The sequence below is a fragment of the Streptomyces sp. NPDC104307 genome (assembly GCF_055584045.1).
In genome coordinates this window covers 772-57,679 of record NZ_JBVJMU010000017.1, presented here as the reverse complement: position 1 = coordinate 57,679, position 56,908 = coordinate 772, and the positions used below count along the sequence as shown (strand labels likewise).

Genomic DNA, 56,908 nt, shown 5'->3' with positions numbered 1-56,908 from the left:
CCGGTGTACGCCGAGCGGAAGACCCCGCGTTCCTGGAGGAGCGGGACGACCTGGTCGACGAAGCCGTCCAGTCCGCCCGGGGTGAGATGCGGTACGAGGATGAAGCCGTCGGCCGCTCCGGCGGCGACGAATTCGGCCAGCTCCGCCGCGACGGTCCCCGGGCTGCCGACGAACGACTGCCGGGTGGTGGCCTCGATGACCGTCTGCCGGATGGAGAGCCCCTTCGCCTGCGACAGCGCGCGCCAGCGGGCCGCGACGGCGAGCGGGTCACCATGGCGCACCCGGCCCTGGACCAGCTCCGAATCGGGGACCGGATCAACCTCGGGGAGCGGCCCGTCCGGGTCGTAGGAGGAGAGGTCCCGGCCCCATACCTGCTCCAGGGCGAGCATCGCGTTCTGCGGCGAGACCTGCTGGAGCCGGATCGCGGCGGCCTTCTCCCGCGCCTCGGCGTCGGTGTCCCCGAGCACGAAGCCGACGCCGGGCATGATCTTCAACTCGCCGGGCTTCCGGCCGTACTTCGCCAGCCGTCCCTTGACGTCCGCGTAGAAGGCGCGGCCCGCCTCCAGGGTGCCGTGCCGGGTGAAGACGACGTCGGCGGCGGAGGCGGCGAACTCACGGCCCCCGGGGGAATCCCCGGCCTGGATGACCACGGGATGGCCCTGCGGGGAGCGCGGCAGGGTGAACTCGCCCTCGATGGAGAAGTGCTCGCCGTGGTGGGCGAAGGGGCGCGGGGCCCCGTCCGGGGTCCAGGAGTCCCACAGCTCGCGGGCGGTGGCGACGAACTCGGCGGCGCGGGTGTACCTGTCGGCCCGGTCCAGGTAGCCGCCCCGGCGGAAGTTCTCCCCGGTGAAGGCGTCGGAGGAGGTGACGACGTTCCACCCGGCCCGGCCTTCGCTGAGGTGGTCGAGGGTGGCGAGTCTGCGGGCCAGCTCGAAGGGCTCGTTGAAGGTGGCGTTGACGGTGGCGGCGAGGCCGAGCCGGTCTGTGACGGCGGCCAGCGCGTTCAGGACGGTGAGGGACTCGGGGCGGCCGACCACGTCCAGGTCGTGGATCAGCCCGTTGTGCTCGCGCAGCCGCAGGCCCTCCGCGAGGAAGAAGAAGTCGAACAGTCCGCGTTCCGCCGTGCGCGCCAGGTGTTCGAAGGAGGAGAAGTCGATCTGGCTGCCGGAACGGGGGTCCGCCCAGACGGTGGTGCTGTTCACCCCCGGGAAGTGTGCGGCGAGGTGCAGTTGTTTCGGTGCGGTCGTCATGCCCGTTCTCCTCGGAGGACTCGGTCCCTGGCGTACCGGCCGGCCGGGCGGGCCAGGCCCAGGTGCTCGCGGAGGGTTCCGCCGGGGTGGAAGGTGCGGAAGAGGCTGCGGTGCTGGAGCAGGGCCACCGTGCCGTTGACGATCCGTTCGAGATCGCGGCCGGGTGTGATCGGAGTGAGGTGGAAGCCGTCCACCGCCCCGGCCCGGTGCCACCGGCCGATCAGATCGGCGAGGTCCACCGGGCCGCCCCGGTAGTACGTGCCGTGCGCGGCGAGCGGCGGGCCGCTCGCCAGCCCGGGTTCCGGGGCGGATTCGGCGTCCCCGAGGTCCACGGTGAGCGCGGCGAGCACCCGGAGGGTGTCGGGGTGGCGGCCGTGGGCCTCGGCGCGGCGGCGCACGTCGTCGCGGATCCCGGCGGTCCGCTCGGGCGTGGTGGCCCGGACGAGCACGACGTCGGCGTGGCGCGCCGCGGTCTGTCTGGCCGGTTCCGCCGTGCCGTCGATGACGACGACCGGGCGGCCCTGCGGGGGCCTGGGCACGATGGCCGGTCCGCGGACGCCGAACGTGGCGCCCTCGAAGTCGACGTAGTGCAGCTTGTCCCGGTCGATGAACCGTCCGGTGGCGGTGTCCCTGATCTCGGCGTCGTCCTCCCAGCTGTCCCAGAGCCGCGCGCCCACGTCCGCCGCCTCGCCTGCCTCGCGCCAGAGTTCGGCGGCGGGTGCGGCCGGGCGGCGGCCGAACAGCCGGGCCTCCGCGCCGGTCGTCGAGACGTCCGCCTGCCAGCCCGCCCGGCCCCGGCTCACCCAGTCCAGGGTGGCCACGGCGGACGACACGTGGAACGGCTCGGTGTGGGTGGTGGTGACCGTCGGCACGAGCCCGATCCGGCGGGTGGCCGGCGCCACCCGGGACAGCACGGCGAGCGCGTCCGGGCCGGGCCGGGCGAAGGAGTCGCCGAGGGTGACGAAGTCGAGGGCGCCCTGCTCCGCGAGCCGGGCCAGGGCGGTGTAGTGCGCCGGCTCGTAACGGGGTGGACCACCGATTTCGGCGGCGAGGTGGAGGGGGCGGATCGGAGGCATGTACGGGCCCTTTCGGCACGGTTCTGGTCAGGTTCCGGAGCCGGCCGACACGGCACCGGCCGGGTCCCGGGTCACAGGACCTTGGAGAGGAAGGCGCGGGTGCGCTCGTGCCGGGGGCGGTCGAGCACCTCGGCGGGCGGGCCCTGTTCGACGATGCGTCCCTCGTCCATGAAGACCACGGTGTCGGCGGCCTCCCGGGCGAACCCGATCTCGTGGGTGACGACGATCATCGTGGTGCCCCGGTCCGCCAGGTCCTTGATGACGTCGAGGACCTCACCGACCAGTTCGGGGTCGAGCGCGGAGGTGGGTTCGTCGAAGAGCAGCAGCCTCGGTTCCAGGGCGAGCGCGCGGGCGATGGCGACGCGCTGCTGCTGGCCGCCGGAGAGCTGCCGGGGGTAGGCGTGCGCCTTGTCCGCGAGACCGACCCGGTCCAGGAGTTCGTGCGCGGTGGCGGCGGCCCGCTCCTTGGGGCGGCCGAGCGCGGCTACCGGCGCCTCTGTGATGTTCTCCAGGACGGTGAGGTGCGGGAAGAGGTGGAAGTTCTGGAAGACGAAGCCGATCCGGGTGCGGCGGCGCAGTACCTCGCGCTCGGGGAGTTCGTACAGCTTGTCGCCCTTGCGGCGGTAGCCGACGTAGTCGCCGTCCACGGTGATCGAGCCTCGGTCCGCCTTCTCCAGGTGGTTGACGGTGCGCAGCAGGGTGGACTTCCCGGAGCCGGAGGGGCCGAGGATCACGGTCACCTCGCCGGGGCGCACGGACAGGTCGATCCCGCGCAGCACGTGCAGGGGGCCGAAGCTCTTGTGCACGCCCCGGATCTCCACCATGGCTTCGGCGGGGAGTGGGGCTCGGTCGGCGGCCGGTTCGGTCTTCGGTGGGCGGCTGGTCGTCGTCATGGGTTCCTCTGGCGGTTCGTGGCGGAGGGTGCGCGGACCGGTCGGTCATCGGTTCAGCCGTCGCTGCAGGTTAAGTTCGCGCAGGAGGGTGAGGGCGGCGCGCGCGGTGGCGTCGTTCTGCCGGAAGGCCGGGCCGCCGGTGCGCGGCCGGGTGAAGGCGCCGCTGCTGCGGGCGGCGGTGTGCGGGCCGAGTGCGAAGCGGCGCGGGTGCGGGAGGCCTTCGCGGTCCAGGATCCGGCCGTCCTCCGGGTCGACGGCGAGCAGTCCGGTGGCGGTGGCGGCGGCCCCGTCCCGGTGCAGGGTCCGCAGCAGGGTGGAGCGGGTGCGTTCCGGCGAGGGGTCGGGCAGCCGGGCCTCGACGAGGGCGCGGGCCTCGATCCGTTCGCCGGGCACGGTGGCGCTGCCGGCCCGGAAGACGCCGTGCCGTTCGTCGGTCTCCACGGTCATTCCGGCGCCGAGGAAGCGGACGACGCCGGCCCGGGAGAGCGCCAGCAGCTGCCGCAGCCGGGGGCCGGGCGGACCGGAGGCGAGGTAGCTGAAGAAGCCGTGCCACCAGTCCCCGATGTCACCGAACCGGATCAGCTGGCCGTAGGCGGAGAGCAGTCCGAGGAAGACGGCGAGGTCCTCGCTGTGCCCGGGGTCGTGCCGCCGGTCGAGGTCGGCGGCGATGTGCTCGCGGGTCGCCTTCTGGAGGGCGTCGTACGAGGAGTGCCGTACGCCGTCCAGCGGGCGGTCGAGCGCCTGGATGTCGAGCCGGTCGGCCGGGTCGGGGACGGCGTCGGCGATCAGGGCCCGCAGTTCGTCGCTGCCCGGCTCCGCGGCCGCGTACTTCTCCTCGAAGGCGGTCCGGTCCGCTGCGGTGCGTTCGGGGTGGGCGGTGAAGAGCCGGTGGTAGTGGGCGTACCCGAGCTCTTTGTCGACATGTGGCCAGATGTCGCGGCGGAAGTCGGGCGCTTCGGCCCGGCTGAGCAGTTCCCCGGTGCGCTCGGGGCCGAGGAACCGGGGCAGCGGTGGCCGTTCGCCCTGCCAGCCGTATCCGATCTTGGAGCGGTACGGAACGCCGCGCCGCGATCCGACGTACAGGACGGGCTCCCGGCCGGAGGGCAGGTAGGCACCGTTCTCGTACCGTCCGCCACGCCCCTCCGTGAGCAGCACCATCAGGTCGATGAAGGCGAGCCCGAAGCCCCGGACGATGACGGGTTCGCCCGCGCGCAGGGCGGTGAGATCGCTGTCGGCGGTGAAGTCGGGCGGCAGATGGACGAGCCCGTGCCGGCCGGCGAAGGCGGCGAGGGCCTGCTGTCCGGCGTCCGGTTCGGCGTCCAGGTGGCCGATGGTGAGGACCACCAGGTCCGCGAGCAGCGGTTCGGCGCGGCCCTCCAGCCGGACGCTCTGGGGTCCGCCGGGCGGGCCGGTGACGTCCAGCGCCCGGCCCCGGTGTTCGTGGACGGTGACCGAGGGCGGGAGGGCCGCCACGGACTGCTCGTACACCCAGCGCAGATAGGCGCCCTGGAGCCGCCGGCTCGGGAAGTCCTGCCCCCGAAGTGCCTCGATCTCGGCGCGGAGTCCGGGCTCGGCCGCGTCACCGAGTGGCTGGATCCGGCCCTCGCGCACGTCCGCCGCCCAGGCGTCCAGCGCGGGCCCCGGTCTGATGGGCCCGTCCTGGCGGACGGTGTCGTCGGTGAACATGGTGACGTCCTGGGCCATGGAGTTCATCCACAGCAGCGGCGACTGGTCGTGGCGCCAGATCCGCCCGGCGCCCGGCGGGTACGGGTCGACGAGGTGCAGGTCCAGCGGCCGGTGTCCGTACAGCTCGGGGGCGTTGGCGGCGATGCGCTCGATCAGGCCGGTGCCGCGCGGTCCGGCGCCTATAACGACCAGCGAGGGGCGGCCGTTCACCGGGGGTCCGCCGAGCCTCGGGCGTAGTGCCGTTCGACGTAGTGCTGGCCGATGCTGAGCACCGAGGTCACCACGACGTACCAGAGGGTGGCGACCAGCAGCAGCGGGATGACCTGGTAGGTGCGGTGGTAGACGAGCTGGACGGAGTACAGCAGGTCCTGCACGGCGATGATGCTGACGATCGAGGTGCCCTTGAGGGTGCCGATCAGCATGTTCCCGGCGGGCGGCACGATGGAGCGCATCGCCTGGGGCAGCACGATCCGGCGCAGCCGCCGCCACGGACCGAGGCCCAGCGACTGGGCGGCCTCCAGCTGTCCGCGTTCCACCGAGAGGATGCCGCCGCGTACGACCTCGGCGGCGTAGGCGGCCTCGTGGAGCGTCAGTCCGATGACGGCGACGGTGACGGGGCCGAGGAGGTTCACCGTGCGGACGCCGAGTATCTCCGGGTAGAGGGCGCCGATGTTGAACCAGAACAGCAGCTGGACCAGGATCGGGGTGGACCTGAAGAGCCAGACGTACCCCCAGCCGACGGCCTGGAGCACGCGGTTGGCGGAGAGCCTCAGGACGGCGAGCAGGGTCCCGAGCGCGAAGCCGAGCACCATGACGAGCGCGGTGAGCCAGAGGGTGAGCCAGAGACCGCGCAGCACGGCGGTGGTCAGGAAGTAGTCGCCCACGACGTCCCACTGGAAGGCGTCGTTGCGGATGACCGAGTTCAGCGCGAGGGCCAGCAGGACGAGTACGGCGACGGCGGCGGCCCACTGACCGGTCCGGCGGGCCGGGACGATGCGCAACCCATCGACGGCGTCGGCGTCGGCGGCGTCGTCCTTGAGCGGTGGGGCCGGACCGGCCGGCGGAAGGATGTCTGTCTGTGCGGACATGCGAGGGCTCCGTGGATGCGGTGATCGAACACGGGGCGTGCCCTCGGCACGGAACACGACAGCTGGAAACACGGCAGCTGGGAACGCGACAGCTCGCGGAACGACATGGACCGGGCCCCTCAGCGCGATCCGCCTCCGAGGTAAGCGCTGTTCACAACGGGATGTCAAGCCTGTCCACACTGTGAGCCGTACCCACAGGGCCAGTTGACGGACTACCGGATGCCTGTTCCACTTGGGCCATGCATTCGCAGAAATGGCTGGTCAAGCGCTCCCACATCGACTTCGGTCGCGTGTGGTCCTGTTCCTGTTGAGCTGACCCCGCTGCGTTCCCGCACTTCTCGCGCCGTGAGCGGCGCCTGAGCTTTCCCTCTGTGTGCCCTCGTGCACGCGACAGCGCTCCACCCTCCCCTCGTCGCCACACCGTGCCCTGCGACGCCTCGGCACGTCTTCCTCCGTCCCGGCCGCGGGCTGCCTCGCGCTGCCCCGGTGCCGTGACCGGCAGAGTCTGCCGTTCACGGCACCCGCACCCGTCCTCGGCCGCCGAAAACTGGAGACCTTCCCTGATGCCCCGTACCCGGCACACCGCTGCCTTCGCGCTGATCACCGCGGCCCTGCTGGCTCTCACCGCCTGCGGTTCCGGCGATCCGGCGACCGCCCCCGCCGGCGCGGCCGGTCCCGCCGCCGAGAGCGCGATCCCCACGACCGACGTCGTGTCGGGGGTGAAGCGGGACAAGGCCGCGGCCGGCCTGCTGCCGGCCGCCGTCCGCTCCGCCGGGACCCTGAACATCGCCTCCAGCGTCGGCACTCCGCCCGGAGCCACCTATCTGGCCGACGGCAAGACCCTGGCCGGCACCGACATCGACTTCGCGGACGCCGTCGCCAGGGTGCTCGGACTGAAGCCGAAGCGGGAGGTCGCCGCGTTCGAGGCGATCCTGCCCGCGCTCGGCAGCGGGAAGTACGACGTGGGCACCGGGAACTTCGGGGTCACCGACGAGCGCCGGAAGACGATCGACTTCGTCACCTACCTCAACGACGGCCAGGGCTTCGCGGTCCGCGACGACAGCGAGCTGGGCAAGGTCACCGATCTGACCCAGCTCTGCGGTCTGACGGTGGGCACCGCCGCGGGCACCACGTTCGAGGTGACGCTGGAGGAGAACAAGCACCGGTGCGCCGACGCCGGCAAGAAGCCGTACGACGTGAAGACGTACTCGGACCTGGCCGCGGTCTGGAGCTCGCTCCAGCAGGGCCGGACCGACATCGTGATGTCGACCATCAACGGGCTGCGGTACGCGGTGAAACAGCAGGAGGGGGTCCGCTTCCTCAACGAGTTCGCGCGTCTCGACGTCGGCTTCGCGTTCAAGAAGGGCACTCCGCTGGCGCCCGCCTTCCAGGCCGCCGTCAGCGCCCTCAAGGCGGACGGCACCTACGACCGGATCCTGAAGAAGTGGGGCATCGACGAGTCGGCGATCGAGACCTCGCGGATCTCGCCGCCCGAGATCAGCTGACGCCGGAACCATGAGTGATACGACGTCACGAACGGCACATAGCCAGCGCATGACGTCACATCAGCAGCTGCAGTCACACCCGCAGTCGCAGCAATCGCACCCGTCACAGCAGTCGCCGCAGTTGCTGCAGCAGTCACAGCCGTCGCAGCAGTCACCGCAATCGCAGTCGTTGCACAGCCCCTCGCGGCGCTGCCGGGTCCACGGATCGTCGAAGGTGCCGCAGCACATCTGGCAGGTGCAGGCCAGCCCGGCCCACACCAGGCACCCCACGACGAGCCCGCGCCGGTCGCGCGGCGGCTCCGGCGGCGGCTGCGGCGGGCCGAAGGGGGCGCCGGGGCCCGAGGGCGCGTACGGGTTGCCCGGCGGCGGTCCGAACGACGCCGTGTGACGCCCTCCTGACGGGTGATCGGCTGGGGAGTGGCCGGCTCCGTCCGGGCCGGTGGGCCCCGCGGTCAGCAGGCCTCCCGACCGATGGGAGCAGACGTCCGTGGCGAAGGCCCGGTCCACCGAGCGCCGCAGTTCGTGCGCCAGGAGCACATGCGCCAGTTTGCCGTCGGTGAACTCCGCGTCGCGCAGTGCCAGCCGTACGCCGCGCAGCGCGTCGTCGCACAGCCGGCGGGCCTCGGCGCGCGAGGTGCCGGTCGCGGTGAGCGGGTTCCAGGCACCCGACGCCGCGTCAGCTTGCTGGTCCTCCACGGCATCCAGCAGATGCGCGAGGCGTCCGAAGAGGCGGCCCGCCTCGGCCAGCGGCTCGGCGTTCTGCGGCTTGCCGGCGAGGACGGCGGTATGCGCGAAGGCCGCCGCGGTGGCCGTCTCGGTGGGCTCGGTGACCGTCAGCAGCGGGGTGCCGGGGCCCGCGAGCAGCTCGATGCCGGTCTGCCGGTCGACGGCGTCGACGAGCAACGCCGTATCGAAGCCGAGCTGTGCGCCGGTCCGCGCGCCCGCGCGGTCCCAGCCCGCCGCCACCCTGCGCGCCGCAGCCGCCACCGGGCGCCGCTTCAACAGCCCGTCCCGGTCCGCGACGTGGTCCCGCACCTTGGCCGACGCCAGCACCAGCGAGACGGCGGCCGCCAGCCTGGCCCCCTCGCCCCGCGCGACCGGGGCGGTCCGCATGGCGCGCAGCGGGCAGGGGCCCGCCGTGCGGCGCTGCGCGGGGGTGCGTTCGGACTGAGCCTCCGTCAGAACCGAGACGATCAGGCCGTCATAGTTCGTGACGATCCGGGCGAACTGTCCGTGATCGGACCGAAGTGCCAGACAGAGCCCGCAGAGATGAGCCATCCACTCGGCCCTGAGCCCGTCCGACAGCCGGTGGACGCAGGGCCTGACTATTCCGAACACGACGATCCCCCGGGTCTCGTTCAGCTGTGCGCCGCGCTCGGGCGAGGGCGCGCCGTGCATCGTATCGAGCGCCCCGTTCACCCGTACGTCCCCCATGTCACCCGTACGGCCCGGAGCATCATATTTTCTTTCTCCAGGGTCCTTTAGCAGGAGGAACCTTGACGAATCGCCACATCCTCTGCACCAGTACCGTCACGAATGGCCTGCGCGCCGCCTATCCCCTTGGCGCACGATCCGCATGATGGACGACCATAGGGATACGAAAGAGATGCGGAACGCCAAGGAACCGCGGTGAGAGGAGGCGTCCATGGGATCGGTGCGCAAGGCGAGTGCCTGGCTGGGCCTCGTAGAGGACAACGACGAGCGGTACTACGACGACGAGTACTCCGAGGGTGCACGGACCGGGACCGGACAGGCCTGGGTGACCGATCCGAGGGTGCGGGTGGCGTCAGAGGCGGCTGAGGAGACGGGCCGCCGGATCGCCACCGTGACCCCGGACAGCTTCCGGGACGCCCGGAACATCGGTGAGCTCTTCCGGGACGGCGTCCCGGTGATCATGAACCTCACGTCCATGGACTCCGCCGACGCCAAGCGCGTGGTGGATTTCGCCGCAGGGCTCATCTTCGGACTGCGCGGGTCGATCGAGCGCGTGGCCACCCGGGTCTTCCTGCTGAGCCCCGCCGACACCCAGGTCGTCACCGGCGAAGCCGTCGGCCGGCCGGCCGACGGCTTCTTCAACCAGAGCTGAGCGGGGCGCTCACCGAATCGGTCGGGCCGTTGTTCCGGACTACCGGAACGCGTCCAGGCCGGTGAGCGCCTTGCCCAGCACCAGCTGGTGCATCTCCACGGTTCCCTCGTAGGTGAGCACCGATTCCAGATTCGTCGCGTGCCGCATCACCGGGTACTCCAGCGAGATCCCGTTGGCGCCGAGGACCGTGCGCGAGGTGCGGCAGATCTCGATGGCCTCCCGCACGTTGTTCAGCTTGCCGAAGCTGACCTGTTCCGGGCGGAGCCTGCCCGCGTCCATCCGGCGGCCCAGGTGGTGGGCGAGCAGGATGCCCTTGTGGAGTTCGACGGCCATGTCCGCGAGCTTGGCCTGGGTGAGCTGGAAGCCGCCGATCGGCTTGCCGAACTGTTCCCGGGTCCTGGCGTAGTCGACGGCCGACTCGAAGCTGGCCCGTGCGGCGCCCATGGCTCCCCAGACGATGCCGTAGCGGGCGTGGCTGAGGCAGCTGAGCGGCCCGCGCAGGCCGGTGGCTCCGGGCAGCACCGCGTCGGCGGGCAGCCGTACCCCGTCGAGGATCAGTTCGCTGGTGACCGAGGCGCGCAGGGACCACTTGTGCTTGATCTCGGGTGCGGAGAAGCCGGGCGCGTCGGTGGGCACCACGAATCCCCGGATGCCGGTGCCGGCGGCCCCGTCGTCGGTCTGCGCCCAGACGACGGCGACCCCGGCGACCGAGCCGTTGGTGATCCACATCTTGCGGCCGCTGAGCACCCAGTCCTCGCCGTCGCGCTTGGCGTAGGTGCGCATGCCGGCCGGGTCGGAGCCGTGGTCGGGCTCGGTCAGGCCGAAGCAGCCGATGATCTCGCCCGCCGCCATGCCCGGCAGCCACCGCTGCTTCTGCTCCTCCGAGCCGAAGCGGTGGATCGCGTACATGGCGAGCGAGCCCTGCACGGAGACGAGTGAGCGGATGCCGGAGTCGGCCGCTTCGAGCTCCAGGCAGGCCAGCCCGTACTGGACGGCGGTGGCGCCCGCGCAGCCGTAGCCCTCCAGGGACATGCCGAGGGCGCCGAGCGAGCCGAGTTCGCGGGCCAGCTCGCGGATGCCGGGCAGTTCGCCGTCCTCGTACCACTGCGCGATGTGCGGCAGGACGCGGTCGGCGGCCCAGGCCCGGACGGTGTCGCGGATCGCCAGGTCCTCCGGGCTCAGGAGGTCGTCGATGCCGATGGGGTCGCGGGGGTCGAAGGGCGGGAGCTTCGAGGACGGAGCGGTGGACATGAGGATGTGCCTCCGGCGGCTCGCAACGGTACGGAGAGGTCGGTACGGGACGCCGGAAACCAGCAGCCTGGGTTACGGCGTCGTGCCGACGTTACGGCCCGGCACCGGAAACTAGCAGTGTTAGTTACGGGCGTCATGCCGACGTTACGGCTCAGCGTGCCGTGCGTCCAGAGCCGGTCGCCTCCGCGGCCCGCCGCGCACCGGGCAGCGGGAGCAGGGCCCCCGGCCGGTCCGCCGCCGGCGCTTCGCGGCCCGGGTGACCGGGGGAATCCCCGGCTCCCCGGGGTTCGGCGGCCCGGCGGCCGTCCTGGGCTTCGCCGGGCTCGCACAGCGGCGGCGGGCACTCCATCACCCGGGGCAGCCGGAGCGCGGCGAGGGCGCCGAGCAGCAGCAGGGCGGCGCTGACCAGGAGCGTGACGTGCAGCCCGTGGATGAAGGCGTGCCGGGCCGTGGAGCGCAGCACCCCGCCGAGCGGACCCCCCAGTTGCGCGGCCACCTGATAGGCCTCACCGAGCGAGTGGGAGGCGGCGGCACCGGCGGAGGCGGGGACGCCCGCTTCGGGGAGCCGCGCGAGGCCCGGGGTGTACGCGGCGTTCATGACGCTGCCGAGCAGCGCGATCCCCATGCCCGCGCCCAGCTGGTAGGAGGTCTCACCGATCGCGGCCGCCCCGCCGGCCCGGTCCGCGGGGGCCTCGCTGAGCATCGACTCGTAGGCGCCGAAGAGGGCGGACTGGAGGCCGAAACCGAGGACGACGCAGGACGCCGCCAGCAGGCCGGGCCGGTCGTGCTGCCCCATCGCGGTCAGCATGAGCACCGCGACGGCCGTCAGGACGAAGCCCAGGCCGACCATCCGGCGGGGCCCGACCCGGCGCAGGGTGTACGAACCGGTGGCGCCCGCCGCCATCGCGGCGAAGGTGAGCGGCAGCAGCCGCAGTCCGGTCTCCAGCGGGCTGAGCCCCAGGACGAGCTGGAGGTACTGGACGGCGATCAGCTCCAGGCCGACCAGGGCCAGCATGGCGAGGACGATGCAGCCCACCGCGGTGGAGAAGGCCGGCCTGGCGAACATCCCCATGTCGATCAGCGGGTGCGTGCGCCGCTTCTGGCGGCGGACGAACGCGACGAGCAGCGCGGCCCCGATCAGCAGGGGGGCGAGCGTGGCCGGTCCGAGGACGCCCTCGCCGGTGCCCGCCCGCTTGACGCCCAGCACCACGCCGAGCACACCGGCCGCGGCCATCAGGGCGCCGAACACGTCCCAGGGGCCGTCGTCGCTGCCACGGGACTCCGGGAGCAGCAGCCGGCCGACCGGGAGGAGCAGCGCCATCAGCGGAATGTTGATCAGGAAGACAGAGCCCCACCAGAAGTGCTCGACGAGGAATCCGCCGATGACCGGTCCGGTGGCGGCGCCGACCGCGGCGACCGCGGACCACACGCCGATCGCCACGGCCCGCTCGCGCCGGTCGGGAAAGACCTGGCGGAGGATCGACAGGGTGGCCGGCATGATCATCGCGCCGCCGACGCCGAGCAGGGCCCGCGCCGCGATGAGTACGCCCGCGCTGTCGGCCATCGCCGCGACGGCGGAGGCGATCCCGAAGAGGGCGTAGCCGAGCAGGAGGACCCGCCGCCGCCCGACCCGGTCCCCGAGGGTGCCGAAGAGGATCAGCAGCGAGGCGCAGACCAGCGGGTACGCGTCCACGATCCACAGGAGGCCGACGGCGCTGGGCCGCAAATCCTCCGTGACGGCCGGGACGGCGACATGCAGGACCGTCGCGTCGAGCGCCACGAGCAGCAGACTGAGGCAGAGGACGACCAGGACGACCCATCGGTTGGCACCGTCGGCGGCTGCGCGCAGGCGGGCTCGGGCTGTGGTCGTCCCGGACATGCATCTACCTCCCAGAAGGTCCCTCGCGCTCGGCAGGCCCCCCGGGGATCCAGCGTCCGCTGTCCCTCCGGGCCCGGCATCGACGGGCGAGTGATGCGTCAGCGTACGCGAGTTCGGCAGGGCTACACGTGGCCCATCTCATACCGCCAACCACCCTCGACTGTGGTGTACGCCACTCCCCACGGCCTCACCGACCCGTCGGGAGACCCCTCCCGACCTGCGCGGACCGGCCACCCGGGGGCGGCGTGGAGCGCTTGCGGGACGACGGACGAAGGCGTCGGGTAACCGGACCGATACCGTCCGTTCCGCCTCTCCGGGGTCCCCGGTAAATGCACTTCCATATCCCGTGCGCTTTTACGTCAATATCCAAAAATCCCTACGCCGCGAGTGCCGAAGTAATAGAACAGAAGGAATCCAGGATTCTCCGGAGGGTCAGGAAATCCGACCGCACTGAGACATAGTCCACATCACATCGTCATCACAAAGCGGCCGGATCGACCAGGTCACCCACTCACTCGCTGTAACGTCGATTGGGTGCGTACCGACATCTTTGCCCGCCTGGACCGGGAGCCGGAACCGCCGAAGATAGAGACACCGCGGATGAGCCGTCACCGCATCGCTCTCTTCGGCGGGACGTTGGCGTTCTATCTCGCCATCGTCATTGCCGTGCTCATGTCGTCCTGGCTGGTGACCCTGGACTGGAAGGTCATGCTCTTCCGGCCCTACCAGCAGTGGCCCCAGATCCATGCCTTCCTCGACTACTACGTCGTACTCGGTCAGCGCGGCCCCACCGCTGTCATGGTCGCCTGCTGGCTCGGCTGGCGGTCCTGGCGGCAGCACACCCTGCGTCCCCTGCTGACGCTGGGCGCCTCACTGCTGCTGCTCAACGTGACGGTGGGAGCGGTCAAGTACGGCCTCGGCCGGCTCGGCCCGCACTACGCGACCCAGATCGGATCGGCCGAGCTCTTCGCCGGCGGCGATATATTTCCGTCCGGGCACACCGCCAACGCGGTCGTGACCTGGGGAATCCTCGCCTATCTGGCCGCCACTCCGAGGGCCAGGCGCTATCTCTCCGCGATGTCCGCGGTCGTGTCGCTCGGGGTCGGCCTGACGACCGTCTACCTCGGTACGCACTGGCTCAGCGACGTGGTGCTCGGCTGGGCGGCGGGTCTGCTGATCCTGCTCGGCCTGCCGTGGTGCGAGCCGATGATCACCCGGGCGGAGAACTGGATCTTCGCGGCCCGGGAGCGGCTCAGCGCCCGCAGCAGGCTCGTACCGGCCCCGCCCGTCGCGGTGGGCAACCCTCAGCCGGTTCCGGCCGGACAGACGGCCGGACAGACAACCGGACAGCCGGCCGCGGCGGAGGCGGCGGCACAGAGCCAGGTCTGCCCGCCGGTCGCCACGGGCAGCCGCCCGGCAGCGGTGGCGGTGGTCACCACGGCCACCGGCAGCCGTCCGCGCGCCCACACCACGCCCCCCGCGCACCAGGGCCACCCGGCCCGCTCGGAGCGCACCCCGGTCACCCCGGCGGGCAGCCGCCGGCCACCGCACGCAGACCGCACGCCGCGCGGCGGGACGACTCCGGCCCGGCCGGTGGCGGGCGGCTGAGCGGCACGTACGGACGCCCTCGTACGGGTGAAGGCCCCGACTCCGGTCGGGGCCTTCACCCGTGTGTACGGCCCCACAGAGGGCCACAGAGGGCCGTACGAGGCGCTCAGCCCACCCAGCAGCGCTTCACGACGCCGCCGTCGACCTCGAAGTTGATGCGGCCGCCCAGGAACTCCATGGTGATGACGGTGCCCGGCGGCAGGGCTCTGACCGTGGTCCAGCCGCGCTCCCGGGCCCTGCGTTCGGCGGTCTCGGCGCCGAGGCCGACATACGCGCCGGGTGTGTCGTCGGGCTGGGCGGAAGGGGTCGGTATGGGTGCCATGCCTCTCACCGTAGGCGGCCGGGGACCGCGGCGGAAGCCGGGGCGCCGGCCGGCCGCACTGCATCCTCACGTCCCTCACCGGTCACGCTTGTGTCACAGGATCACCACACACGTTCCCGCCGTACTCCGTCACCCGATCGCGCGATTCGGAACTGGACGCACAGTAATCACACAGGCCGGAAAAAGATCAGCGGAGAGGAAGGAGAAACGGGCTGGATTTCCGCTGCCGGACGCCGCTGAATTCCCTCCTGAATATCCTCCCGCAAGCGGGAGACCCGTCAGGAATTCATCCTTCCTTATCGCACCCTTATCTCATGCTCACAATATCCACACCATCGCACCGGGTCCGGCAGCGCGGTTCCTCCCGTATAGCCGGCGGCCCGAATCACCCCGCTTTCCGACGTCGGCACGGCCGCTCCGGTCACCGGCACGCCGGGGCGGCACGGGCGGGGCTCGCGTAGGGCCCTGGCACCGTCCGGTCCGGGGCAGGGCCGCGATCGAGCGCCATGATTTCCCGACTTGTCGGCGTATCGACGGCCGGCCGGCTCCCCGGTTCGATTCCGTTCGCTTTCTCGCGTGACCCCGGCGGCGACTCACCCGTTGTCTTCTTCATGAGCCGGGAACCGCCCGGCGCACGTACCGAGTTCGAGGAGCCACCCGTGCCGCGCATGCTCGACGTCAGCGAGGACGTACGCGCCGAGATCGGCGACGCCGAAGCCGACCGGCTGCTCGTCGGCGACAACGCCCCCGGCAGTTACGACTGCACCTCCTGCCGCACCCCCGGCGACTCCGAGCAGGAACGCACCAGCACGGTGCTGTTCGTCGGTGACGAGACGGCGGTCCTCGCCTTCGCCCACGCGACCTGCATCCCCTCCCAGGTCGTCCAGGTGGCCGAGGAACAGCTGCAGGGCGCCGTGCGCAGCATCACCGGGAGCGAGCAGGAGACCCAGGACGGGCCGAACCCCGAGCAGGCCGTGCTGGGGATCACCAGCGGCCTCGTCCTGATCGACGACGAACTCCACCCGGCCCTGGTCGTCGAACCGACCGGGGCGATCGCCCGGCCCGGCACGGACGGCAGCGGCGGCGACGAGTTCCTGCAACTGCTGCTGGAGCAGGGTTTCCACCCGGTCCAGCAGATGGGTCAGGTCCCCGAGGTACTGCACGGCTGGTCGATCCTGCTCGCCATGGGCCAGCTGCACGCGGTGCTCCAGCCGGGAACCGGCGGTGGCGCCCCGGTGGCCTGGTGGCAGGCGCACGCGCCGCTCCAGGTGACCGAGGGCTGGCGGACCGCGGCCAACAAGTCGCAGACCGTGCTCGTCTACGCGGCCCCGGCCGGCTCGATCGGCCAGCAGCCCCGCGAGGACCTGCTGCGCGACGCCCTGGAGAAGGCCGCGGCGGGCGGCATCCTGGTCGCCGCGGCGATGCCGCTGGCCGGTACCTGACCGTGTCCGGAAACTCCGGGGCCCGGGGGCGAACAGCTATTTCTCCGGCGCGCCCGCATCTCACGGGCGGTGAGGTCGTTGGCACATACGTGCACTCATACGACCCCTCCCACCAGCGTCCGAGCCCGATCCCTGCCATGCGTCCCGCGCAGGACCCATCGGGTGGCCCGTCCCGCACCCCGATCTACGACGCGCTGTACTCCGAGTACCGCCGGTCGTTCAGGGCGTTGCCGGGTGACCGGACCGGGGAGGAGAGCCTGGGGCTCCCGAGTTTCGGCAGCGGGTTCTTCGGCTCCCGCGCCCCGCTGAGCGGTCACTCGGGGCACGGCGGCGCGGGTGGCGCGTCCGGTGGCACGGGCTCGGCCGCCGGGCACGGCAGCGGCAGCCCCGGTACGCACACCGGGAGCCTGGGCTCCTGGCAGCGCGTGGGGCGGCACGCGGGGCGGGTACAGGCCGCGCTGCCACCGGGCTCCCGAGGGGCCTGACCGTACGACTGATCCCCGGACCACTCGTTCTCCGAGTGGCCCGGGGATCAGTCGTGTCCGGGCCCGGCGGGCGCGGCCGGGACGCTCTCGCGCCGGGGCCGCACCGCCCGTCCGTCGGCTACTTGTTGCGGCCGGACGGGCGGCACGCCGGCTACTTGTTGCGGCCGCGCTTCTCGCGGACCCGCACCGAGATGTGGATCGGGGTGCCCTCGAAGCCGAACTCCTCGCGCAGCCGGCGCTCGACGAAGCGCCGGTAGCCGTGCTCAAGGAAGCCAGAGGCGAAGAGCACGAAGCGCGGAGGCTTGGTGCCCGCCTGGGTGCCGAAGAGGATACGGGGCTGCTTGCCGCCGCGGATCGGGTGCGGGTGCGAGGCGACGATCTCGCCGAGGAACGCGTTCAGCCGGCCCGTCGGAACGCGGGTCTCCCAGCCGTCCAGCGCGGTCTCGATCGCCGGGACCAGCTTCTCCATGTGGCGGCCGGTGAGCGCGGAGACGTTGACCCGCGGGGCCCACGCGACCTGCGCGAGCTCCGTCTCGATCTCGCGCTCCAGGTAGTAGCGGCGCTCCTCGTCGAGGGTGTCCCACTTGTTGAAGGCCACGACGATCGCACGCCCGGCCTCGACGGCCATGGTCACGATGCGCTGGTCCTGGACGCTGATCGACTCGCTGGAGTCGATCAGGATCACGGCGACCTCGGCCTTCTCCACGGCGGCGGCGGTACGCAGCGAGGCGTAGTAGTCCGCGCCCTCCTGGAGGTGGACCCGGCGCCGGATGCCGGCCGTGTCGATGAACTTCCAGGTGATGCCGCCGAGCGTGATCAGCTCGTCGACCGGGTCACGGGTGGTGCCGGCCAGCTCGTTGACGACGACCCGGTCCTCATTGGCCACCTTGTTCAGCAGCGAGGACTTGCCGACGTTCGGGCGGCCGATCAGCGCGATGCGGCGCGGTCCGCCGACCGCGGTGCCGAACGACTGGGCGGGGGCCTCGGGAAGCGCGTCCAGGACGGCGTCCAGCATGTCGCCGGTGCCTCGGCCGTGCAGCGAGGAGACCGGGTGCGGCTGGCCGAGGCCGAGCGACCAGAGCGCGGTGGCGTCCGCCTCGCCGCTCTGTCCGTCGACCTTGTTGGCGCAGAGCACGACGGGCTTCTTGGCCCGGCGCAGCAGCTTGACGACGGCCTCGTCGGTGTCGGTGGCGCCGACGGTGGAGTCGACCACGAAGACGACCGCGTCGGCCGTCTCGATGGCGTACTCGGCCTGGGCGGCGACGGAGGCGTCGAGCCCCAGCACGTCCTGCTCCCAGCCGCCGGTGTCGACGACCTTGAAGCGGCGGCCCGCCCATTCGGCCTCGTAGCTGACGCGGTCACGGGTGACGCCGGGCTTGTCCTGGACGACGGCCTCACGGCGGCCGATGATCCGGTTCACCAGCGTCGACTTGCCGACGTTGGGGCGGCCGACGACGGCGAGCACGGGAAGCGGTCCGTGACCGGCCTCACCGATCGCGCCCTCGACGTCCTCGGGGTCGAACCCCTCCTGCGCGGCGAGCTCCATGAACTCCGCGTACTCGGCATCGCCAAGCGCTCCGTGCTCGTGGTCCGAGCCGCCGGAGTGAATCTGGTCGTTCATGAAGTCCGTTCCTCTTTGCATCATCATCGATGGACCACGCAGCACGCGGTCCACTACTCAAGTCTTACCCAGTGCGCCCGGTGAGGCGTCTGGCCTGCTCCAGGTGGCCGGTCAGCCGGCCCTGGATCCGCACGGTCGCCTCGTCGAGCGCCTTACGCGTGCGCCGCCCGCTTCCGTCACCGGCCTCAAACGCCTCGCCGAAGACGACATCGACGCGGCTGCGCAGTGGCGGCAGCGCTGATATCAACCGTCCGCGGCGCTCCGTGCTTCCCAGTACGGCCACGGGCACGATCGGCGCCCCGCCGCGTACCGCGAAGTACGCGAGTCCGGCGCGCAGCGAGGCGAAGTCTCCTTCGCCCCGGGTGCCCTCGGGGAAGATCCCGAGCACCCCGCCGTCCCCCAGTACGCCGAGGGCGTGGGTGATGGCGGTGCGGTCGGCGGTCGTACGGTCCACCTTGAGCTGACCGATTCCGCGCAGGAACGGGTCCAGGGGGCCGACGAACGCCTCTTTCTTGATCAGGAAGTGGACGGGCCTGGGCGCGGTGCCCATCAGCATCGGACCGTCGACGTTGTGCGAATGGTTCACCGCGAGTATGACGGGTCCCGAGGCGGGGACCCGCCACGCGCCGAGCACCCGGGGCCTGAACAGCCCGTACATCAGCCCGATCCCGATGGAGCGCCCGACCGCCGCTCCGCGCAGCGTGGGCGCGCCCGCGGCTGGGCTCACTTCGCCGCCTGCTTCTCCCCGACGAGGGTGACGACGCACTCGATGACCTGCTTGAGGGTCAGCTCGGTGGTGTCCACCTCCACGGCGTCGGCCGCCTTGGCGAGCGGAGACGTCTTGCGGCCGGAGTCGGCGGCGTCCCGCTTGATCAGCGCCTCCTTGGTGGCGGCGAGATCGGAGCCCCGCACCTCTCCGCTGCGGCGGGCGGCGCGCGCCTCCGGCGAAGCGGTCAGGAAGATCTTGATGTCGGCGTCGGGCAGCACGGTCGTGCCGATGTCCCGGCCCTCGACCACGATGCCCTTCTCCGCGCCCCGGGCGATGGTGCGCTGCAGCTCGGTGATCAGGGTGCGCACCTCGGGGACGGCGCTGACGGCGCTGACCTTGGAGGTGACCTCCTGGGTGCGGATCGGGCCGGAGGCGTCCTCGCCGTCGACGGTGATCGTCGGGCCGGCGGGGTCGGTGCCGGAGACGATGACGGGCTTGGCGGCCGCGGTGGCCACCTCCAGCGCGTCGTGCACGTCGATGCCGTTGTTCAGCATCCACCAGGTGATCGCCCGGTACTGGGCACCGGTGTCCAGATAGCTCAGGCCGAGCTGGGCGGCGACGGCCTTGGACGTGCTGGACTTGCCGGTGCCGGAGGGCCCGTCGATGGCGACGATCACTGCGGCCGGGGCGGTCCGGGCGGCGGCGCTTACGGTTTCCACGGTGGTGGACACCTTCCTGGTACACGGGGTGGGCGGGACGGGACGCGCGAACCCGCCCCGCACAAGGTTACCGAGTGTCGGCGCGGGCCCGACCACCCCTGTGGACAACCGCCTCCCTGCCCGGTGCTCCAAGGGCTACTGACGGATCGACCAGCCGCGCTCGCGCAGGGCGGCGCTGAGGCCGGGGGCGGCGCTCGGCTCGACCATGAGCTGCACGAGACCCGCCTGCTGGCCGGTGGCGTGCTCGATGCGTACGTCCTCGACGTTGACCCCGGCCCGGCCCGCGTCCGCGAAGATCCCGGCCAGCTCGCCCGGCCGGTCGCTGATCAGGACGGCCACGACCTCGTAGGAGGCGGGGGCCGCGCCGTGCTTGCCGGGCACCCTGACCCGGCCGGCGTTGCCCCGGCGCAGCACGTCCTGGATGCCCTCCGTGCCGGCGCGGCGCTTGTCCTCGTCGGCGGACTGCAGCCCGCGCAGCGCGGTGACGGTCTCGTCCAGGTCGGCGGCGACCCCGGCGAGGACGTCGGCGACCGGTCCGGGGTTGGCGGAGAGGATGTCCACCCACATCCGGGGATCGGACGCGGCGATCCTGGTGACGTCCCTGATGCCCTGCCCGCACAGGCGTACCGCGGTCTCGTCGGCCTCCTCCAGCCGGGCGGCGACCATCGAGGAGATCAGCTGCGGGGTGTGCGAGACGAGCGCGACGGCCCGGTCGTGGGCGTCGGCGTCCATGACGACCGGCACGGCCCGGCAGAGCGCGACCAGTTCCAGGGCGAGGTTGAGGACCTCGGTGTCGGTGTCGCGGGTCGGCGTGAGGACCCAGGGGCGGCCCTCGAAGAGGTCCGCGGTACCGGCGAGCGGACCGGAGCGCTCCTTGCCGGCCATCGGGTGCGTGCCGATGTACGGGGCGAGGTCGACGCCGAGTGCCTCCAGCTCGCGGCGCGGTCCGCCCTTGACGCTGGCCACGTCGAGGTAGCCGCGGGCGACGCCCTCGCGCATGGCGGTGGCGAGCACGGACGCGGTGTGGGCCGGCGGCACGGCGACGATCGCCAGGTCGACCGGGCCGTCCGGCGCCTCGTCGGTGCCCGCGCCGAGCGCGGCCGCCGTCCGGGCCGACTCCGGGTCGTGGTCGACGAGGTACACCGTGATGCCCCGGCCGGCGAGGGCGAGGGCCGCGGAGGTGCCGACGAGGCCTGTTCCGATGACGACGGCGTTTCTCACTGGGCGATGTCCTTGCGCAGGGCGGCGGTGGCGCCGAGGTAGACGTGGGCGATCTCGGACTTGGGGAGATAGGTCTCGATGTGGGCGAGGATCCGGACCACCCGGGGCATCGCCCCCTCGATGTCCAGCTCCTGGGCGCAGATCAGCGGTACGTCGACGATACCGATGCCACGCGCCGCGGCGGCCGGGAAGTCGCTGTGCAGGTCGGTGGTGGCCGTGAACCAGATGCTGATCAGGTCGTCCGGGACGAGGCTGTTGCGCTCCAGGACGGCTGTCAGGAGAGCGCCGACCTGCTCGCCCATGTGCCCGGCCTCGTCCCGCTCCAGCTGGACGGCTCCTCGGACCGCTCGTACCGCCACGTCGTGCTCCTTGCTAGTGCGTACCGCTTCGTACTGCCTGTGTTCGCTGCCTGTGTGTTCCGGCTGTTTCAGCGTAGAGGGGTGGCGGGGTCCCGCGCCGGGCCGCCCTGTCCGTGAGACGCGTCGGTGGCGCCGGGTCCACGGGGTGGCCGCCCCGGGCCCTCGCGTACCCTCCCCGCATGATCACTCCGTCCGACGAGGCGCTGGTGCGCGACCACACCGTCTACTCCTGTGTGATGGGCTCGCGCGCCTTCGGGCTGGCCACGGAGGACAGCGACACCGACCGGCGGGGGGTCTTCCTCGCACCGACCCCGTTGTTCTGGCGGTTCGACAAGCCGCCGGCCCATGTCGAGGGACCGGCCCACGAACAGTTCTCCTGGGAGCTGGAACGCTTCTGCGAACTGGCGCTTCGGGCCAACCCCAACGTCCTGGAGTGCCTGCACTCACCGCTGGTCGAACACGCCGACGCCACCGGCCGCGAACTGCTCTCGCTGCGCGGCGCCTTCCTCTCCCGGCGGGCGCACGGAACCTTCGTCCGTTACGCGATGGGCCAGCGCAGAAAGCTGGAGGCGGACGTACGGCTGCACGGGGCGCCGCGCTGGAAGCACGCCATGCATCTGCTGCGGCTGCTGACGAGCGGCCGGGACCTGCTGCGTACGGGTGAGCTCACCATCGAGGTGAGGGATGAGCGGGAGGGGCTGCTGGCGGTCAAGCGCGGCGAGGTGACCTGGCCGGAGGTGGAGCGGCGGATGAACAGGCTGGCCGAGGAGAACGACGCGGCGGCCGTCGCCTCCCCGCTGCCGGCCGAGCCGGACCGGGCGCGGATCGAGGACTTCCTGATCCGCACCCGGCGGGCGTCGGCGTCGGCCGGGGACGGTTCAGCCGGCTGACGCCCCGGCGAGCCGCGCCCGCACCACCAGCCCGTGCAGGGCGTCGAACCCGCCCGGCGCGTCCGGAAGGTCCGTGCCCTCCTGCGCCGCGTCGAGCACCCGGTGCAGCGACTCGACGTCCCGCGCCGCCTCCGCCCGGTCCACGCCCTCCGCTCCCCCGTGCTCGGCCTCGGCCTTGGCCGCTATCAGGCCGGGCAGCGAGGCCGGCGCGGCCACCCGGTCCAGCAGCGTCGGCAGATGGGCCAGTACCTCGCCGCTGCGCATCAGATGGATGCCGGTGAGCAGTGCCCGGAAGGTGTAGAGCAGCGGCTTGAGCTCACCGGTCTTCTCGAAGAGCCGCCACTGGGTGTTGGCGAATCCCCGGTAGTGGTGCGCGTGGTTGCGGGTGAGGACGGCCGGGGCGAGAGCCACCAGCTCCGCGTGCGCCGCACTGGTGTGCACGACCAGCGGGGAGAGCAGCTGCTCCAGTACGTAGCCGTTCGGCTTCAGCATCAGCCGGACGAATTTGCGCAGGTCATGGGTGACCAGATCCATCTCCACGCCGTCCTGGTCCCACATCCGGGACCGGGTCTCCGCCGGCTCGCGCAGGCCGAGGAGATCGGCCGCGGGCAGGAGGTGGACCCCCCGCAGGTCCACATCCGAGTCCTTGGAGGGGAATCCGTACAGATGCGCCCCGGAGACCGTGGCGAACAGCAGCGGGTGGCGTTCCCCGGCGACGACCGGGCCGAGGTCTGTGACCGGCAGCCCGGCTTCCTTGAGACGCTTCATGTCCGTACGCATGGCTCAAGAGTCCCAGAGCGCCCCCAGGGACAGCAGGTCGCTCCGGTATTCGATCCGCTCCGACCACTCCTTGGGCCAGGCACCGGAGCCCAGGTGCGCCCCGGCGAGCGCACCGGTCAGGCAGCCGAGCGAGTCCGAGTCGCCCCGGGTGCAGGCGGCGCGGCGCAGGGCGGTGACCGGCTCGCCGGGGAAGAGCAGGAAGCAGTGCAGGGCCGTGGCCAGGGCCTCCTCGGCGATCCAGCCGTCGCCGGTCGCCTCGCAGGGATCGGTCTCAGGGGACGGGTCGCGCAGCGCGTCCTGGACGCGCTCCAGTGCGGTCAGGCACTCCTCCCAGCCCCGCTGGATGTAGGCCTCGGGCGAGGAGTCGCCGGCGTAGCGCCAGAGGTCCCCGAGCCAGCGGGTGAGGTAGGTGCCGCTGTTCTCGTACGCGTAGCTGCGCAGCTGCCCGATCAGGCCCACCGGGTCCGCGCCCTGCGCCAGCAGGTAGACCGCGCGGGCCATCAGGTCGGACGCGGCGAGTGCGGTGGGGTGTCCGTGGGTGAGGGCCGCCTGCAACTGGGCGGATCCGGCGCGCTGTTCGTCGCTCAGTCCGGGTACGAGTCCGATGGGTGCGACCCGCATGTTGGCGCCGCAGCCCTTGGAGCCGGTCTGGCTGGCCTCCTGCCAGACGCGGTCGCTGTCGAGCATCCGGCAGGCGGTCATGCAGGTGCGGCCGGGGGCGCGGTTGTTGTCGGGCGAGTGGTACCAGTCAACGAACTCCTCGCGCACCGGGCGCACCAGCCGCATCGGGGTGAGCAGCCCCCGGTCCATGGCGGACCGGATGCCGCGCCCCAGGGCGAGGGTCATCTGAGTGTCGTCGGTGACGAAGGCCGGGTTCGGCAGCCGCATCCGGCGCCACGGCCCGCACTTGGCGAGGATCGAGGGGACGTTGTTGAACTCGGTCGGGAATCCCAGCGCGTCGCCGAGCGCGAGCCCGGTCAGCGCGCCGGTGGCGGCCTGTTTGGTGATGGTCCTGGTCACGATCACGTGCTTCTTCCTTCCGGTCGCAGCAGTGGGGGGTGCAGGGCGGTCGCGGCGCCCGCCCGGTAGAGGGCGGCCGGCTTTCCCCGTCCGCCGGTACGGCGCGGTGGCCCCTGGGCTGCCTGGACGAAGCCGGGCGTGGTGAGGACCTTGCGCCTGAAGTTGGGCCGGTCCAGCTCGACGCCCCAGACCGTCTCGTACACCTGCTGGAGCTCTCCCAGGGTGAATTCGGACGGGCAGAACGCGGTGGCCAGGCAGGTGTATTCGAGTTTGGCGCCGATCCTGATCTGTGCGTCGGCGAGGATGCGGTCGTGGTCGAAGGCGAGCGCGCCGAGCTCTCCGGCGTCCCACCATCCGGCGCTGGCCGCGTCGCCGCCGCCGCGGGGTTCGGGCAGATCGGGGACGAGCGCGGCGTAGGCGACGGAGACCACCCGCATCCTCGGATCGCGGTCCGGTTCGCTGTACGTCGCGAGCTGTTCCAGGTGGAGGGCCGAGACGGTGTCCTCGCTCAGCCCGGTCTCCTCGGCCAGCTCCCGGCGGGCCGCGTCCTCTGCGGACTCGCGGGGCAGGACGAAGCCGCCGGGCAGCGCCCACCGGCCCTTGTACGGGTCCTCGCCCCGCTCGACGAGCAGGACGTGCAGCCGGGTGTCGCGGACCGTGAAGACGGCCAGGTCCACGGTGACGGCGAACGGTTCGAAGGCGTGCGGGTCGTAGCCCTCGGGTGCGGCGCCGCTCATCGCCGCTCCGGAAGGGGCTCGGCGAAGTGCCAGCCCCTGGCCAGCAGGGCGTCGACCGCCTCGACGGCCGTGGCCAGGCGCTCCTGGCGGCTTCCGGTGACTTCGATGAAGTTCCTTCCTGTCCGGGTGAGTTCGGATCGGAAACGGTCGGTCATCCGGGGCCGCAGCTCCTCGGCGTCGCGCAGCCCGTCGTCCTCGAAGGCGACGCCCTCGTGGTCGGTCAGCAGCCACAGGTGATGGGCTGCCCGGTCGGCCGTGCGCTCGACGAGCGGGTCGCGGCCGCCGACGTACCGCTCGTGCCGGACGGTGGTGGCGAAGGAGTCGGTGTCGCAGACGAGCACCGGGGATCCGGTACGGGCGGCCGCCTCCTCCCGGGCGTTCCGGGCCTCGGCCATCAGCGAGAAGCCGTCGGTCGTGAAGGCGACGTCCTCCCACTGGGCGCGGGGCCGGCGGGCGCGCAGCGCGGCCGGCTTCTGTTCGCTGAACTCGCGTCCGTACCCGGCGACGTACCCGGTGAGCGCCCAGACGCCGCCGCGCCTGCGGTACTGGGCGGCCAGTGCGCGGGCCAGGGTGGTGGTGCCGGTGGACTCGGCGCCCAGGACGACGACCCGGCGGGCCAGCGCGGCCCGGACCGGCGGTTCGAGGAAGTCCCAGTGGCCCGCCGGGTCCGCGCGCACGGCGGTGCCGGAGACCGGGAAGACCGTGCGGTCCGGGTCGACGGCGACGGCTTCCGCACCGAAGCGGCGGGCGAGCTCGTCCCCGTACGGCTCCGAGGTGAAGACGGCGTCCACCCGGTCGGGCACGGCCGCGGTGAAGACCGCCATGCGGGCGTCCCGGACCGCCGGGTCGTGGAGATCCATCCGGGTGTCGTCGACGGCGCCGGCCACCGTCACGTCCGGGTGCACCTCGCGCATCCAGGCGACCCGGTCCGCGAGCGGAACGGATTCCACCGAGGCGGCGCAGACCAGCACGGTCACCCGCTCGCAACGGTCCTGCGCGGTGCGGACGAGGTGGTGGTGACCGGCGTGCGGCGGGTAGAACCTGCCGAGCACCAGGCCGTGCGCGAAGCGTTTCATGCCGGGGCCTCCGTGAACTCCCGCTGCCGGACGGTGAGACCGCGCCGCCGGTCGCGCGGGCCGGCCGGGGCGCCCGGAGCCATCGCCAGGGGCTGCCGCAGCGGATCGAAGACCGGACCGAAGACGTTCGCGAGACTCACACCGCCCCCTTAATAGTCATTCTGACTATAAAGGTCGAACGCAGGTAGCAAAAGGCCCGCGGCCGGTTCCTGTCCGAAATTCGGAATCCAGGAACCGGCCGCGGGCCGTGCGCGGTGGAGCCGGGGTCTACAGACCGACCTCGCGCATCAGCATGCCCACTTCGGTGTTGGTGAGCCGGCGCAGCCAGCCCGACTTCTGGTCGCCCAGCGGGATCGGGCCGAACGACGTCCGCACGAGCCGCTCGACCGGGAAGCCGGCCTCGGCCAGCATCCGGCGGACGATGTGCTTGCGGCCCTCGTGGAGGGTCACCTCGACCAGGTAGTTCTTGCCGGTGTTCTCGACGACCCGGAAGTGGTCGGCGCGGGCGTACCCGTCCTCCAGCTGGATGCCGTCCTTGAGCCGCTTGCCCAGGTCGCGCGGGAGCGGGCCCTGGATGGCGGCCAGGTAGGTCTTCTTCACGCCGTACTTGGGGTGGGTGAGACGGTGGGCCAGCTCGCCGTGGTTGGTGAGCATGATGATGCCCTCGGTCTCGGTGTCCAGCCGGCCGACGTGGAAGAGCCGCGTCTCACGGTTGGTGACGTAGTCGCCGAGGCACTGGCGCCCGTCCGGGTCCTCCATCGAGGAGACGACACCGGCCGGCTTGTTCAGCGCGAAGAACAGGTACGACTGGGTGGCGACCGTCAGGCCGTCGACCTTGATCTCGTCGTGGTGGACGTCGACGCGCATGCCCTGCTCGACGACGATCTCGCCGTTCACCTCGACGCGGGACTGCTCGATCAGCTCCTCGCACGCGCGGCGCGAGCCCATGCCCGCCCTGGCGAGGACCTTCTGCAGCCGCTCGCCCTCCTGCTCGGCGCCGGGGTGCGTCTTGGGCGTGCTGATCTCGGGCTTGTTCGCGTACCGGTCACGGTTGCGCTGCTCGATCTTGGCGTCGAGCTCGCGCGGGCGGGCGGGGGCGCCGTACGGGGCACGCCGGCCGCTGCTCTTCGAGCCGCCGGAGGCCGCCTTCGGGCCGCCCTTGGCGCCGCCGCGGGCCGCCGCGCCGCGGCCCTTGCGGGTGCCGCCGTCGCCGCCCGGCTTGTCGTTGCCCACGTCGTAGCGGCGCTCCTCGGGGCGGGGCCGGCGGGGGCGCTGCTCCTGCTTGTCGTCGCGCTCTGAGCCGGAGACCCGGGGGTTCGGGTTGGTGTTCCGGCCGGTGCCGATGTTGTTCCGGGCACCGCTCCGGCCCGCGCCGCCGCCGCTCCTGGAGCCGCCGCCGCTCCGGCCCGCGCCTCCGCCGGCGCCGCCGCTCCTGGAGCCGCCGCTGCCGCTTCCGCTGTTCCTGCCACTGCTTCGCATCAAAATTCCGTCTTGTCGTCTGCGTGAGTATCCGGGGTGTCCGGTGCGTCCGGATCGAACGACGGCACACCCTCTAGCGTCTCAGCCTCGATCGCGTCCGCCTCCGGTAGGAAGGGCGCGAGCTCCGGGAGCTCGTCCAGGCCACGCAGGCCCATTCGCTCCAGAAAGTAGTTCGTCGTCCTGTACAGGATCGCACCTGTTTCGGGTTCCGCGCCCGCTTCCTCGACCAGGCCCCTCTGGAGGAGGGTCCGCATGACCCCGTCACAGTTCACGCCGCGCACCGCGGAGACCCTGGAACGGCTCACCGGCTGCCGGTACGCGACGACCGCGAGGGTCTCCAGCGCCGCCTGGGTGAGACGGGCGTGCTGGCCGTCCAGGACGAAGCCCTCGACCGCCGCCGCGTACCTGGGCCGGGTATAGAACCGCCAGCCTCCCGCGACCAGCCTCAGGTCGAAGCCGCGGCGCTGCACGGTGTACTCGTCGGCCAGCTCCCGCAGCGCGTCCGCGACGGCCCGCCGGGGCCGCTCCAGCACCTTGGCCAGGTGCTCCTCGGTGGCGGGCTCGTCGACGACCATCAGCACGGCCTCCAGGGCGGGCTTCAGATCGAGGCCCGCGACAGCCGGTCCGGTGACGTCCTGCTCACTCATGCCTTCACGTCCTGCCGCTCGTCCCGCATGTCCGGTGCCTCCTGGTCGAACTCGTCCGTGACGACCGGCTCGGCCCCTTGCTCCCCGGCCCAGCGCACCATCAGCTCCCCCAGCGCCTCTTCCTGGTCCAGGACGACGGCCTTCTCCCGGTAGAGCTCCAGCAGCGCCAGGAACCGGGCGACGACGGTGAGCGTGTCCGGGGCATCCCCGGCCAGCTCCCGGAAGCTCATCTCCCCCGCCTCCCGGAGCCGGGCCATCACGATCCCGGCCTGCTCCCGCACGCTGACCAGCGGGGCGTGGATGTGGTCGACGTATACCTGCGGCCGGGGCCTGGGCTGCATCGCCTTCACGGCCAGCTTCGCGAAGCCCTCGGCCCCGATGCTGATCACCACGTCGGGCAGCAGCTCCGCGTGGTGCGGTTCCAGCCCGACGGTACGGGGGAAGCGGCGGCCCTCCGATTCGAGCCGCTCGCTGAAGATCTCCGCGATGCGCTTGTACGCGCGGTACTGCAGCAGCCTCGCGAAGAGCAGGTCCCTGGCTTCCAGCAACGCCAGGTCCCCTTCGTCCTCCACCTCCGCAGCGGGCAGCAGCCGGGCCGCCTTGAGGTCCAGGAGGGTCGCCGCGACGACAAGGAACTCGGTGGTCTGGTCCAGGTCCCAGTCAGGGCCCATGGCCCTGATGTGGACCATGAACTCGTCGGTGACCTTGGACAGGGCCACCTCGGTCACGTCCAGCTTGTGCTTGGAGATGAGCTGCAGCAGCAGATCGAACGGCCCCTCGAAGTTCGCCAGCCGCACGGTGAACCGACCGTCCTCGGCATCCGGAACGGGCGCGGGGACGGGGACGGGATCAGGCTCCGGTACGGGAACAGGCGCGGGTTCGGGGTCCGGTACGGGAACAGGCGCAGGTTCGGGGTCCGGTACGGGAACAGGCGCCGGATCAGGCTCCGGTACGGGAACAGGCGCGGGTTCGGGGACAGGCACCGGTACGGGCCCGCCGCCCGGCCCGCGGCCCAGCGGGCGGCGGGAGGTGCGGGCGGGCTCGTCGGGTGAGGGCATGGGGATCCAGGGTGCGGCGGGACACGGGGCGGGCGGACGGCGGCCCGCCCTCCGGGGCAGGCTACCGGCGCCGGGCCCGTCAGCGGCCGCGCAGCCGCCGTACGAGGATGCTCGCGTCGCCCCGGGACTCCAGGTCGGCCAGGACGACGGCGACCGCCTCACGGACGATCCTGCCCCGGTCGATGGCCAGCCCGTGCTCGCCGCGCAGCACCAGCCGAGCGTGTTCGAGGTCCATCAGCTCCTCGGCGGAGACGTAGACCGTGATCTTCTCGTCGTGGCGCTCCCGGCCGCTGGGCCGCCGGTTCGCGCCGCGCCCGCCACCGCGTCTGCGCTGCTGCTGGACCACGGGCGCCGGAACCGGCTCCTGCGAGGAGGGCGGCTGCGGACGGCGCCCGGCCTGTGCGGCCACCGCCATCCGGTCGTTCTCACCGCCGCGGCTGCGCGAATCGCCCGCGTCGGCCCTGGCCGCCGAGTGCTCCTCCGGTGCGGCGGGGGCGGCCGGGGCCTCGGAGCCCGTCGCCGGGGCGTCGGCCCCGGGGTCGCTCTCGCCGCCGGCCGGGGCGGGTACCCGGGCGGCCTCGCCGTTCGCCTTGCGCCGTCGTTCGGCGGGGGACGAGGACTGCAGGCCCATCCCCCCGGTGGTACGGAACAGTTCGTCGGCCCCCGGCAGACTCACTCGGCGTGACACCGGGCGAGCACCTCCCTGGCGAGCTGGCGATAGGCGGCGGCACCGACCGAGTTGGACGCGTACGTGGTGATGGGCTCGCCGGCGACCGTGGTCTCCGGGAAGCGGACCGTACGCCCGATGACCGTGTGGTAGACGTGATCGTCGAAGGCCTCGACGACGCGCGCGAGGACCTCGCGGCTGTGCACCGTACGGGAGTCGTACATGGTGGCGAGGATGCCGTCGAGCTCCAGCTCGGGGTTGAGCCGCTCCTGGACCTTCTCGATGGTCTCGGTGAGCAGCGCCACACCTCGGAGTGCGAAGAACTCGCATTCGAGCGGCACTATCACCTTGTGCGCGGCGGTCAGGGCGTTCACGGTGAGCAGGCCGAGCGAGGGCTGGCAGTCGATCACGATGTAGTCGTAGTCGGCCATCAGCGGCTTCAGGGCGCGCTGCAGGGTGGATTCCCGGGCCACCTCGCTGACCAGCTGGACCTCGGCGGCCGACAGGTCGATGTTGCTCGGCAGCAGGTCCATGTTGGGCACGGCGGTCTTGAGGAGGACCTCGTCGGCCGCCATACCCCGCTCCATGAGCAGGTTGTAGACGGTGAGGTCGAGCTCCATCGGGTTCACGCCGAGACCGACCGACAGGGCTCCCTGCGGGTCGAAGTCGACGAGCAGGACCCGCCGCCCGTACTCCGCGAGCGCGGCACCCAGGTTGATGGTCGACGTGGTCTTGCCGACGCCGCCCTTCTGGTTGCACATCGCGATGATCTTGGCGGGGCCGTGATCGGTCAGCGGGCCCGGGATCGGGAAGTACGGCAGGGGCCGGCCGGTCGGGCCGACCCGCTCGCGGCGCTGCCGGGCGGCGTCGGGCGCGAGAGTGGCCGCGTACTCCGGATCGGGCTCGTACTCGGCGTCGGGGTCGTAGAAGCGCCCCTGGGGCGCCTCGTCGAAGTCGGCGAAGTGGGCGGTGTCCCGGCCACTCTCGTTGCCGGCCATGGCGTTCACGTGTAGGCCGTCCATCATCTGGGGGGCTGTCGTCATGTGCTGGTGGGTGGCGAAGGTGCGGACAGCGACGGAGCCGACAGCCTCCAGCCCGTTCGGGCTCTGGCCCCGTGCAGGCATCCCTGGTTGAACACCCCCGGGAGTAAATGTCGACTCATTCACAAGTCGTCTTACCTCCTTGGACGTGACCAGGAAACTTATCGATAGGTCAGCGTGGCACCATGCCGACGATTGGCGACTCTATGGCGTGTCACCGGTTCGCAGCAACACAATCCGCCGGACCCGGCCCGATGTGTCGGCAATCGAACACCCCGCTGTCAAGGGCGCGCAGCCCTCCGGGCGTACTTTTCGCGGGTGCACGAATCGGTTAAAGGGTTACGTTCGAGGCGAGTTGCACGGGGTCCGGCAGGGGCCCGGCATGCGTCCGGCCGGACCTTGCTCGGCAAGGTCCGGCCGGGTGCGCGAGGTTGACGGGAGGGGTTGACCCTCAGCCGAGAAGCGTGCTCAGTTCGACGTGGTCGAGGCCGTGCGCTTCCGCCACCTCACGGTAAACGACCTGCCCGTCATGGGTGTTGAGCCCCTTGGCGAGCGCGGCGTCACGGCGCAGCGCCTCGGCCCAGCCCCGGTTCGCGAGCTCCACGATGTAGGGCAGCGTCGCGTTGGTGAGGGCGTACGTGGAGGTGTTCGGCACCGCGCCGGGCATGTTGGCGACGCAGTAGAAGACCGAGTCGTGAACCATGAAGGTCGGCTCGGCGTGCGTCGTCGGGTGGGAGTCCTCGAAGCAGCCACCCTGATCAATTGCAATGTCGACAAGTACACTTCCGGGCTTCATCTTGGCGACGAGCTCGTTGGTGACCAGCTTCGGGGCCTTCGCGCCGGGGATGAGCACGGCGCCGACGACCAGGTCCGCCTCGACGACGGCCTTCTCCAGCTCGAAGGCGTTGGAGACGACCGTCTGCACCTTGGTGCCGAAGATCCGGTCGGCCTCGCGGAGCTTGTTGATGTCCTTGTCGAGCAGCGTGACGTGGAAGCCGAGGCCGACGGCGATCTGGGTGGCGTTCCAGCCGGAGACGCCGCCGCCGATGATGACGGCCCGCCCGGCCGCCGTACCCGGGACGCCGCCGGGCAGCACACCGCGGCCGCCGACCGAGCGCATCAGGTGGTACGCGCCGACCTGCGGGGCCAGCCGGCCCGCGACCTCGGACATCGGGGCGAGCAGCGGCAGCGCGCGGTTCGCGGTCTCGACGGTCTCGTAGGCGATGGCGGTGGTGCCGGACTCCAGCAGCGCGTCCGTGCAGGCGCGGGAGGCGGCGAGGTGGAGGTAGGTGAAGAGGGTCTGGCCCTTGCGGAGGCGGTGGTACTCCTCCGCGACCGGCTCCTTGACCTTCAGCAGCAGGTCGGCGGTGGCCCAGACCTCGTCGGCGGTGGGCAGTATCCGCGCCCCGGCCGCGACGTACTCCGCGTCCGTGATGGACGAGCCGGCACCGGCGCTCTCCTCGACGACGACCTGGTGGCCGTGGCGGACGAGCTCGTGCACACCGGCAGGCGTGATCGCCACGCGGAACTCGTTGTTCTTGACTTCGCGGGGGATGCCGACCTTCACGTCGATCACGGTCCTTGACTCAGAGGGGTTATCCGGGCATAGCGATACATACCCGGATAGACGCAGTGTAAATGGAGACACCGCGAACACCCGCGGCAAAGCCAGTCTAATGAAGGGCTTCCCGCTGTCTAGCCTTACAAAGCATTAATTTTCCGTCGCCGTACTACGGATTTCGTAGGCTGCACTCTCCTCACCCAGCAATCTGTCGGCTGTACCCCGGTGCAGCCCCGCGGCCGCGGGGTCACCGAGCCGGTCCAGCGTGTCGGCCAGCCGCAGCTCAAGGGCGGCCTGCAGCCGTACGTCCTTGGCCTGCCGCGCCCACTGCACGGCCTCCCGGCACGTCTGCAACGACTCCTGCGGACGGCCCGCGTACTCCTGGACCCGGGCCACCTCGCTGAGCGCCCGCGCCTGGGCGGGCAGGTCACCGAGCCTGCGGTAGCCGGCCGCCGCGGCGCGCCAGTTCCGCAGCGCCTCGCCGTACCGCCCGGCGTAGGTGTGGACCGTGCCCAGGCGCCCGTACAGCCGTGCCTCGTCGGCCTTCTCGCCCTGGGTGAGCCGCTGCGCGAGCGCCCGGCCGTACCAGTCCGAGGCCCGGTGAAAGTCGCCCAGCTCCGCGTAGGCGCCGCCCACGGATTCCATCGCGCGCCCGGTGGCGTACGGGTCCTTCGCCGCCCGTCCGGCATCCAGCGCGGCCCGGTAGCGGGCCAGCGCCTCCCGGGTCCGGCCGGTCCCGGCGTCCAGGTCCGCGAGGTTGAGCAGGGCGGCCGCCCGCTCGCGCGGCAGCTCGCGGCGCTCCGCGACGGCCAGCACCAGACCGTGCAGTCCGTACAGCTCGGGCGCGGCCGCCTCCGTGCCCTCGTGCACCGCGAGCGCCCGCACCAGTGCGGCCACCAACCGCCGTGCCAGCGTGTCGAGTTCGCCGTCCTTCACGGCGATCCGGGCGGAGGCGAGCAGAGCCGGACGGCGGATCCGCAGCCATTCGGCGGCGGCCTCCGGGCCGGGGAAGCGCAGGGTGCGCGGCAGTCCGGCGAGTCTGCGCCGGGCCGGTGAGCCCTCGGGCTCTGTGACCGCGCGGCAGGACTGGAGCAGGCGCACGGTCCGCTCCAGCATCCTCGCCCGCGCGAGCTGGATCTCGGCCGCACGGTCCCGGTCCTCCAGCAGCGCCCGCAGCAACGGAGCCAGGCAGCCGGGCACCTCGTACTGCGGCCGGTCGGCCCCATTGCCGCGCAGCACCCCCAGGCGCACGAAGTCGTCGAGCGTGGTCTGGGCGGCGGAGACGGAGCAGCCGGCCAGCGCGGACGCGGTGTGGGCGTCGGCGAGTCCGGCGGGGGCCAGCGAGAGCAGTCGCAGTATCCGGGCGGCGGCCGGCGGCAGCGAGTCGTGGATCAGCCGGAAGGCGCGGGCCAGCGGGCGGGCGCCGGTGGGCAGTTCGGCGTCGTCGGGAAGTTCCCGCAGCTGCTTGGTGACGTCCGCCACAGAGGCGGTCGGGTGCGCGGCCAGCCAGCCCCCGACCATCACGAGCGCGGCGGGCTGGCCACCGCACTCCTCGGCCAGCGTCTCGGCGGTCCGCGGGTCGACGGTGATGCGGACCTGCCCGATGGTGCGGGCGAGCAGCTGGACCGCGGGGCCCGCCTCCAGTCCGCCGACGGTGCAGGGCCGGACGCCGGGGAGACCGGTCAGCGGGCCCTGCGCGGTGGCGACGACCAGGCAGTCCGGGTTGTCCGGGAGCAGCGGGTCGACCTGTTCGGCATCCGGCGCGTCGTCGATCAGCAGCAGGACCCGGCGTACGGCGAGGGCTTCGCGGACCATTTCGGACAGCTCGTCCTCGTCCGCGCCGGGTGGTCCCACCACGTCGAGCTGGCCGAGGAGGTCCCGGGCGGCGCGTTCGGTGGGGACCGGGGCTCCGCCGGGTTCGGTGAGCCGGACGCGGAGCAGGCCGTCGGGGTAGTCGCCGGTGCCGAGCAGTCGCCGGGTGAGCTCGCCGGCCAGCGCGGTGCGGCCGGAGCCGGGGCGTCCGGCGATCAGCAGGACCCGGGCCCGGACGCTCTTGCGACCGGCCATGGTGTCCAGTCCGGCCCGTTCGATGTCGGCCCGGAGTTCCTTCAACTCGCGCTCGCGCCCGAAGAATTGGGATGGCCCGTCGGTGGCCGGCCCCTCGGTCCCCGCTGCCTCGGCCGGGTCGCTGGTGTCCACCGCCTGATCCGTCACGGGCCACGCTCCACTTCGCTGCACGCGTCGCCCGCCGGGACTCCGGTCAGGGCATTCCGAGCGTAGTTCAGGCGGGTGGGCGAATCCGGTGGAGCGCGGCGGACGGGTCCCCCGATCGGATCAGCGTTTTTTCCGACTGGGGGACGTTCCGGTTGTCCGACGGGCCGTCAGGCCTCGAACGGCCGGGCGGGCCAGGGCGCCTCCGCGGGCCGCAGCGATTCGACCCCGTCGCCCGCGAGCACCGCGGCGAGCGAGAGCGCCCCCACCACCAGGCAGCTGTTGTGCAGGTCCCCGGCGATCACACCGCGTACGAGGTCCTGGAGCGGCACCCGGGCCAGCTCCATGTCGGCCTCCTCCTCCGCGACCTCGAAACGCTCGCCGTCCGCCTCGGAGATGTCGCGGGCGAGGAAGATCCGTACGGCTTCGTCACAGCCGCCGGGCGTGGTGTAGACGTCGGTCAGCACCCGCCAGTCCTCGGCCTTGACGTACGCCTCCTCGTACAGCTCGCGCTGCGCGGCGTGCAGCGGGTTCTCGCCGGGGACGTCGAGCAGTCCGGCCGGGATCTCCCACAGCTTGTGGCGCACCGGGTGGCGGTACTGGCGCAGCACCAGGACGCGGCCCTCGTCGTCGAGTGCGAGCACGGCGACCGAACCCGGGTGGACCTGGTAGTCGCGGCCGTGGACGGATCCGTCGGGCATCACCACCTGGTCGGTGCGGACGCTGGTCTTGTTGCCCCGGAACGGGGTCTCGGTCGCGGTGACCGGCCATTCCTCGGGCGTGTCCTGGAAACCCATCTACGTCCTCCCACAAAAAACAGTGACCGGGGTACACGTCCTCGAAGGACGCGTACCCCGGTCAACCGTAACGCCTGCGGGGGTGCCGTTACTTGCTCGGCGTGGCTTCCGGTGTGCTGCCCGTCCTGCGCGCGACGGCCGCCTTCACCAGGCCCGCGAACAGGGGGTGCGGGCGGGTCGGGCGGGAGCGGAGCTCCGGGTGCGCCTGGGTGGCGACCAGGTAGGGGTGGACCTCGCGCGGGTACTCGACGTACTCGACGAGCTTGTTGTCCGGGGAGGTGCCGGAGAAGACCAGACCGGCCTTCTTCTCCAGCTCGGCGCGGTAGGTGTTGTTGACCTCGTAGCGGTGGCGGTGGCGCTCCTCGACGTACGGCTGGCCGTCGTACGCCTCACGGACCAGCGAGCCCTCTGCGAGCTTCGCCGGGTAGAGGCCGAGCCGCATGGTGCCGCCGAGGTCGCCCGCGCCCTCGACGAACGCCAGCTGCTCCTCCATCGTCGAGATGACGGGGTGGGCGGTGGCGGCGTCGAACTCGGTGGAGTTGGCGTCGGGGATCTCCGCGAGGTTGCGCGCGGCCTCGATCACGATGCACTGGAGACCGAGGCAGAGTCCGAGCAGCGGCACCTTGTTCTCACGGGCGTACTGGATGGCGCCGACCTTGCCGATCACACCGCGCTCGCCGAAGCCGCCGGGGATGCAGATGGCGTCGACGTCACCGAGCTGCTTCCTGGCGCCCGCCGGGGTCTTGCAGTCGTCGGAGGCGACCCACTTGACCTTGACGCGGGCCTTGTTGGCGAAGCCGCCGGCCCGGATGGCCTCGGTGACCGAGAGGTAGGCGTCGGGCAGGTCGATGTACTTGCCGACCAGGGCGACGGTGACCTCGTGGTCGGGGTTGTGGACGCGGTCCAGCAGATCCCCCCAGGTCGTCCAGTCGACGTCCCGGAACGGCAGGTCGAGCTTGCGCACGACGTAGGCGTCCAGGCCCTCGGAGTGCAGCACCTTGGGGATGTCGTAGATCGACTTGGCGTCCGGGCAGGCCACCACGGCGGACTCGTCGACGTCGCACATCAGCGAGATCTTGCGCTTGATCGCGGTCGGCACCTCGCGGTCGGCCCGCAGCACGATCGCGTCCGGCTGGATACCGATGTTGCGCAGCGCCGCCACCGAGTGCTGGGTCGGCTTGGTCTTCAGTTCGCCGGACGGGCCGATGTAGGGCAGCAGCGAGATGTGCACGACGAAGACGTTGTCCCGGCCCACCTCGTGGCGGACCTGGCGGACGGTCTCCAGGAACGGCAGCGACTCGATGTCGCCGACCGTGCCGCCGACCTCGGTGATGACGACGTCCACGTCGTCGGTGGCCATTCGGCGGATGCGGTGCTTGATCTCGTTGGTGATGTGCGGGATGACCTGCACGGTGTCACCGAGGTATTCGCCCCGCCGCTCCTTGGCGATGACCTGCGAGTACACCTGGCCTGTAGTGACGTTGGCGGAGCCGTCCAAGTCGACGTCGAGGAAGCGCTCGTAGTGTCCGATGTCCAGGTCGGTCTCGGCGCCGTCGTTGGTGACGAACACCTCACCGTGCTGGAAGGGGTTCATCGTGCCCGGGTCGACGTTCAGGTACGGGTCGAGCTTCTGCATGGTGACCCGAAGGCCGCGCGCCTTGAGCAGGGCACCGAGGCTGGAGGCAGTCAGACCCTTGCCGAGGGAAGAGGCGACACCCCCGGTGACGAAGATGTGCTTGGTCGTCGTGGATGTGGGCTGCATAGCCAAAGGGGGCTCCCGTGGTCGCGATCGTGAGGTGCGTACCGGCTTTGCCGTCCGGAGATTCCGGAGGCGCCGTCGCTGCGGTTCGGGGGCCTCGTCTGCTGTTGCCAGACGACCACCGGTCCACGGGCTACCAGGGTATCAGCGACCGGGGGAGCCTGCTTCCGGCCACTCCCGGCACAGTCGGCACACACGATCCACGCATGTCCCTCACGCCCCACCCGTTCGGCTCATCTCTCTTGCCGGGACCGTCGCGCGGATCACCCAGGTGCGTCGTATCCTGCTCGGACACTCGCTCCGGGCGAGGTATGGACGCGCAGATTCCCCCACCTCTACCCCTAGCAACGACCTCTTGACCCGCAGTAAGCGCCCTACGGGGCGACATGGCCGTTCGACTGGAGATGCACGTGGCCGGGCGCATCGAGGATTACGCACTCATCGGAGACATGCAGACCGCCGCCCTGGTCTGCCGGGACGGTACAGCCGACTGGCTGTGCCTGCCCCGCTTCGATTCACACGCCGTGTTCGCGGGCCTTCTGGGCACGGAGGAGCACGGCTTCTGGCGCCTCGGGCCCCGCACCGAGGGCGAGGAACCGCCCCAGGCCGACCGCCGCCGCTATCGCGGGGACTCACTGATCCTGGAATCGGAGTGGGACACCCCGCGCGGCACGGTCCGGGTGACCGATTTCATGCCGCCGCGTGACGGCGCCCCGCAGCTGATCAGGATCGTGGAGGGCGTCAGCGGCCGGGTGCCGATGCGCTCGGAGCTGCGCATGCGGTTCAGCTACGGGCGGGTCACCCCGTGGGTGCACAAGGTGGACGGCCGCACGGTCGCCGTCGCCGGCCCCGACTCGGTCTGGCTGGACACCACGGCCGAGACCTTCGGCGAGAACCTCACGACGTACGCGGACTTCACCGTCGCCCCGGGCGACCGGATCGCGTTCACGATCAGCTGGCAGCCCTCGCACCGCGAACCGCCCGCGCTCCCGGACCCCGAGGGTTCGCTGGAGGCGACCGCGGACTTCTGGCGCGAGTGGGTCGAGCAGTGTACGTACCACGGCCCCTACCGCGAGGCCGTGGTCCGCTCGCTGATCACCCTCAAGGCGCTGACCTACGCCCCGACCGGCGGCATCGTCGCGGCGCCCACCACCTCGCTGCCCGAGGACATCGGCGGCTCCCGCAACTGGGACTACCGCTACACCTGGCTGCGCGACGCCGCGATCACGCTGTCCTCGCTGCTGCGCACCGGCTACCGCGAGGAGGCCCGCGCCTGGCGCGAGTGGCTGCTCAGGGCGGTCGCGGGCGACCCCGAGAACCTGCAGATCATGTACGGGATCGCGGGCGAGCGGGAGCTGGGCGAGGCCGAGCTGGAGTGGCTGCCGGGTTACGAGAACTCGGGCCCGGTCCGGGTCGGCAACGGCGCCGCGGGCCAGCTCCAGCTGGACGTGTACGGCGAGGTCACCGAGGCGCTGCACCTCGCGCACATGACCGGGCTGACCCGCAACGACTACGCCACCGGCCTCCAGCTCAAGCTGATCGAGTACCTGGAGAAGCACTGGGAGGAGCCGGACGAGGGCATCTGGGAGGTGCGCGGGCCGCGCCGCCACTTCGTGCACTCCAAGGTGATGGCCTGGGTGGCGGTCGACCGGACGATCAAACTGATCGAGGCCGGGGACGCGGAGGGGCCGCTGGAGAAGTGGCGCGAGCTGCGCGACGACATCCACCGCGACGTCTGCGAACGCGGCTACGACAAGGAGCGCAACACCTTCACCCAGTCCTACGGCTCGAAGGAGCTGGACGCCTCCCTGCTGCTGATCCCCCAGATGGGATTCCTGCCGCCCGACGACAAGCGGGTCATCGGCACGATCGAGGCGATCCAGCGGGAGCTGTCCACGGAGGACGGCTTCGTGCTCCGCTACCCCACCACGGGCGGGGACGCCGGTGTGGACGGTCTGGAGGGCGACGAGGGCGCATTCCTGGCGTGCTCGTTCTGGCTGGCCGACGACCTGGCGATGATCGGCCGGGTCGACGAGGCCCGCCAGCTCTTCGAACGGCTGCTGTCCCTGCGCAACGACCTGGGCCTGCTGGCCGAGGAGTGGGACTCCCGGCTGCAGCGCCAGGTGGGGAACTTCCCGCAGGCCTTCAGCCATGTGCCGCTGATCGACACGGCGCTCCGGCTGACGGCGAGCGGGGCGTACGTGGGCTGACGGACCGGATCGCGGCGGGCCGCCTTCGGTGGCTCGCCGCACCGGTCCCGTTCAGCCGCCCGTGACGACCGGACGGTTCTCCGAGGGCAGTCCCCATTCGCTCCAGGAGCCGTCGTAGACCGCGGACTCCCCGTGGCCGGCCAGGGCGGCAGCCAGCGCGGGCACACAGGCGGTGACGCCCGATCCGCAGCTGAACAGCAGCCGGCTCCGGCCCGGGGCGAGCGCGTCGAACAGGGCCCGCAGCTCGGCCGCCGAGCGCATCCGGCCCTCGCGCTGGACCTCGGTGAACGGCAGGTTCACCGCCCCGGGCATATGGCCGCCGCGCAGCCCCGGGCGTGGTTCCGGCGCCGTGCCGCCGAAGCGCCCCCGGGACCGGGCGTCGAACACGACGGCCGCCGGATCGGTGAGCGCGGCCGCCACCTCGTCGACGTCCACGAACATCCCGGGGCGCGGCACGGCCGTGAAGTCCCCCCGCGCCGGGAGGCCGTCGGCGGCGCCTTCCCGGGTCGGCAGTCCGGCGGCCCTCCAGCCGGGCAGCCCGCCGTCGAGCACCGCGACCCGGTCGAGGCCCATCGCCCGGAGCATCCACCAGGCCCGTGCGGCGGAGTAGAGCCCCACCGCGTCGTAGACCACGACCGTGTCGCCGTCGTGGAGGCCGAGCGCGCGCATCTCCTCGGTGAACCGGGCCGCTCCGGGCATGGTGTGCGGCAGCGGTCCGCCGGGCTCTGACAGGGCGCCGTCGAGGTCGAAGGCGCGGGCCCCGGGGATCCGTACGGGGGCTTCCCGGTGGGCGCCGACCGAGGCGTCGAAGACCCGCAGTCCGGACCGGCCGAGCCGGGCGGCGAGCCAGTCGGGGCCCACGAGCGGGCCGGGCGGGCCGTCCTCGTACGCAGGTGCCGCTTCGTCCATGGGTGGGTCCTCCCCCGTGCCGGTGCCGAAGGGTCAAGATCGCAGCGGGGCCCCGGACTGTCAACGGCCCGCCGCCCCGGCGGTGCCTCCGGCGCTCCGGGCCGGTACCTTCCTGACCAGGGCGTCGGCAAGTGTGCGCGCCCGGTCCGACCGAAGCGAAGCGCGAGGCACGAGTCGATGGAGACCCAAGGCGGTATCACCGTGCAGCGTGCCCTGGAACTCCCCGGGCTGCGCGGCGGGCTCCCCGAGGTGGTGTCCGGCGCCGACCGGCTCAGCCGCACGGTGCGCTGGGTGCACGCGGGCGAGGTCCCCAACATCGCCTCGCTGCTCAAGGGCGGCGAACTGCTCCTCACCACCGGCCTGGGGCTCGGCACCCGCCCGGCCGAGCAGCGCGCGTTCGTCCGCAGGCTCGCGGAACGGGGCATCGCCGCCCTGGTGGTGGAGCTCGGTCCGCGGTTCAGCAGGCTGCCCGCCTCGATAGTCGACGCCGCCCGCGCCGCCGGGCTGCCGCTGGTCCAGCTGCACCGCGAGGTGCCGTTCGTGACGGTGACCGAGGAGGTCCACACCGAGATCGTCAACGGTCACTACGCGCTGCTCCAGCAGGCGGAGGAGGTCCACCGGCGCTGTACCCATGCGCTGCTCGGCGGCGGCGGGGTACCTCAGGTGCTGGGCATCCTGGCGGACTTCACGGCCAACCCGGTGTTCCTGGAGACGGCCGACGGCCAGCTCCTGTACGCGGCCGGCACCGAGTCGGGCCCGGTCTCCGCCGATCCGCTCCAGGTCTGGGACGGGATGCGCGGCGGCCGGGCGGCCCGGGAGTCGCCGCCCGTCGGCGCGGTGCTGGCGGATGTGCCGGGCGGCGGTCCCGGGACCGGTTCGGTACGGGCCAGGCTGGTGCTGCTGGCCGTGGACGGTCCGCTGGTGACGGTGCACCGGATGGCGGCGGAGCGCGCGGCGGGCCTGCTCGCCGTGGTGCTGATGCAGGCACGTCAGGAGGAGGAGCTCGCGGCGCGCGGCCGGGGTGACTTCCTGACCGATCTGGCGGAGGGCCGGATCGCCCCGGAGGACGCCCCGGCCCAGGCCCGGGTGCTCGGCTTCAAGCCGGGCGAGATGCCGCTGCTGCCCGTGGTGATGCGGCTGGCCCCCGAGCTGTCCCCGTCCGGCAATTGGGCGCTGCTGGCCCGCGCGGTCCTGGAGGAGCTGTCCTCCGTGGGGGTGCCGGTGCTGCTCGGGGTGCGGCCGGTGGAGGGCCGGGTGCCGCTGCTGCTGGCGCTGCGGACGGAGACGGAGCGTACGGCGGTGGCCGACCGGGTCGCCGCGGCGCTGCGGGCAGGGGTGGAGCGCGCCGGCCTTGAGCGGGCGGGTTCCCATCCCCCGGTCGTGGTGGTCGGGGTGGCGGGCAGCTGGGCGACGGCCGGCGCGGGGCTCCGGCACGCGGCGGAGACGGCCACGGCGGCGCAGGGGCTCGACGACCGGCCCTGGTACGACGCCCGGCGCCTCGATATCGATCTGCTGCTCTGGCGACTGCGGGACCACCCGGATCTGGCGGCGTTCGTCGAGCGGGCGATCGGCCCGCTGCGCGACCACGACCGCACCTCGCGCCCACCGCTGCTGCCCACCCTGGAGACCTATCTCGCGCACGCGGGCCGCAAGGCGGAGACCGCGCGTGAGCTGCATCTGAACCGTCAGACGCTCTACAACCGGCTCGCTCGTATCGGTGAACTTCTCGGCACCGATCTGGACGATCCGCAGGCCGTCCTGGCCCTGAGCCTGGCCCTGCGCGCCCGCCGCCACACGGTCTGAGATCCGGACCGCCCGCACCCGCCGCAACACGGCCCGAGGACCGGCCCGCACGCCACCGGCTCAGCGGTTCCGGCCCGCACGCCAGCGGCTCGGCTGTTCCGGCCCGCACTCCACCGGCTCAACGGTTCCGGGCCACCGCCAGCGGCTGTGCCAACTCGTCGTACACGCTCAGCACTTGGGCGATCGTGTCGTCCTCGGTCGGCCAGCTCGCCGCCTGCGCGATCCCCGCGGCGGCCAGCCGATCCCGTTCGGCCGGATCCCCGAGCAGCCGGGCCACCGCGCGGGCGAGCGCCTCCGCGTTCCCGTACGGCACGAGTTCTGCGGCCTCGCCCACGAGTTCGGGCACTCCGCCGACCGAGGTGGCCACCAGCGGTACGCCGATCCGCAGCGCGTCCTGGGCCAGCAGCGAGCGGGCCTCCCAGCGGCTGGGCAGCACGGCCAGGTCGGCGGCGGCCAGCAGCTCGGTGACATCGGTCCGGCTGCCGATCAGCGCGACGGGCAGGTCCTCGGCCTTGATCCGGCGCTGCAACGCCGCCCGCTCCCGCCCCTCACCCGCGATGACCAGCAGGGGTACGGTGTCGAGCCGCCGCCACGCGCGCGCCGCGTCGAGCAGCGTGCCGAACCCGTGGTGCGGCACCAGGCTGCCGACCGCCACGATCAACGGCCGCTCCACGGCGCCGAGTTCGGCACGCACCTTGTCACCGGACGGGGCGGCGGGGAGCAGCGGCGGCGGGGTGGCGACGGCTGCGAGCCGCGCGTCGCGCGCGCCGCGCTGCCTGGCCCGGTCGACCAGGTCGGAGGAGGCGCCGAGCACAACGGCCGCCGCGCGGGCGGCCCTTCGCTCCAGCAGGTGCAGCAGCCTGCGGCGGGCTCCCTCGGCGTGGGAGCGGGTGTGCCAGGTGACGACCAGCGGGACGCGGCGGCCGCCGAGCGCCAGGGCGGCCCGTACGGCGGCGTTGAGGCCGTGCGCGTGGACCACGTCGGCGCCCGCGCAGGCACCGCGCAACGCGGCGACGGCTGCGGGGTCGCCGCGCCTGGGCACGGGCGCGAAGTGCGCCCCGGTCGCGGCGAAGTCGTAGGCGCGGTCCAGCCCTGCGGGCGCGCAGACCGTGACCTGCACGCCTCGCGCGACCAGTCCGGCGGCCAGCGAGCCGACATGGGCGCTGCTTCCCGCACTGCCTCCGCCCAGTACTTGGACCGTACGCAGCTGTGACACGTTGAATGGCTCCCGGGGCTGCCGAGTCGGCGGTGTGTACACCGCCAAGGATGCCAGTCCGTACGCACGTTCCGGCACGACCGGACCGTAACTCCGGTGCGCACCGCAACAAACCGGGCGTGGCGTACCACTCGCACGGGTGAAGATCGCGGGGCCGCGGCGCCGGGTTCGGCGGCCGGGGCCCCGCGACCCGCCGCTACCCGTTCGCCCGTGCCGTGGCGAGGAGCTCCTCCGCGTGGGCGCGGGCCGTCTCCGAGTCCTCCTGGCCCGCGAGCATCCGGGACAGCTCCCGTACCCGCTCCTCGCCCTCCAGTACGGTGACGCCGCTCCGGGTCACCGAGCCGTCCACGGTCTTCTCGACCAGCAGCTGCCGGTCCGCGAACGCGGCGACCTGGGGCAGGTGGGTGACGACCACGACCTGCGCGGACCTCGCGAGCTTGGCCAGCCGCCGCCCGACCTCGACGGCCGCCTTGCCGCCGACGCCCGCGTCGACCTCGTCGAAGAGGTAGGTGGGTACCGGGTCGGAACCGGCGAAGACCACCTCGACGGCGAGCATCACCCGGGACAGCTCACCCCCGGAGGCGCCCTTGGCGATCGGCCGTGGCTGGGCGCCGGGGTGCGGGGCCAGCAGCAGTTCGACCTCGTCGGCGCCGGACGGCCCGTAGGCCACGCTGCGTCCGCCGATGTCGATGCCCGACGCCTCGTCGGGCGCCTCGGTCTGCCGGATGTCGAAGGAGACCCTGGCGTGCGGCATCGCGAGGGAGGCGAGCTCCGCGGTGACCGCCTCCGCGAAGAGCGCCGCCGCCGCCGTCCGGGCGTCGGTCAGCGCCTGGCCGAGTCCGGAGAGTTCACCGCGCAGCGCGTCCCGTTCCTCGGTCAGTTCACCGATCCGGTCGTCGTCGCTCTCCAGCTCCATGAGGCGCGCGGCCCCGTCCTCTGCCCAGGCCAGCACGGCGGTGATGTCCTCGCCGTACTTGCGGGTGAGCGCGGTGAGCGCGGCGCGGCGCTCCTCGACCGCGGCGAGCCGAAGCGGGTCGGAGTCCAGCTGGTCGGCGTAGCCCGCGAGTTCGCCCGCCACGTCGGAGAGCAGGATGGAGATCTCGCCGACCCGGTCCGCGAGGGCGGCGAGTGCCGGGTCGTGGGCCCGTACCCCTTCCAGGGCCTGACCGGCCGCCGCCACGATGGTCGTCGCGTCGACCGACTCCGGGTCCTCCGGGTTACCGGCCAGCGCGGTGTGCGCGAGGGCGGCGGCGGAGGCGAGGGCGTCCGCGTGGCCGAGCCGCTGGGCCTCCGCGGCGAGCTCGGTGTCCTCACCGGGCAGCGGTTCGACGGCGGCGATCTCGTTCAGCCCGAAGCGCAGCAGGTCGGCTTCCTGGGCCCGTTCGCGGGCACGCGTGGTCAGCTCGTCGAGTTCACCGGCGACCTCGCGCAGCCGCCGGTAGGCCGCCGCGTAGGTGGCGTGCGGTACGGCGACGCCGTCGCCCGCGTACCGGTCGAGAGCCTGCCGCTGCCTGGCCGGTTTGAGCAGCCCCTGCTGGTCGGTCTGGCCGTGCACGGCGACGAGTTCGTCGGCGAGCTCCGTCAGCACCCCCACCGGCACGGATCTGCCGCCGAGATGCGCGCGGGAGCGCCCCTCCGCGGAAACGGTACGGCTGATCAGCAGCGCACCGTCCTCGATCTCCGCACCGGCCTCCTCGGCCCGCAGCGCCGCCGCGTCGCCCTCGGACACCGTGATCCGGCCCTCGACGACCGCCGCCTTCGCGCCGATCCGTACGAGGGCGGGGTCGGCACGTCCGCCGAGCAGCAGCCCGAGGCTGGTGACGACCATGGTCTTGCCCGCGCCGGTCTCACCGGTCACGGCGGTGAAACCGGGTGACAGTTCCACCACCGCGTCGTCGATGACTCCGAGCGACCGTATCCGCATCTCCTCCAACACGGTCATGACCATACGAGGTTTCGTGGCCCCCGCGCACACGGCCACTGCCGGGACACCGGATCGGGTGGGTACGGCGGACTCCCCGGGTGCCCGGTCCGGTGTCAGTGCGGCGCGCCCCGCCACCCGGACACCGGCAGCGCGAACTTGGCCACCAGCCGGTCCGTGAAGGAGGCCTGGTGCAGCCGGGCAAGCCGGACGGGCACCGTGCCGCGCCGCACCTCAACGCGGGCGCCGGCGGGCAGCTCGACGGTCCTGCGCCCGTCGCACCACAGCACCCCGTGCGGGGTGTGCGGCTGGACCTCCACGGCCAGCACCGACGTGGGCGAGGTCACCAGCGGCTTGGCGAACAGCGCGTGGGCGCTGATCGGGACCATCAGCAGCGCCTCGACCTCGGGCCACACGACGGGCCCGCCGGCCGAGAAGGCGTACGCGGTCGAGCCGGTGGGCGTCGCGCAGACGATGCCGTCGCAGCCGAACCCGGTCACCGGCCGGCCGTCGATCTCAAGGACGACCTCCAGCATCCGCTCGGGCGACACCTTCTGCACGGCCGCCTCGTTGAGCGCCCAGTCGGTGTGGACGACGGTGCCGTTGCTGTGCACGACGACGTCGATCGTCATGCGTTCCTCGACGGAGTACGCCCGGGTGACGACCCGGTCGACGACCTTGTCCAGATCGTCGCGCTCCGCCTCCGCGAGGAAGCCGACCCGGCCCAGGTTGACGCCGAGCATCGGCACCCCGGAGGCGCGCGAGAGCTCCGCGCCGCGCAGCAGGGTCCCGTCCCCGCCGAGCACGATGAGCAGCTCGCAGCCGTTCAGCGGCCCGGGGGTGGCGTCGGTGACCGTCTCGACGGACGGTGGCAGCGGCAGGTCGGCCGCCTCCGTCGCCAGCACCCGTACGCCCAGGCCGTTGCGCAGCAGCCCCTGGACCACCAGCTCGGCGCTGCGGATCGCGGCCGGCCGGCCGGTGTGCGCCAGAAGAAAGACAGTTCGTGCCGTATTCGTCGTCAACGAGGCCCCTCCGCCACTGCACGGTCGACATCCGCGGGATCCAGCTCAGGTGCTCCGGCCCGCAGCCACAGAAAGTACTCGACGTTCCCCGACGGTCCGGGCAGCGGGCTCGCCGTCACGCCCCGGACCCCCAGTCCGAGCGGCCGGGCCCGGCGCGCCACCTCACGTACGGCCTCGGCCCGCAGCTCGGGGCTGCGCACCACCCCGCCGCTGCCGAGCCGCTCCTTGCCCACCTCGAACTGCGGTTTGACCATGAGGACCAGGTCCGCGTCCGGGGCGGCGCAGCGCGCCAGGGCGGGCATGACGAGTCCCAGCGGGATGAACGACAGGTCGCCCACCACCAGGTCGACGGCCTCGCCGTCGATCGCCTCCAGCGTCAGCTCCCGCACGTTGGTGCGGTCCTTGACGGTGACGCGCTCGTCGGACTGGAGCGACCAGGCGAGCTGCCCGTAGCCGACGTCCACGGCGACGACGTGTGCCGCTCCGGCCCGCAGCAGGACATCGGTGAACCCGCCGGTGGACGCCCCGGCGTCCAGCGCCCGGCGCCCCTCCACCTTCAGCCCCAGGGGCGTGAAGGCGGCGAGGGCGCCGGCCAGCTTGTGGCCGCCCCGCGACACGTACTCGGGGTCGCTGTCGTCCTTGGTGACGACGACCGCGGCGCTCGTCTCGACCTGGGTGGCCGGTTTGGCCGCGGTGTTGCCGCCGACGGTCACCCGTCCTGCGGCGATCAGCTGGCTGGCATGCTCGCGTGAGCGGGCGAGCTTTCTGCGTACCAGCTCGGCGTCGAGGCGGCGACGGGCCACTCCTGCCACGTTCGGTTCAGCTCCTGTTGTCGTACGAGTTGTGGTGCGGGGTGTTGTGGGGGTTGTTGCGCGAGGTGTTGTGCGGGTTGTTGTGCGAGGTGTTGTGCGGGTTGTTGTGCGCGGGCCCCGGGACGGGTGCGGGTCCTGCGTCCAGCGCGGTCAGCGCGTCGCGCAGGCCACGGTGTACATCCTCGTACACCTCGATGTGGCCGTTCGCCGGGAGGCGGTCGGCGTCGGCCAGCCGCTCCAGTCGCGCGTCCACCCCGGCGTTGCCGGTGGGCGTGCGGACGACGCCGAGGGGCGCGGGGGCCGCCGGGTCGTGCGGAGCAGCCGGGGGCGGCTCCTGCGGGGCGTCCTGCGGGATCTCCCCGGGTTCGGTTCCGGCGGCCGTCCCCGGCCCCGGCGTCGAGTCGCTCATGCGGGAAACGCTACCCCGAGGCGCTGCGGTACCGTCGATCACGATGGCGACCATGGCGGAGTGCCGCAGCGCACTCGACAGACTTTCGGACAACCTCGCGGGGGCCGACGGCGACGTGCGCAGCGCGGCGTCCCTGGACCGTTCGCTGAGCTGCCACATCAAGGACCTCGACGTCACGTTCACCGGCCGGCTGGCCGGCGGCCGGATCCAGGTCCTGGACACCGTCGAGGGGCCGCCTGCGGAAAAGGCGGAGATACGCCTCGCGATGACCGGGGACGATCTGGTGGCCCTGGTCAACGGCGAGCTGAACTTCGCCAAGGCGTGGGGCTCCGGCCGGGTACGCCTGGAAGCCGGCTTCCGAGACCTCCTGAAACTCAGATCCCTGCTGTAACCAACGGGGACCCGTCCAAATCAAACCCGACAGCTCAAGCCCGCCCCGTCAACCCAAACCCGTCCGGCCAAACCAAACCCGTCCGGCCAACCAAGCCCGTCCGGCGTTTGAGGACATCTTTCAAGCCCGTCCGGCGCTTGAGGACAAGGCGTGGCCGAAGGTCACGCGCCCCACCCACCGCACCGCGCCCCTAAACCGGCGCGACCGGCGCGACCCGCGCCCCCCGCACCCGCGCGGCCGGCACCACCAACGGCGTCCCCGTCTCCGGATCGGAGATCACCTGGCACCGCAGCCCGAACACCCGCTCCACCAGCTCCGCGGTGACGATCTCCCCGGGCGCGCCCTCCGCGACGATCTCGCCCTCCCGCATCGCGATGAGGTGCGTCGCGTACCGCGCGGCGTGATTCAGGTCGTGCAGGACGGCGACCAGCGTGCGCCCCTGCGTCTCGTGCAGCTCCGCGCACAGGTCGAGCACATCGATCTGGTGCTGGATGTCGAGGTACGTCGTCGGCTCGTCCAGCAGCAGCAGCGGCGTCTGCTGCGCGAGGGCCATCGCGATCCAGACCCGCTGACGCTGCCCGCCGGACAATTCGTCGACATAGCGATCACCGAGCTCACCGACGCCCGTCGCCGCCATCGACTCCTCGACAATGCGTTCGTCCTCCGGCGACCACTGCCGCAGCAGCCCCTGGTGCGGGTAGCGCCCCCTCGCCACCAGGTCCGCCACGGTGATGCCGTCCGGGGCGATCGAGGACTGGGGCAGCAGCCCCAGCGTCCTGGCGACCTTCTTCGCCGGCATCCGGTGAATGGACTGCCCGTCCAGCAGCACCTGGCCCCGGCTCGGCCTGAGCATCCGGGACAGCGCGCGCAGCAATGTCGACTTGCCGCAGGCGTTCGGGCCGACGATCACGGTGAACGAGTGGTCGGGTATCTCGACCGAGAGGTTCTCCGCGATGACCCGCTGGTCGTAGCCGAGGGTCACCGAGTCCGCGGTGAGGCGCTGCATGGTCGTACTCCGTGGGTCGATCGGGGTGCTGGGGGAAGTCGGGGCGGAGGAGGGCTTCGGGTGCCCGGTGCCGGATGTCATATGCGGCCCGCCTTGCGCTCGGACACCAGGAGCCACAGCAGGTAGCAGCCGCCGAGCACTCCGGTCACCACGCCCACGGGCAGCTGCCGGTCGCCGAAGGCGTCGAGCGCGACCCAGTCCGCGACGAGCAGCAGGGCGGCGCCCATGAAGGTCGCGGCCACCAGGTTGGGGCCGGTCGAGCGGGTCAGCCGGCGGGCCACCTGCGGGGCGCTGAGCGAGACGAACGCGATCGGCCCGGCGGCGGCCGTGGCCACGGCGACGAGCAGCACGGCGGAGCCCATCAGGACGAGCCGGGTGCGTTCGACCCGTACCCCGAGCGCGTACGCGGCGTCGTCGCCCATCTCCATCACCCGCAGGGCCCGGCCGTGCCCGAACACCAGCGGCAGCAGCACGGCGCAGACCGCCAGCAGCGGCCAGACCTGTGCCCAGTCCCGTCCGTCGAGCGAGCCGGTCATCCAGACGACGGCCCGGGTGGCGTCCACCAGGTCGGCCTTGGTGATCAGGTACTGGGTCACGGCGGTCAGCATGGCGGCGGCGCCGATCCCGACCAGCACGAGCCGGAAGCCGTGCACCCCGCGCTTCCACGCCAGCAGGTAGACGGCGACCCCGGTCAGCAGACCGCCGGCCACCGCACCGCCCGCGACCGCCGTCGCCCCGCCCTGGAACACCACGATCACGGTCAGCGCGCCGACCGTCGCGCCCTGGCCGAAGCCCAGCACGTCGGGGCTGCCGAGGGGGTTGCGCGAGATGGTCTGGAAGACGGCGCCGCCGGCCCCGAGCGCCGCGCCCACCAGGAGCCCCACCAGCACCCGTGGCAGCCGCAGGTCCGTGACGATGAACTCCTGCTGGAAGGTGCCGTGCCCGAAGAGGGTGGTGACGACCTCGCCCGGGGTCATGGAGAAGTCGCCGCTGCCGATGAGGACGACCCCGGCCGCGGCCACGACGGCGGCGAGCAGCACCACCACCAGGGAGGCCCGGACGTTCATCCGGAACGAGTACCCGCCTGCCGTCCGCACGGCCTTCACCGACCGGGCCGTTCCCGGCCGCCCTGCCTTCCGGGCCGTCTCCGCGGCCCCCGGCTTCTCCTTCGTGGCCTTCACAGCTGGGACATCCTCTTGCGTCGTACGAGGTGGATGAAGACCGGCCCGCCGATCAGCGCGGTGACGATGCCGACCTGGAGTTCGGACGGCCGGGCGACGATCCGGCCCACCACGTCCGCGCCGAGCAGCAGCACCGGGGAGAGCACGGCCGCGTACGGCAGGATCCACCGCATGTCGGGCCCGGTGATCGTGCGCACCAGGTGCGGGATCATCAGCCCGATGAAGACGATCGGCCCGCACGCGGCGGTCGCCGCCCCGCACAGCAGGGTGACCGCGAGCATGGCCAGCACCCGGGTCCTGGTCAGATGGGCGCCGAGCGCCCGCGCGGTGTCGTCGCCCATCTCCAGGGCGTTGAGCGGACGGGCGATGAGCAGGGTCAGCAGGACGCCGACCGCGATGAACGGCCACACCTTGCCGACGGTCTCCGTGTTCGCGGAGGCCAGCGACCCGACGGTCCAGAACCGCAGCCGGTCCAGCGCCGCCGAGTCCAGCAGCTGTACGGCGTTGACGTACCCGTACAGGGCCGCGGTGACCGCCGTCCCGGCGAGCGCGAGCCGTACCGGGGTGGCGGACCGGCTGCCCCCGAGCAGGTACACCGCCACCGAGACGATCGCGGCGCCGGCGAAGGCGAACCAGACGTACCCGGTCAGCGAGGTGACACCGAAGAAACTGATCGCGGAGACGACCGCCGCCGACGCCCCCGCGTTGACACCCAGCAGTCCGGGCTCGGCCAGCGGGTTACGGGTCAGCGCCTGCATCACCGCCCCGGCGAGGCCGAGCGCGCTGCCGACGATCAGTCCGAGCACGGTCCGGGGAATCCGCACCTTCCGTACCAGGACGTCGTCGCTGCTCCCCGCGTAGTGGAACAGGCCGTGCCAGACGTCGGCGAGGGGCAGCGCCTTGGCACCGATCCCGATACTCGCCAGGCACACCAGCACCAGGAGCGCCAAGGCGACCAGGAGCCCTGCGGCGCGAACCGCATGGCGCCTGGGGGGCGCGGTTTTGGCCGGTGCGGCTGTCGGGCCTGCACTCGGTTCCGGGGGACTCTCAACAAACACGCCGGTTAGGTTAGCCTACCCTCCTGTGACCTCGATCCGGCGTCCCACGGGCTCCGGCCTGGACGCCTGCGCGATCACCTCCGCCCGCGCCCCGGCCAGCGAGCTCGCCGCCGACGAGCGGAAGGGGGCCAGCGCGGGCACCAGCCCGGCCATGGTCAGCTCGGCGCTGACGAAACGCAGGTCCTCCGGCGCCACCCCCTTCTCACCGAAGTACGCCCGCAGATAGGGCGTCTGGAAGTCCCAGCCCTCCCGAGGGGTTCCCGGCCCGTAGGCGCCACCCCGCGCGCTGACCACCACGACGCGCTTCCCCCGGAGCAGCCCCTCCCCCGTGTCCGGCTCTGTGAGCGCGCCGGGGAATCCGACCCGGTCGATCCATGCCTTCAGCGAGGCGGAGACCGAGTAGTTGTACATCGGGGCGCCGACCAGCACGGTGTCGGCCGCCAGCAGTTCGGTGATCAGCGGGCGGGTCAGCGACCACTCCCGCCGCTCGGCCTCGCTCCCGATCAGCGCGTCCACTCCGTCCGGTGGGACGAGGCCGGTCCGCTCCGCCCTCCGGCCGAGCGTGCAGTAGGCGGTGTCCAGCGGCGGCACCGGGTCCGCGGCCAGGTCCCGGTAGCGGTATCCGGCCGGGCCGTGCGCGGTCCGCCAGGTACGGGCGAACAGTGCGGTCAGCTGCCTGCTGACCGAATCGTCCGAGCGGTTGGCGCCGGAATCCAGATGCAGCAAGGACGTCATCGGATGCTCCCCTGTCACTTCGGTTACGTTGCGTTCGTCAGGAGGGGTGACGGAACAGCACGGCGAAAGGTGACCGGTGGACGAGCGCGAGGCACTGGCGGAACGCTTCGAGGCGCGGCGCGCTCTGCTGCGCGCGGTGGCCCACCGCATGCTCGGTTCGCTGGACGAGGCGGAGGACGCGGTCCAGGAGACCTGGCTACGCCTGTGCCGGGTCGACGCCGGCGAGCTGGACAACCTGACCGGCTGGCTGCGGACGGTGGTGACCCGCATCTGCCTCGACCTGCTGCGTACCCGGAGGTCGCGCAGGGAGGACCTGGCGGAGCAGGAGGTGCTGGACCAGGTCGCCGGGTCCGCGCAGGGCAGTCCGCCGGAGGACGAGGCGCTGCTGGCCGACTCGGTGAGCCGGGCGCTGCTCGTGGTGCTGGACACGCTGGACCCCGTCGAGCGGATCGCGTTCGTGCTGCACGACATGTTCGCCGTACCGTTCAGCGAGATCGCGACCGTCGTGGAGCGCACGCCGGGCGCCACGAAGAAGATCGCCAGCCGTGCGCGTCACAAGGTACGGGGCACTCCCGTGGTCCCGGCGGCCGAACTCGCCCGCCAGCATCAGGTCGTCTCGGCGTTCCTGGCGGCCGCGCGGGCCGGTGACCTCACCGCGGTCCTCGCGGTACTGGCCCCCGATGTGGTGCGGCGTGCCGACCCCGTCGCGGTGCCGCCGGGCGGCGTGGCCGAGGCCCGGGGCGCGCACGCCGTCGCGGAGGGCACGGCGGCCCTGGCCCACCGGTCACGGCTGGCCGAACCCGCCCTGGTCAACGGCGCGGTGGGAGTCGTCGTGGCCCCGCGCGGCCGCCTGCTGTTCGCGCTCACCTTCACCATCGAGGACGACCTGATCACCGAGTACGACGTGATCGCGGACCCGGCACGCCTGCGCCGCCTCGACCTCGCCGTACTCGGCTGACGCGGAAGCGGGCACGCGGGTCCGCGCGTTCACGGGCGGCGGGCGGCGGCCGGCCAGTCCGCTGAGTGCGGGGCCACCGGCCGAACCTCCGCCGCCACAGCCGCTACAGCCGCTACAGCCCGAGCCTGGCCACGGCCTTCCCCGCGTCCAGCCCGCACGAACCCGCTCCGGCGTGCGACCACGCCACCCCGCACAGCGCCCGCAGACCGTCGAGCGCCTCCCCGTCGCCCTCCAGCACGAACTGCTCGCCCCGGACGGACGCCGTCCAACCGCCGCAGCCGAAGCCCTCGCCCTCCGGCGTCACCTCGGGCTGCCCGGTCAGCAGCCCCCGCAGATCGGCGGCCACGTAGGTCGGCCGGTGCTCCGGCTTCGCGGCCAGCAGCTGCGCCGCGTCCGCCACCCCGGTCAGCACCAGCAGCGAGTCGACACCGCCGTTGAACGCCCCCTCGATGTCCGTGTCGAGGCGGTCCCCGACCACCAACGGCCGTTCGGCACCGGTCCGCAGCACCGTCTCCCGGTGCATCGGCGACAGCGGCTTCCCGGCCACCTGCGGCTCGGCGCCGGTCGCGATCCGTACGACCTCCACGGCCGCCCCGTTGCCGGGCGCGATGCCCCGGGCGCTCGGAATGGTCAGATCCGTGTTGGACGCGAACCACGGCAATCCGCGATTGACCGCGTGGGCGGCCTCTGCGAACCGCCCCCACGTCATATCGGGCCCGCCGTATCCCTGCGCGACCGCCACCGGCTCGTCATCCGCCGACTCCACCGGCCGCAGCCCGCGTTCCCGCAGCGCCACCCGCAGCCCCTCGCCCCCGATCACCAGCACCCTGGCCCCGGCAGGCAGCTGATCGGCGATCAGCCGGGCCACGGCCTGCGCCGAAGTGATCACGTCGGCGGGTTCGGCCGGCACTCCCAGCTCGGTCAGGTGCTCCGCCACCGCGTCCGGTGTCCGCAGCGCGTTGTTGGTGACGTACGCCAGGTGCATCCCGCCGTCCCGAGCCGTGCCGAGCGCCTCGACCGCGTGGTCGATTGCCTGCCCGCCCGCGTACACCACTCCGTCGAGATCGAGCAGAGCCGTGTCGTACGCCTCACTCAACGCGGTGCCGATCCCGCTCGGCCTGGTCCTGCTCGCCTGACTCATATCCTGCGCTCCTCAATGCCTGGGTCTCCCCCGATCATCGCGCATCCACGAACCGCACATACGATGCAGAATTGACACCCTCCCCCTCCTGACGGAGCGTCCACGCCTCGGACCGTGCGGCGAGCGCCAGGTCGTAGACCTTGCGAACGCACCCGAACGTGCGCGACAGCTCCGCCGCCTGCGAACCAGTCGGGTAGAAGCGGTAGGAGCTGTGTTTCCTCCCCGAGCCAACGCACGGGGCATCCAAACAGGAGGAAAGATGAACTCACGAGGCCCTGCGGACCAGGGACTGCGGCTGATTCCGTTCCGTGGACTGCGCTACGTCCCCGAGCTGGTCGGCAGTCTCTCCGCGGTGACCTCGCCCCCGTACGACGTCGTCGTACGGCCCGACGGACTGCTCCATCTGGAATCGGCGGACCCGCACAACATCGTGCGCCTGATCCTCCCGCAGGCCGACACCGCTGCCGCCCGCCACGAACAGGCCGCCGCGACACTGAACCGCTGGCTGGCCGAGGGAATCCTCGCCCCCGACGCCGAACCCGCGCTCTACGTGTACGAGCAGCGCAACGGCGACATGCTCCAGCGCGGCGTGATCGGCGCTCTCGCCCTCTCCGACCCTGCCGACGGCATCGTGCTCCCGCACGAGGACGTGATGGCCGATGTCGTCGAGGACCGCGCCGACCTGATGCGGACCGCCGAGGCCCACCTCGAACCCCTGCTCCTGACCTACCGCAGCGACGGCCACGCCACCGGGGCGGCCGGCGTCATCGAGCGGACGATTAACCGCCCGCCGCTGCTCGCCACCACCACGGAGGACGGCTTCAGCCACCGGCTCTGGGCACTCACCGACGCGGCCGAACGGTCGGTGGTGGAGGCGGATCTGGCCCAACGCCAGGCCCTGATCGCCGACGGCCACCACCGCTGGGCCACCTATCTCAGACTCCAGCGGGAACACACAGAGCCCGGACCGTGGGACTTCGGCCTGGTACTCCTGGTCGACACGGCCAGGTACCCGCTCCGGGTACGGTCCATCCACCGGCTGCTGCACGGGCTGCCCGTCCCGGACGCGCTCGCCGCGCTGGCCGGCCTCTTCCGCGTCCGCCAGGTCGAAGGTCCGCTCCCCCGGGCCCTGGACGCCCTGGCCGGGGCGGCGGCCGAGGGCAACGCCTTCCTGCTCGCGGGCGACGGCGGATTCCACCTGGTCGACCGCCCCGAAGAGGCCCTGCTGGCCCGCACCGTCCCGGCCGACCGGCCGAAGGCCTGGCGCACGCTCGACGCGACGGTCCTGCACTCGACGCTGCTCGACCATGTCTGGCGGATCCCGGACGACCCGGCACACATCGCGTACATCCACGACACCGCCGCCGCCGTCGAACAGGCCGAACGCCACAACGCCACGGCGGTGCTGATGCATCCGGTACGCGAGGAAGTCGTCCGGGACCTGGCCCGCCAGGGCGTCACCATGCCACGCAAGTCGACCTCCTTCGGCCCCAAGCCGGCCACGGGTCTCGTCCTGCGCAGTCTCCCCCTCGGCTGACCCCGGCCCCGGCACACAGAAGAGGGCGGTACCCCGAGTGGGGTACCGCCCTCTTCTCAGGCGTTACGCCTTGACCGGACCGTCCTCGTCGTCCTCATCGTCTTCGTCGTCCTCGTCTTCGTCGTCCTCGTCATCGAGGTCGTCCGAGACGGCGGGGGCGGCGGGGGCCGGGGCGGTAGGAGCGCCGTCCTCGTCATCGTCGCCGAGAGCATCGACGAACTCGACACCGTCCAGCTCTGCGAGGCGGTCCGACGCATCGGTCGAGCCGTCCTTGTCGGCCTCCAGGGCCTTCCCGAACCACTCGCGCGCCTCATCCTCGCGACCGGCGGCCAGCAGCGCGTCCGCGTACGCGTAGCGCAGTCGCGGCGTCCACGGGTGGACGGCGCTGGAAGCCAGCTCGGAACTCTGGAGCGTCACGATGGCGGCATCGATCTGCCCCATGTCGCGACGGGCCCCGGCAGCGACCAGCCGCATCTCGACCTGTCCGGCCTTGTCCAGCTTCTGCACCTCGGGCTCACCGGCCATGGCCATCGCCCGCTCCGGCCGCCCGAGTCCACGCTCGCAGTCGGCCATGACCGGCCACAGCTCGACGGAACCGGTCATCCGACGGGACGCCCGGAACTCCGCGAGCGCCTCGGCGTACTTCTGCGTCGCGTAGGCGGCGAAGCCCGCCGCCTCACGAACGGCGGCGACCCGCGAGGCCAGTCGCAGGGCGATGCGTGAGTACGCGTACGCCTGCTCGGGGTCCTCGTCGAGCAGCCGGGCCACCATGACCAGGTTCCGGGCGACGTCCTCCGCCAGGGTCTTGGGCAGGCTCATCAGCTCCTGCCGGACATCCTTGTCGATCTCGTGGCCGGTGACCTCGTCGGGGATGGGGAGCCGCTTGATCGGCTCGCGCTCACGCTCGTCCCGACGCTCGTACCCACCACGGTCGTCGCGGCCTCGGTAGCCACCCCTGTCGCCCTCATCGCGCCGACCACGGAAACCGCCGGAAGCGCCTCCCCGACTGTCGTCACGGCGAGGCGCACGATCCCGGTCGCCACGGCTGTCGTCGCGACGGAAACCGCCACCAGTGGAACCGCCACGGCTGTCGTCGCGACGGAAGCCACCACCGGAGGAACCGCCACGGTTGTCATCCCGGCGGAAGTTGCCGCCACCGCTGCTGGGCCGGCTGTCGTCCCGGCGGAAGCCACCACCGGAAGAACCACCACGGCTGTCATCCCGGCGGAAGTTGCCGCCGGAGGAGCCGCCACGGTTGTCGTCGCGGCGGAAGTTGCCGCCACGGTTGTCGTCGTCGCGACGCGGCCCACGGGGGCGGTCGTCACGACGCTCGAACCCACCACCCGAACGCCCACCACGGTCATCATCCCGACGCGGAGCCCGGTCATCACGGCGGAAGCCACCACCGCTGGAACCGCCACGGCTGTCATCGCGACGGAAACTGCCACCCGTGGAACCGCCACGGTTGTCATCCCGGCGGAAGTTGCCGCCACCGCTGCTGGGCCGGCTGTCGTCCCGGCGGAAGCCACCGCCGGAGGAACCACCACGGCTGTCATCACGGCGGAAACCGCCACCCGAGGAGCCGCCACGGTTGTCGTCGTCGCGACGCGGCCCACGGGGGCGGTCGTCACGACGCTCGAACCCACCACCCGAACGCCCACCACGGTCATCATCCCG

51 protein-coding genes and 2 pseudogenes (1 of these 53 cut by a window edge) are annotated in these 56,908 nt (G+C 72.3%); 12 read left to right on the top strand and 41 right to left on the bottom strand.

Annotated elements, in window-relative coordinates:
* The 5 genes from ACZ601_RS31505 to ACZ601_RS31485 all read right to left on the bottom strand — a co-directional run.
* On the bottom strand, positions 1–1,250 hold the 5' portion of the coding sequence (locus ACZ601_RS31505; RefSeq protein WP_469544400.1) for an NtaA/DmoA family FMN-dependent monooxygenase. It extends 52 nt beyond the left edge of the window; the window shows 1,250 of its 1,302 coding nt (coding positions 1–1,250); its start codon is at positions 1,248–1,250; its stop codon lies off the left edge, out of view.
* Positions 1,247–2,326, bottom strand: a complete 1,080-nt coding sequence (locus ACZ601_RS31500) for an LLM class flavin-dependent oxidoreductase (protein WP_469544398.1) — start codon at positions 2,324–2,326, stop codon at positions 1,247–1,249. The genes ACZ601_RS31505 and ACZ601_RS31500 overlap by 4 nt, the downstream gene beginning before the upstream one ends.
* A 71-nt stretch (positions 2,327–2,397) precedes the next feature.
* Complete coding sequence (locus tag ACZ601_RS31495; protein ID WP_469544574.1) at positions 2,398–3,150, bottom strand: amino acid ABC transporter ATP-binding protein; 753 nt, start codon at positions 3,148–3,150, stop codon at positions 2,398–2,400.
* Between the two features lie 114 nt (positions 3,151–3,264).
* Complete coding sequence (locus ACZ601_RS31490; RefSeq protein ID WP_469544395.1) at positions 3,265–5,115, bottom strand: FAD/NAD(P)-binding protein; 1,851 nt, start codon at positions 5,113–5,115, stop codon at positions 3,265–3,267.
* Positions 5,112–5,993, bottom strand: coding sequence for an amino acid ABC transporter permease (locus ACZ601_RS31485; RefSeq protein ID WP_469544393.1), 882 nt, complete (start codon positions 5,991–5,993; stop codon positions 5,112–5,114). The genes ACZ601_RS31490 and ACZ601_RS31485 overlap by 4 nt, the downstream gene beginning before the upstream one ends.
* Before the next feature lie 563 nt (positions 5,994–6,556).
* Here ACZ601_RS31485 and ACZ601_RS31480 point away from each other — a divergent pair.
* The gene (locus ACZ601_RS31480) at positions 6,557–7,498 is read left to right on the top strand and encodes an ABC transporter substrate-binding protein (RefSeq protein ID WP_469544392.1); all 942 of its coding nucleotides are present in this window, start codon (positions 6,557–6,559) and stop codon (positions 7,496–7,498) included.
* A gap of 60 nt (positions 7,499–7,558) precedes the next feature.
* Here ACZ601_RS31480 and ACZ601_RS31475 read toward each other — a convergent pair whose 3' ends face one another.
* On the bottom strand, positions 7,559–8,836 hold the full coding sequence (locus tag ACZ601_RS31475) for a DUF5685 family protein (RefSeq protein ID WP_469544572.1): 1,278 nt from the start codon (positions 8,834–8,836) through the stop codon (positions 7,559–7,561).
* 307 nt (positions 8,837–9,143) lie between these two features.
* On the opposite strand from ACZ601_RS31475, the gene ACZ601_RS31470 reads away from it, so the two are divergent.
* A complete protein-coding gene (locus tag ACZ601_RS31470) occupies positions 9,144–9,584 on the top strand; it encodes a cell division protein SepF (RefSeq protein WP_469544390.1) in 441 nt (146 codons plus the stop codon).
* 39 nt (positions 9,585–9,623) lie between these two features.
* Here ACZ601_RS31470 and ACZ601_RS31465 read toward each other — a convergent pair whose 3' ends face one another.
* Together ACZ601_RS31465 and ACZ601_RS31460 are read right to left on the bottom strand one after the other, a co-directional pair.
* Entirely contained in the window at positions 9,624–10,835 is a 1,212-nt protein-coding gene (locus tag ACZ601_RS31465) for an acyl-CoA dehydrogenase family protein (protein ID WP_469544388.1), read from the bottom strand.
* Between the two features lie 151 nt (positions 10,836–10,986).
* On the bottom strand, positions 10,987–12,714 hold the full coding sequence (locus ACZ601_RS31460; RefSeq protein WP_469544386.1) for an MFS transporter: 1,728 nt from the start codon (positions 12,712–12,714) through the stop codon (positions 10,987–10,989).
* Positions 12,715–13,248: 534 nt separating this feature from the next.
* Here ACZ601_RS31460 and ACZ601_RS31455 point away from each other — a divergent pair.
* Complete coding sequence (locus tag ACZ601_RS31455) at positions 13,249–14,322, top strand: phosphatase PAP2 family protein (RefSeq protein ID WP_469544384.1); 1,074 nt, start codon at positions 13,249–13,251, stop codon at positions 14,320–14,322.
* 106 nt (positions 14,323–14,428) lie between these two features.
* Here ACZ601_RS31455 and ACZ601_RS31450 read toward each other — a convergent pair whose 3' ends face one another.
* A complete protein-coding gene (locus ACZ601_RS31450) occupies positions 14,429–14,644 on the bottom strand; it encodes an I78 family peptidase inhibitor (protein WP_073739301.1) in 216 nt (71 codons plus the stop codon).
* A 659-nt stretch (positions 14,645–15,303) separates the two neighbouring features.
* Here ACZ601_RS31450 and ACZ601_RS31445 point away from each other — a divergent pair.
* Together ACZ601_RS31445 and ACZ601_RS31440 are read left to right on the top strand one after the other, a co-directional pair.
* Positions 15,304–16,086: a hypothetical protein gene (locus ACZ601_RS31445; RefSeq protein ID WP_469544382.1), complete on the top strand. Its 783-nt coding sequence runs from the start codon at positions 15,304–15,306 to the stop codon at positions 16,084–16,086.
* Positions 16,087–16,223: 137 nt separating this feature from the next.
* Positions 16,224–16,571, top strand: a complete 348-nt coding sequence (locus ACZ601_RS31440) for a hypothetical protein (protein ID WP_440573145.1) — start codon at positions 16,224–16,226, stop codon at positions 16,569–16,571.
* A gap of 151 nt (positions 16,572–16,722) precedes the next feature.
* On the opposite strand, the gene der is transcribed toward ACZ601_RS31440, so the two are convergent.
* The 5 genes from der to aroH form a co-directional block, all read right to left on the bottom strand.
* On the bottom strand, positions 16,723–18,192 hold the full coding sequence (gene der, locus ACZ601_RS31435) for a ribosome biogenesis GTPase Der (RefSeq protein WP_073739298.1): 1,470 nt from the start codon (positions 18,190–18,192) through the stop codon (positions 16,723–16,725).
* Positions 18,193–18,256: 64 nt separating this feature from the next.
* A complete protein-coding gene (locus ACZ601_RS31430; RefSeq protein ID WP_469544380.1) occupies positions 18,257–18,919 on the bottom strand; it encodes a lysophospholipid acyltransferase family protein in 663 nt (220 codons plus the stop codon).
* Entirely contained in the window at positions 18,916–19,632 is a 717-nt protein-coding gene (cmk, locus tag ACZ601_RS31425) for a (d)CMP kinase (RefSeq protein WP_440573147.1), read from the bottom strand. The genes ACZ601_RS31430 and cmk overlap by 4 nt, the downstream gene beginning before the upstream one ends.
* A 123-nt stretch (positions 19,633–19,755) precedes the next feature.
* On the bottom strand, positions 19,756–20,841 hold the full coding sequence (locus ACZ601_RS31420) for a prephenate dehydrogenase (protein ID WP_440573148.1): 1,086 nt from the start codon (positions 20,839–20,841) through the stop codon (positions 19,756–19,758).
* Entirely contained in the window at positions 20,838–21,200 is a 363-nt protein-coding gene (gene aroH / locus ACZ601_RS31415) for a chorismate mutase (protein WP_371774024.1), read from the bottom strand. Before aroH ends, ACZ601_RS31420 begins: the two co-directional genes overlap by 4 nt.
* A 179-nt stretch (positions 21,201–21,379) precedes the next feature.
* Between aroH and ACZ601_RS31410 the strand changes: the two genes are divergently transcribed.
* Positions 21,380–22,090, top strand: coding sequence for a nucleotidyltransferase domain-containing protein (locus tag ACZ601_RS31410; RefSeq protein ID WP_469544377.1), 711 nt, complete (start codon positions 21,380–21,382; stop codon positions 22,088–22,090).
* On the opposite strand, the gene ACZ601_RS31405 is transcribed toward ACZ601_RS31410, so the two are convergent.
* The 14 genes from ACZ601_RS31405 to ACZ601_RS31340 all read right to left on the bottom strand — a co-directional run bounded on the left by ACZ601_RS31405 (position 22,079) and on the right by ACZ601_RS31340 (position 36,925).
* A complete protein-coding gene (locus ACZ601_RS31405) occupies positions 22,079–22,870 on the bottom strand; it encodes a nucleotidyltransferase domain-containing protein (RefSeq protein WP_440573150.1) in 792 nt (263 codons plus the stop codon). The two genes, ACZ601_RS31410 and ACZ601_RS31405, sit on opposite strands and share 12 nt — an antisense overlap.
* Before the next feature lie 3 nt (positions 22,871–22,873).
* A complete protein-coding gene (locus tag ACZ601_RS31400; protein WP_469544375.1) occupies positions 22,874–23,896 on the bottom strand; it encodes an ADP-ribosylglycohydrolase family protein in 1,023 nt (340 codons plus the stop codon).
* Complete coding sequence (locus tag ACZ601_RS31395; protein WP_469544374.1) at positions 23,893–24,627, bottom strand: NUDIX hydrolase; 735 nt, start codon at positions 24,625–24,627, stop codon at positions 23,893–23,895. Before ACZ601_RS31395 ends, ACZ601_RS31400 begins: the two co-directional genes overlap by 4 nt.
* Positions 24,624–25,703 carry an AAA family ATPase gene (locus ACZ601_RS31390; RefSeq protein ID WP_469544372.1) on the bottom strand — a complete coding sequence of 360 codons (1,080 nt, stop codon included), beginning with the start codon at positions 25,701–25,703 and terminating at the stop codon, positions 24,624–24,626. Before ACZ601_RS31390 ends, ACZ601_RS31395 begins: the two co-directional genes overlap by 4 nt.
* Positions 25,700–25,843, bottom strand: a complete 144-nt coding sequence (locus tag ACZ601_RS31385; protein ID WP_469544370.1) for a hypothetical protein — start codon at positions 25,841–25,843, stop codon at positions 25,700–25,702. The genes ACZ601_RS31390 and ACZ601_RS31385 overlap by 4 nt, the downstream gene beginning before the upstream one ends.
* 127 nt (positions 25,844–25,970) lie before the next feature.
* Positions 25,971–27,182 (bottom strand): pseudouridine synthase, encoded by a 1,212-nt coding sequence (locus ACZ601_RS31380; protein ID WP_440573155.1) that lies wholly within the window; start codon positions 27,180–27,182, stop codon positions 25,971–25,973.
* Complete coding sequence (scpB, locus tag ACZ601_RS31375) at positions 27,182–27,829, bottom strand: SMC-Scp complex subunit ScpB (protein WP_469544368.1); 648 nt, start codon at positions 27,827–27,829, stop codon at positions 27,182–27,184. Before scpB ends, ACZ601_RS31380 begins: the two co-directional genes overlap by 1 nt.
* Positions 27,826–28,887 carry a segregation and condensation protein A gene (locus ACZ601_RS31370; protein ID WP_469544366.1) on the bottom strand — a complete coding sequence of 354 codons (1,062 nt, stop codon included), beginning with the start codon at positions 28,885–28,887 and terminating at the stop codon, positions 27,826–27,828. The genes scpB and ACZ601_RS31370 overlap by 4 nt, the downstream gene beginning before the upstream one ends.
* Before the next feature lie 79 nt (positions 28,888–28,966).
* Positions 28,967–29,563 carry a hypothetical protein gene (locus ACZ601_RS31365; RefSeq protein ID WP_469544570.1) on the bottom strand — a complete coding sequence of 199 codons (597 nt, stop codon included), beginning with the start codon at positions 29,561–29,563 and terminating at the stop codon, positions 28,967–28,969.
* Positions 29,560–30,678 carry a ParA family protein gene (locus tag ACZ601_RS31360; RefSeq protein WP_123468964.1) on the bottom strand — a complete coding sequence of 373 codons (1,119 nt, stop codon included), beginning with the start codon at positions 30,676–30,678 and terminating at the stop codon, positions 29,560–29,562. Before ACZ601_RS31360 ends, ACZ601_RS31365 begins: the two co-directional genes overlap by 4 nt.
* A gap of 367 nt (positions 30,679–31,045) precedes the next feature.
* Complete coding sequence (ald, locus tag ACZ601_RS31355; protein ID WP_440573173.1) at positions 31,046–32,161, bottom strand: alanine dehydrogenase; 1,116 nt, start codon at positions 32,159–32,161, stop codon at positions 31,046–31,048.
* 144 nt (positions 32,162–32,305) lie between these two features.
* On the bottom strand, positions 32,306–34,369 hold the full coding sequence (locus ACZ601_RS31350) for a tetratricopeptide repeat protein (RefSeq protein WP_469544364.1): 2,064 nt from the start codon (positions 34,367–34,369) through the stop codon (positions 32,306–32,308).
* Positions 34,370–34,536: 167 nt separating this feature from the next.
* Positions 34,537–35,163: an NUDIX domain-containing protein gene (locus ACZ601_RS31345; RefSeq protein WP_469544362.1), complete on the bottom strand. Its 627-nt coding sequence runs from the start codon at positions 35,161–35,163 to the stop codon at positions 34,537–34,539.
* Positions 35,164–35,251: 88 nt separating this feature from the next.
* Positions 35,252–36,925 (bottom strand): CTP synthase, encoded by a 1,674-nt coding sequence (locus tag ACZ601_RS31340; protein ID WP_440573160.1) that lies wholly within the window; start codon positions 36,923–36,925, stop codon positions 35,252–35,254.
* A gap of 407 nt (positions 36,926–37,332) precedes the next feature.
* On the opposite strand from ACZ601_RS31340, the gene ACZ601_RS31335 reads away from it, so the two are divergent.
* Positions 37,333–39,132 carry a glycoside hydrolase family 15 protein gene (locus ACZ601_RS31335; protein WP_440573174.1) on the top strand — a complete coding sequence of 600 codons (1,800 nt, stop codon included), beginning with the start codon at positions 37,333–37,335 and terminating at the stop codon, positions 39,130–39,132.
* A gap of 51 nt (positions 39,133–39,183) precedes the next feature.
* Here ACZ601_RS31335 and ACZ601_RS31330 read toward each other — a convergent pair whose 3' ends face one another.
* On the bottom strand, positions 39,184–40,041 hold the full coding sequence (locus ACZ601_RS31330; RefSeq protein WP_469544360.1) for a sulfurtransferase: 858 nt from the start codon (positions 40,039–40,041) through the stop codon (positions 39,184–39,186).
* 177 nt (positions 40,042–40,218) lie between these two features.
* On the opposite strand from ACZ601_RS31330, the gene ACZ601_RS31325 reads away from it, so the two are divergent.
* On the top strand, positions 40,219–41,844 hold the full coding sequence (locus ACZ601_RS31325) for a PucR family transcriptional regulator (RefSeq protein WP_469544358.1): 1,626 nt from the start codon (positions 40,219–40,221) through the stop codon (positions 41,842–41,844).
* Positions 41,845–41,962: 118 nt separating this feature from the next.
* Here ACZ601_RS31325 and ACZ601_RS31320 read toward each other — a convergent pair whose 3' ends face one another.
* The 5 genes from ACZ601_RS31320 to ACZ601_RS31300 all read right to left on the bottom strand — a co-directional run bounded on the left by ACZ601_RS31320 (position 41,963) and on the right by ACZ601_RS31300 (position 47,224).
* Complete coding sequence (locus ACZ601_RS31320; protein WP_469544356.1) at positions 41,963–43,060, bottom strand: glycosyltransferase family 4 protein; 1,098 nt, start codon at positions 43,058–43,060, stop codon at positions 41,963–41,965.
* A 196-nt stretch (positions 43,061–43,256) separates the two neighbouring features.
* A complete protein-coding gene (recN, locus tag ACZ601_RS31315) occupies positions 43,257–45,002 on the bottom strand; it encodes a DNA repair protein RecN (RefSeq protein WP_469544355.1) in 1,746 nt (581 codons plus the stop codon).
* A gap of 95 nt (positions 45,003–45,097) precedes the next feature.
* On the bottom strand, positions 45,098–46,003 hold the full coding sequence (locus tag ACZ601_RS31310) for an NAD kinase (protein WP_440573165.1): 906 nt from the start codon (positions 46,001–46,003) through the stop codon (positions 45,098–45,100).
* Positions 46,000–46,815, bottom strand: coding sequence for a TlyA family RNA methyltransferase (locus ACZ601_RS31305; protein WP_469544353.1), 816 nt, complete (start codon positions 46,813–46,815; stop codon positions 46,000–46,002). Before ACZ601_RS31305 ends, ACZ601_RS31310 begins: the two co-directional genes overlap by 4 nt.
* A gap of 7 nt (positions 46,816–46,822) precedes the next feature.
* Entirely contained in the window at positions 46,823–47,224 is a 402-nt protein-coding gene (locus tag ACZ601_RS31300) for a hypothetical protein (RefSeq protein ID WP_469544350.1), read from the bottom strand.
* A gap of 43 nt (positions 47,225–47,267) precedes the next feature.
* Here ACZ601_RS31300 and ACZ601_RS31295 point away from each other — a divergent pair, with 43 nt between their 5' ends.
* Entirely contained in the window at positions 47,268–47,615 is a 348-nt protein-coding gene (locus tag ACZ601_RS31295; RefSeq protein WP_024494660.1) for an SCP2 sterol-binding domain-containing protein, read from the top strand.
* Between the two features lie 190 nt (positions 47,616–47,805).
* On the opposite strand, the gene ACZ601_RS31290 is transcribed toward ACZ601_RS31295, so the two are convergent.
* The 4 genes from ACZ601_RS31290 to ACZ601_RS31275 all read right to left on the bottom strand — a co-directional run bounded on the left by ACZ601_RS31290 (position 47,806) and on the right by ACZ601_RS31275 (position 51,595).
* Entirely contained in the window at positions 47,806–48,621 is an 816-nt protein-coding gene (locus ACZ601_RS31290; protein ID WP_469544348.1) for an ABC transporter ATP-binding protein, read from the bottom strand.
* A gap of 77 nt (positions 48,622–48,698) precedes the next feature.
* Positions 48,699–49,688: a FecCD family ABC transporter permease gene (locus ACZ601_RS31285; RefSeq protein WP_440578615.1), complete on the bottom strand. Its 990-nt coding sequence runs from the start codon at positions 49,686–49,688 to the stop codon at positions 48,699–48,701.
* A gap of 110 nt (positions 49,689–49,798) precedes the next feature.
* Entirely contained in the window at positions 49,799–50,761 is a 963-nt protein-coding gene (locus tag ACZ601_RS31280) for a FecCD family ABC transporter permease (protein ID WP_440578614.1), read from the bottom strand.
* A 114-nt stretch (positions 50,762–50,875) separates the two neighbouring features.
* Positions 50,876–51,595 (bottom strand): FMN-dependent NADH-azoreductase, encoded by a 720-nt coding sequence (locus tag ACZ601_RS31275; RefSeq protein WP_469544346.1) that lies wholly within the window; start codon positions 51,593–51,595, stop codon positions 50,876–50,878.
* Positions 51,596–51,671: 76 nt separating this feature from the next.
* Here ACZ601_RS31275 and ACZ601_RS31270 point away from each other — a divergent pair, with 76 nt between their 5' ends.
* Complete coding sequence (locus ACZ601_RS31270; protein WP_469544344.1) at positions 51,672–52,553, top strand: sigma-70 family RNA polymerase sigma factor; 882 nt, start codon at positions 51,672–51,674, stop codon at positions 52,551–52,553.
* 112 nt (positions 52,554–52,665) lie between these two features.
* Here ACZ601_RS31270 and ACZ601_RS31265 read toward each other — a convergent pair whose 3' ends face one another.
* Together ACZ601_RS31265 and ACZ601_RS31260 are read right to left on the bottom strand one after the other, a co-directional pair.
* On the bottom strand, positions 52,666–53,694 hold the full coding sequence (locus ACZ601_RS31265) for an HAD-IIA family hydrolase (RefSeq protein ID WP_469544342.1): 1,029 nt from the start codon (positions 53,692–53,694) through the stop codon (positions 52,666–52,668).
* 61 nt (positions 53,695–53,755) lie between these two features.
* Positions 53,756–53,941: pseudogene (locus ACZ601_RS31260) on the bottom strand (helix-turn-helix domain-containing protein); the annotation flags it as partial.
* 12 nt (positions 53,942–53,953) lie between these two features.
* Here ACZ601_RS31260 and ACZ601_RS31255 point away from each other — a divergent pair.
* On the top strand, positions 53,954–55,231 hold the full coding sequence (locus tag ACZ601_RS31255; protein ID WP_469544340.1) for a DUF1015 family protein: 1,278 nt from the start codon (positions 53,954–53,956) through the stop codon (positions 55,229–55,231).
* 63 nt (positions 55,232–55,294) lie between these two features.
* Here ACZ601_RS31255 and ACZ601_RS31250 read toward each other — a convergent pair whose 3' ends face one another.
* Positions 55,295–56,050 (bottom strand): tetratricopeptide repeat protein, encoded by a 756-nt coding sequence (locus ACZ601_RS31250; RefSeq protein ID WP_469544338.1) that lies wholly within the window; start codon positions 56,048–56,050, stop codon positions 55,295–55,297.
* Positions 56,051–56,080: 30 nt separating this feature from the next.
* Here ACZ601_RS31250 and ACZ601_RS31245 point away from each other — a divergent pair.
* Positions 56,081–56,908, top strand: a pseudogene (locus tag ACZ601_RS31245) (hypothetical protein); the annotation flags it as partial.

Coding starts and splice junctions, on each gene's coding strand:
- ACZ601_RS31465 (WP_469544388.1), bottom strand. CDS start 10,835: ATGTCCACCGCTCCGTCCTCGAAGCTCCCGCCCTTCGACCCCCGCGAC.
- ACZ601_RS31460 (WP_469544386.1), bottom strand. CDS start 12,714: ATGTCCGGGACGACCACAGCCCGAGCCCGCCTGCGCGCAGCCGCCGAC.
- ACZ601_RS31360 (WP_123468964.1), bottom strand. CDS start 30,678: ATGCCTGCACGGGGCCAGAGCCCGAACGGGCTGGAGGCTGTCGGCTCC.
- ACZ601_RS31290 (WP_469544348.1), bottom strand. CDS start 48,621: ATGCAGCGCCTCACCGCGGACTCGGTGACCCTCGGCTACGACCAGCGG.
- ACZ601_RS31370 (WP_469544366.1), bottom strand. CDS start 28,887: ATGCCCTCACCCGACGAGCCCGCCCGCACCTCCCGCCGCCCGCTGGGC.
- ACZ601_RS31250 (WP_469544338.1), bottom strand. CDS start 56,050: ATGAGCCTGCCCAAGACCCTGGCGGAGGACGTCGCCCGGAACCTGGTC.
- ACZ601_RS31340 (WP_440573160.1), bottom strand. CDS start 36,925: ATGCAGCCCACATCCACGACGACCAAGCACATCTTCGTCACCGGGGGT.
- ACZ601_RS31440 (WP_440573145.1), top strand. CDS start 16,224: ATGCGTCCCGCGCAGGACCCATCGGGTGGCCCGTCCCGCACCCCGATC.
- ACZ601_RS31285 (WP_440578615.1), bottom strand. CDS start 49,688: ATGAACGTCCGGGCCTCCCTGGTGGTGGTGCTGCTCGCCGCCGTCGTG.
- ACZ601_RS31495 (WP_469544574.1), bottom strand. CDS start 3,150: ATGGTGGAGATCCGGGGCGTGCACAAGAGCTTCGGCCCCCTGCACGTG.
- ACZ601_RS31395 (WP_469544374.1), bottom strand. CDS start 24,627: ATGAGCGGCGCCGCACCCGAGGGCTACGACCCGCACGCCTTCGAACCG.
- ACZ601_RS31410 (WP_469544377.1), top strand. CDS start 21,380: ATGATCACTCCGTCCGACGAGGCGCTGGTGCGCGACCACACCGTCTAC.
- ACZ601_RS31275 (WP_469544346.1), bottom strand. CDS start 51,595: ATGACGTCCTTGCTGCATCTGGATTCCGGCGCCAACCGCTCGGACGAT.
- ACZ601_RS31500 (WP_469544398.1), bottom strand. CDS start 2,326: ATGCCTCCGATCCGCCCCCTCCACCTCGCCGCCGAAATCGGTGGTCCA.
- ACZ601_RS31330 (WP_469544360.1), bottom strand. CDS start 40,041: ATGGACGAAGCGGCACCTGCGTACGAGGACGGCCCGCCCGGCCCGCTC.
- ACZ601_RS31325 (WP_469544358.1), top strand. CDS start 40,219: ATGGAGACCCAAGGCGGTATCACCGTGCAGCGTGCCCTGGAACTCCCC.
- ACZ601_RS31265 (WP_469544342.1), bottom strand. CDS start 53,694: ATGAGTCAGGCGAGCAGGACCAGGCCGAGCGGGATCGGCACCGCGTTG.
- ACZ601_RS31405 (WP_440573150.1), bottom strand. CDS start 22,870: ATGCGTACGGACATGAAGCGTCTCAAGGAAGCCGGGCTGCCGGTCACA.
- ACZ601_RS31480 (WP_469544392.1), top strand. CDS start 6,557: ATGCCCCGTACCCGGCACACCGCTGCCTTCGCGCTGATCACCGCGGCC.
- ACZ601_RS31390 (WP_469544372.1), bottom strand. CDS start 25,703: ATGAAACGCTTCGCGCACGGCCTGGTGCTCGGCAGGTTCTACCCGCCG.
- ACZ601_RS31470 (WP_469544390.1), top strand. CDS start 9,144: ATGGGATCGGTGCGCAAGGCGAGTGCCTGGCTGGGCCTCGTAGAGGAC.
- ACZ601_RS31380 (WP_440573155.1), bottom strand. CDS start 27,182: ATGCGAAGCAGTGGCAGGAACAGCGGAAGCGGCAGCGGCGGCTCCAGG.
- der (WP_073739298.1), bottom strand. CDS start 18,192: ATGAACGACCAGATTCACTCCGGCGGCTCGGACCACGAGCACGGAGCG.
- ACZ601_RS31300 (WP_469544350.1), bottom strand. CDS start 47,224: ATGAGCGACTCGACGCCGGGGCCGGGGACGGCCGCCGGAACCGAACCC.
- ACZ601_RS31255 (WP_469544340.1), top strand. CDS start 53,954: ATGAACTCACGAGGCCCTGCGGACCAGGGACTGCGGCTGATTCCGTTC.
- recN (WP_469544355.1), bottom strand. CDS start 45,002: ATGACCGTGTTGGAGGAGATGCGGATACGGTCGCTCGGAGTCATCGAC.
- ACZ601_RS31295 (WP_024494660.1), top strand. CDS start 47,268: ATGGCGACCATGGCGGAGTGCCGCAGCGCACTCGACAGACTTTCGGAC.
- ACZ601_RS31345 (WP_469544362.1), bottom strand. CDS start 35,163: ATGGGTTTCCAGGACACGCCCGAGGAATGGCCGGTCACCGCGACCGAG.
- ACZ601_RS31485 (WP_469544393.1), bottom strand. CDS start 5,993: ATGTCCGCACAGACAGACATCCTTCCGCCGGCCGGTCCGGCCCCACCG.
- scpB (WP_469544368.1), bottom strand. CDS start 27,829: ATGAGTGAGCAGGACGTCACCGGACCGGCTGTCGCGGGCCTCGATCTG.
- ACZ601_RS31450 (WP_073739301.1), bottom strand. CDS start 14,644: ATGGCACCCATACCGACCCCTTCCGCCCAGCCCGACGACACACCCGGC.